This is a genomic window from Leptothoe sp. PORK10 BA2 (genome assembly GCF_034932105.1).
Taxonomy (GTDB): Bacteria; Cyanobacteriota; Cyanobacteriia; order Phormidesmidales; family Phormidesmidaceae; genus Leptothoe.
Map to the genome: position 1 here is coordinate 1 of NZ_JAYGIG010000027.1, position 43246 is coordinate 43246.

Below are 43246 nucleotides of genomic sequence, written 5' to 3' on the forward strand. Positions count from 1 at the left end.
GTCCCTGCTGTGAAGTTAGGAATTTTGGAGGCAGGGATATCTTGGTCGCAGTTATTTTCTATTCGATATGCTGTCTAGCCCACTGAAGCCAAGTGTTTCAAGGCACCCAGTCGACGGAACCAGTGCCGTTATGGAGTAAAGAAGCTAAATGTACAAAGAATTGTAGCAGAGCTTGAAAAGGCAGACTCCTTCTCATCACCAATTGGTGAGTATTTAATTACAACTACAGAATCAAGAGATACTAAAATTCAAGATTTTATTCGTATTTTGAATGATGAACGTAAGTCGGAAAACAAATTCACAGTCCATGTAGTTTTTTGGGAGGATCTTTGTAGCGATTTAGCACATCCAGATAATCATGATTTGCTCAAGAAGTATTATTCAGAATGGGAACAAATCTTTGCAGATCGCCAAGGAGAGAAAGCTGCACCAACTCGATATCTTCTCACTTTAGATATCCAGCAAGACTGTAAATTGCTTCAAGAACTTCTTGAGCATAACAAGCAAAGTTACTTGTCTGAGAAGTGGCAATCATGCTTAAAAGAAAACCGTGGTGTATGGCAAGATATACCATCTAAAACACTTCTAACTCAGAGTATTAATAGCGAACTAATGCAGTACATTCAGGACTTTTATGAAAAACTAGATAGTATCGAAGAGAAATGCAGGGATTTACTTGCATTGAAAGCAAGGGTTCACCCCTTTGAAGCAAAACCTAAATATGGAAATGGGATTCTCTGCTTTAATACTATACATCCACCTGCTTGGGCTGAAAAATACGTTACAGAGAAAGATACAACAGTACTCCTTAACAGTAAAAAAATAAATGCTATAAAATTGAATGGTTTGAAGGAAGCAGTTCAGATAGCCCTAGACTCTGGTGATCAAATAGTTGACCAATTAATTTCAGGGTGAGGTTTCTCATTGGCGTAGGCTAAAACTTCACGGCAGCAAACGGTCGAAAGCCACTTTTGATATGGCAAAAGCTATCTACCGCCGCTGCGCTTTGCCGTTAGATGTCTCGATAGGGAAACAAGTGCCTAAAGATAAGAAACCAGATATGGATGCGCTACTTTTTGTAGACACAAATATTCTTCTTGACTTTTACCGCATCCGAAAATCAGATATAAGCATGAAATATCTTGAACAGTTGGAAGCTTGCAAAAAACGATTAATAATTGGCTCTCAAATTGAAATGGAATATAAGAAGAATAGACAAAAAGTTATTATTGAGTCTCTGACACAGTTTTCAACTCCTGATTGGGGTAAACTATCTACGCCTGCTCTAGTTGCTGGACTTCAGGCATCAAAGATGATTGAGAAAAAGCGCAAGGAAATTACAGATCAATTTAAAATAGTCAATACAAAAATTCAGAAAATTCTAACCAATCCATCACAAAATGATCCCGTATATCATTCTCTACAAAGATTATTCAAGAGTAATTCTCCCTACAACTTAAATCGTGAATCGAAAAAACGTTTTAAAATCCGTCGTTTAGCACGTAAAAGATTTTGTTTAGGATATCCTCCTCGGAAATCTAATGATACTTCTATTGGGGATGCTGTTAATTGGGAGTGGATTGTTCAATGTGCCATTGATAGTGGTAAAGATATCGTAGTTGTTACCAGAGATAGCGATTATGGTGTCATCTATAACGATCAGTCATATCTAAATGATTGGCTGACGCAAGAGTTCAAACAAAGGGTCAGTCAGCGTCGCAAAATTTTTCTTACACACAAACTATCTGTTGGCCTGAAAATCGTTCATGCATCAGTTACAGAAGAAATGGAGAAAGCGGAGCAACAGCTAATCGAGAGTCAGAATATCTCGGATGATTTTCATCAAAAGAACCTTGGAGAGTTCACAGATTAAGTACAACATCTAAACAACGCCCATGCACGTCGACCGCCGAAAGTTGGTCGGTTATTAGGCAAAAGCCATCCGCAGCGAGTTAAGCAGAACGTTCGGCTGCCTCCGAAGCGAGAGGGATCGAAAAGAGGGATATCGGCTCAGGCGCAATCGCCCCCATCGCAGAAGCTAAGGCCCATTCGGTGCGCCCCAACTGCCACTGTCCCAAAAGTAGTTTTAACCGTATAAGTTGAGTCCTGAAAAGCCCAGGCTAATTGCCATCGCCCATCAGCGTTAGGATGATGGCTCATGAGTTGCGATCGCAAATAGCATAGCTTCCCTTACCGCAACTCGCCCAAGACCCGAGAGTGCTCGGTGGGTTAGCGGGGTCTACCAACTCGCAAAGGTTAAGTTCTGTAAGGGGTTGACCTTTGCCACAGTATCCATAGAAATCGGCAGATCGCTCGAGGTAAGTGGCGAAGGGGGATCGTGTATTGCTGGGGTGGAAAGTTGCAAACTGACCAGTCAGCGCTTTGCGATCTCAGCAGCCCCACCCCAAAGGTGCCCGCGAACGATACGTTGGAGCGGATCAAAGAATCGGCTAAAATCAAAAAGAGTCGGCAAAGTCGCTCAACTTCTCCGTTCGACCGCTGAGTTATCGGTGGGAGCGAAATCAAAAAGGCAACGTTGAGACTTAATTCTTAAGTAGCTGTCAGAGAATTCTTTATTTTATCTAGACTCGAAGGATAACTTAATTATGAACCGGATAGATAAGCGCAAACTTGAACGCTACGAAATGGTTGTCTACATATCACTGTTGTTGCTTGCAGTGGTTTTAGGATTTGTTGGCAATGGTATTAATCAAGAAGTGATAAAAGCTATAACCATAAATCTAGCTTCGGAACTCTTAGCAGTTGGCATATTATTCTTTTTCATTAACAGAATGTTTTTATTGGGTGATAGTGACGATCTGCCTCGTAAGCTACTAGATGTTTTAACAAGAGATAATAGTCCTCTTATTATGAAATTTGATTTGTTTAAAAGTGAGCTTTATGCTCGAATCCAGCAAATGAGTAAACAGATCGGAGAAGAGGTTAATACAAAGCTTGACTTGGATAGCAATGAACTTTATAGCTTTCATGGGTTACTAGGTAAAAGAAGAGGAATGACCTTTCAAAACTTCAGAGTTTCTAGAGATGCTGATTGCGAGAACACTAATGCAGTGTCATTCCTGTGGGCTGACACTTTTTACGGAAATTCAGTAAACGCAAAAGTGATTAGCAAGGAAGTTGAGCCATTCTTGAGGATTGAATTTCAATCTTTTGAACCTAGCTTGGGGTGCAATATTGCTGTTCGCTCACAAGATCAAAGGGCGATTGAGCTGAGAGGTCAAGAGTTGAATTACCTCTGTTTTTATGCAAGAATTCCACAGGAAGCTTTGCAGAGTCCAGATTTATTGCAGGATGTTGGGATAGCTATTCGACTTGTTAATGGCAAATGCCAGCATTGGGATTATGGAGACAAGTCTGGAGAGTATAGACAATTTTCAATTAAAGGAGATGGGACATGGACTGTTGTTTGCATTGATCTTCAAGATAAGAAAAGGTGGTCTCACTTTACTGGAGATGGCAACCAGTACATCAATCAAGATGAAATGAGCAATGCAGATTTTTCAGTCGTATCAGCGATTGTCATTAAAGTTGGTAAGTTCCTTGGCATTCGTGGTGAGCTAGGATATGGCAAAGGCATGGTAGACATAAAAGATATAAGGTTTTCACCTGATCTAGTTAAAATGAGCTAAACAATAAGTCTTGAATGTCAACCGCAAGCGAGGTCAAAAATTCTTATGCCAGTCCTACATAATAACCAAGTTGCGCGATTAGTGAAAGATCGCTATGAATTGAAAGACCTGCAAAATATAAGCTTGCTTTTACGTGAAAGGGAAGTCTTTAAATTTCCCGCTTTAGATAATGGACTTTTCCCTGCAGCAATTGTAGCAGCTTCAACGGAATACACAGGGTATTCCGCAGTTTGGGTGCGTGATAATGTCTATGTTGCTTATTCTCACTACATTCTTGGAGAAATTGACATAGCTCTTAAAACCATTAATTGTTTGATGAGATATTTTCAGAAGCATAGAATTCGATTTGAAAATATTATTAACTCTAATACTGATCCAAAGAATGTGATGGAACGCCCTCACATTCGATTTAATGGAGAAAATCTAGACGAAATTAATCAATCTTGGGAACATGCTCAGAATGATGCATTGGGATATTTCTTGTGGTTTTATTGTAAGTTGATAAGTGATAAGGTTGTGCATCCAACACAGCAGGAGGTTGCAACTTTATCACTGTTCCCTTTATATTTTGAGGCTGTTTCCTATTGGCAAGATGAAGATAGTGGGCATTGGGAAGAGACCCGAAAGATTGAGGCATCTAGTATTGGTGTTGTTGTTGCGTCTCTTAAAGCTCTAAAGAAATTAAGCATAGAGCCTTCTTTCATACCCCATTGTTTTCAGTACGAAAATAGACTTGTTACGATTGATCTATTGGATAACTTGATTCACCAAGGGATTGATGCACTCAGCCGTATCCTTCCTTCAGAGTGCATCCAGCCTGGACAAGAGAGGCGTTATGACTCTGCTCTACTGTTCCTGATTTATCCGTTGCAGGTTGTTGATGATTCAATGGGAGATCAAATTATTTCTGATGTGATTGATAATCTACAAGGACTGTATGGCATACCGAGGTATTTAGGCGATTCATTTTGGTGTCGCGATTATGAAGATATTCCAGAAAATATCCGAACGAGTATATCCACAGAACGCGAACAATGGTTGAAGGACAATGGGCGTGCCTTAGGATCTGGGGAAGAAGCTCAATGGTGTATTTTTGATCCTATTATCTCGACAATATTTGGAGTGAAATTCCAAAAAACTAGGCAAACAGAGTTTTTGGAAAAGCAGATATTTTACTTCAATAGATCACTAGGTCAACTAACATCAGATGATTTCAAGATTGGCGGTTTTAAGTGCCCCGAATTATATTATTTGAAAGGTACAGATTATGTACCTAATGATGCGACACCGCTTTTGTGGACACAGGCAAACTTGCGTATAGCTTTAAGGACTATGGAACAAAGTCTAAGCATGGAAAATTAAAATTGAGATGTTTTGGCTTTACGCAGTGGTACAGCTATAGCCAACCTTATTAGGACAGAGATTAGAGGTATTCATAATAAATCGTTTTGCCTAGTAAAAAGAGGGATATTGGCTCAGGTGCAATCGCCCCATCGCAGAAGCTAAGCCCCATTCAGCGAGCCCTAACGGCCACTGTCCCAAAAGTAGTTGTCAACCGCATAAGTTGAGTCCTGAAAATCCCAGGCCAATTGTCATCGCCCATCAGCGTTAGGGCGATGGCTCATGAGTTGCGATCGCAAATAGCATAGCTTCCCTTCCCACAACACGCCCAAGACCCGAGAGTGCTCGGTGGGTTAGCGGGGTCTACCAACTCGCGAAGGTCAAGTTTTGTAAGGGGTTGGCCGGTTGCCACAGCGCCCATAGAAATCGGCAGATCGCCCGAGATAAGTGGCGAAGGGGAATCGTGTATTGCTGGGGTAGAAAGTTGCGAACTGACCAGTCAGCGCTTTGCGATCACGGCAACCCCCGCTCCAAAGGTGCCCACGAACCCTGCGTTGGAGTGGAATCGGAAACATCGGCTAAAATCAAAAGGAGTCGTCGAAGTCGCTCAACTTCACCGTTAGGCTGCACAAGCTCTTGTTCCGAACTCCTGTAATGCGATATGGATATAACAACATTCTGGAAATTGATTGATAAGGCACGTCACACATCAAAGGATGATGCCGAACAACAACTAGCAGAACTTGCATTGCTCCTCGACGAGCTATCGGCAGAGGAGATTGTTGAATTTCACTACCTCCTTTATTCTTTCTTTAATAAATCATATACATGGGAACTTTGGGGTGCTGCATATGTGATCGGTGGTGGCTGTTCCGATGACGGGTTTGATTACTTCCGAGGCTGGCTGATTTCACGCGGAGAAAAAGTTTTCACAACTGCACTTGAAGAGCCTGACAAGCTGGCCTCCATGATCAACGATGCAGATGAAGCGACTGACTGCCAAGTCGAAGGTTGGGAGTCAGTCGCAGTCGATGCTTGGTGCAGAAAGACTGGTCAGGACAACTCCTCCTTTCCTGCTCGGCCATTTGAGAACTTAATCCATGATCCGGCTGGGGAAGAATGGCAGGAGGAGGATCTTGACCGCCTTTATCCGATGTTGAATCAGCGGTTCATCGCGGGGCAATAAAGCCAGCGTGGCTGGATAGAGAAAGGCTTCCGAGATGCCGGCCAGTCCTGAAAGGACGATGATGCCGTAAAGATTGAAGGTGTTGGTCAGTAAGATCAGGGTCAAGGCACCCGTCAGCAGGGTATTGGCGACAGTTGAGAGAGCCGCGACGGTATTGGGAGGGATGCGATCTCAAATCGCACCCCCAACCAGCATCAAGGCCCCCCGAGGAATAGCAGCAGCCATTAACACTGTCCCCAGGGCAACCCCTGACCCCGTTTTTTGCAGCACCAGCCAGGTCAGGGCAACAAACCAGAATTGAGCCGCGCAGTAAATAAAGGTTTGCCCAAGCCAGAGCCAGCGAAAGTTAGTCTGCCTGAGAGGAGAGCTGAATATCATCTTAGGAGGCTGCTACCAGAGCAAATCATTGAGCAGCCCATAGACACGGACAAAATCAATTCGAGCGATCGCACTGAAACAGCGAAGTGCAGGCGAATCCGCTCTACCTCGGAAGCAAACAGCAGCTGGAGCGGGACGCTCGCTAGCACTAACCAGGGAGAACACTGGTAGCGCAAAAACCGAAACCCCCGATAGCCGGATTGCAGCAGGCAGCGAGAAGGCTTGCTGGCAGAGCAACACCAGCATTCAGAGCAATCAGCGGATGGCGAGATATCCATAACTCTCTAGGCAAGTTGAGTTAATATGTGAGCGAAGCTCATATTTACAAGATATGAGCTTCGCTCATGTTTTGTTAAGCAAAATGTGAAATATGCTCACTTATTGTCAAAGGTCAAGGAGAACGCCTGTGCCTGAAAGCCCAGCAACCTCAAGCGGTATGCGTCGCAAACCAAGACAGGCCCGCAGCCAAGAACGGGTTAACCGAATTCTGGATGTGGCAGAAGACTTGTTTGCCAGTCAGGGCTACACCGCCACGACGACCAATGCGATCTCAACTCAAGCCCAGGTTGCAAACAGAAACAAAACGGCTTACTCTAAAGTATTTGCAAAGCTACTTCCCATCCGAGCTAAAATCACCTAACAAAACAAATTCAGCAGACGGTTGAAAGCCGTTGGCGCTGAGTTTGAGGTACTCAGCTGCGCTGATTTGAACCGTTGGGCAGCAACTTGTGAGGTGAAATTCATTCATGCATAGACGAAATTTCGTGAAGATGTTTGGTTTAACGCTGATGGGATCTGCCCACGGTGCCTGTGCTGAAAAATCGCAAGGATATATGACAACATCCAATAAGAAGCGCATTGTGGTAATCGGTGCCGGTTTGTCCGGTCTTGCTGCCGCACAGGAATTGCATAGACAAGGGCATGAAGTTGTTGTCGTTGAAGGTCGCGATCGCATCGGTGGGCGAATTTGGACGAGTTCCAAGTGGGCTGATATGCCCTTGGATTTTGGGGCAACCTGGATCCATGGAACTCAGGGCAATCCGTTAACTGACTTGGCTGACCAGATCAATGCCAAACGGCTGACAACAAGTTACGACAGGGCGGAAACCTATAACACATCTGGACAATCCCTCTCCGAGGCAGAAGAAACCCGCTTAGAAGACTTTAGGAATAGAATATTTGGGGCGTTGGAAAAGGCTCAGAACGAAGATCCAGATGTCTCGATTCGACAAGTGATTGAACCATTGAGCCGTCAATTTGACAAATCCTCAGAGTCATACCGCTTGATCAACTTTATTCTGAGTGGTGAGATCGAACAAGAGTATTCGGGAAGCACTGAAAGACTCTCTGCTCATTGGTATGACAGTGGCAAAGAATTTGATGGCAATGATGACCTATTTGTTCAAGGATTTGGAGTCATTCCAGAGTTTCTATCCCAAGGGTTACAGATCGAACTGGGGCAGGTGGTGACAGAAATTCAATGGGAGCAACCGCTCGTTCGGGTGATTACTCAAAAGACCGAGTTCCTGGCCGATCATGTGATCGTCACTCTGCCGCTAGGGGTTTTGCAAGCTGGAAAGGTGCGTTTCACCCCTGAATTACCCCAGAACAAGCAGATTGCGATCGCAAAACTGGGCATGGGCGTCCTGAACAAATGTTATCTTCGATTTCCTGATACGTTTTGGTCCGACGAGGTTGATTGGTTGGAGTATATTTCGGAAAACCATGGTGAATGGACAGAGTGGGTGAGCTTCAAGCGAGCAGCCAATATGCCCGTATTGCTAGGATTTAACGCTGCCGATCGGGGAAGAGCGCTAGAAGCATGGTCGGATGAACAAATCGTCGAGAGTGCAATGCAAACCTTAAGGACAATCAATGGAGTCAGCATTCCTGAACCCATTGACTATCAAATTACCCGTTGGGCAACTGATCCATTTTCGTTGGGTTCGTATTCATATAACCCTGTTGGTGCAGTACCCAAGATGCGCCAAGAGCTTGCTGCACCACTGGGAAATTCTCTGTTTTTCGCCGGCGAAGCATCGAATGAAGACTATTTTGGGACTGCTCACGGCGCATATTTATCTGGGTTGCGTGCAGCCCAAGAAATCTTAGAAATATAATCTGAAGATCTCCAAGCCTCAATACCAGAAGTCAAAGCCTCATGTCTCCACCGCTCGGCTACTCACCAAAGCTAAAGAAGACAAGAAAACACCTTGAAAGGGCTGGTACTGAGGGCTGCTTGAGAGGCTATTCGATTTCTAAAACAGCCTCGCCGGCTTCAGCTTAGTCGCAGTTAGAGGGGGGGCAATCAGGGGTGGGGAACAGGCAGGGAGCGGCAGCGGCAATGTTAGCTACAGCAGCAGTCAGAACAACGGCAGAAACAACGGCCAGGGAAAGCTTTTTGAGCTGAGAAAATTTGAGCATCGGAAGTGACCTCTTTGATAAGAATGGTGAATCAAATGGGCTTTAGACAAGCCCTTCCGTAAGGTAAACCCTTAAGTTAGCTTGAGAGTCAACCCCAAAATTTGCACTAAGCTAGCTCTAGCGGCAATGGGTGAGCATCCCCGATCGTTCTTTTTTAAAAGGAGGGCCTACCCAAGCGATGAAGAAATTACTCAAAATAGGCGAGCTGGCCAAACAGGCGAACGTGACAGTAGCCACCATCCGCTACTATGAGTCGCTGCACCTGCTTGAGCCTGTAAGCAAGGCTGAGAATGGCTATCGCTATTACGACGATGACGCTGTTAACCGTCTGCAATTCATTAAGCAGGCCCAGACATTGCAGTTTTCCCTGGCAGAAATTCAGCAGGTATTTGACGTTCGCAAGCAAGGGAATCCGGTCTGCACCCTGGTTAAAACGCTAATCGACTGTAAAATTGCGACCCTGGAGCAGGAAATTCAGCAAGCTACTGCCCGTAAAACCATGCTAGAAACCTACCGCACGAGTTGGGCCGCCCGTCCCCTAGACAATCCATCTGATGTCAAGGTTTGTAGCCTGATTGAGGAAGTAAGCCTGACCTCGAATCGTCTAAATGCTAGAGGAACTGTGGACCTACCAGGGTAAAGGGGGTCAGGATGCCCCAGGGAACTCAATGGGTAGAGTCAAAAACTCAGCTTTAATGTGACGGAATGTCAGCGAATAGCGAACAGACTGGACTGGCTCAACCCCATGTAAAACCTTCGTGTTGATGCGCACAATGACCCCATTGTCCAACCGCGTAACAACCCGTTCCCGCCCCTCATATTCAAAGAAGTTCGCCTCTCCAATATTCACCATCACCGCCCAGGGCTGAAAGCAGGTATGGTCTCGATGGGGATTAATCCCCACACCAGGCAGGTATTTGCATAGCAAGGCTGAGTGCCATCCAGGTAGAAGCCGATCTCCGAGCGATCGCACCTGTACATCCTGATGAGCAGGGCCAATCTTGGGCTGCTTTCTCAGATCAACCGCCAACCCGTAGTAGCATTCCAACCGACCCCGTGCATAGTTACTTTTCAGCAGCTCCGTGACCGGCTGCTGTACTACCCATCGTTGTAGCTGCCCTAAGTTTGTCCGAATGTGACCAATGATTTCCACCATGATGGAGGTATCGCTATTCCCACTTATTTTAGTAACTGAAGTGAACCCCTAAATTTGGGCAGTAAAACACTCCAACCATGCTAATCGCTATCTCGTTAGTGGTTGATCACCGATGAATGGACCTTATGAGCCCGGCTGGCTTCGCTCACACTGCGTTTGCCACGGTAGTTCCGATTGACACGCTGTCATGGCACAGTTGAAGTCATATATCTTTCGCTATAGTCCTGTAAATCACCCCCTAACCGAACCGTTCCTGAAACTCATCGGCGGCCATAGTCCCTGCGGCCTCAACAAGTTTACCAACGATGGGATGAATAACAACGCTGGTAACCGCGCCTGACAGGGTCGGCAGGTTTTTCATGAACCAGCGTTTGATGTAATCCATGGTGGTCAGGTCGGGTGCATCGGCGGTGATGGCCTCTTCAAGTTCATCGATGCGTTCGAGGGCGGCGTTTTTTTTGTCGTCGGGGGCCGCTTCAGCCACCTGGGTTTTAAGGGTGGCAATCATGTGACGCAGGGTGGCGATATCCGCTGCAGATGCTTCTGCGGTGGTGTTCTGGGAATTGATTAGGGTGGTTTGCTGCTGCGAGTTGTGATCGCCCATGGCCAGTTGACCGCTGTTGTCGCCGCCGATATGGATGTGGATGTTGTTGGGTTGTGAAGACATGGTGGTTAGAAGACTATAAAGGGTAGGACAAGAAAGGATAGGACAAGAAAGGATAGGACAAGCTAAGAGTGGCGCGATAGGTTCCCTCAATGGACACCGTAGCCGGTTCACTCACTGCTCCCCCGGCATCGCGGATGGTGTAGGTCAAACGGTCAAAGACAGATTGGTTTTCCTGAGGGATTGGAACTGGCGTGTAAATGATGGCCCGTCCATCGTCTGAAATGCTTGCTTGGATAAACTCTCCGGAAGTTACGGATGCCACCGTGAGATTATTGTTGTCTCCATCGGGGTCATCATCGTTGTTTAGTACCTCCACGCGGACGTTTACAGGCTTACCTTCATAGATGTATTGACTGCTGTCATCATTTGCAATGGGAGGGCGGTTAGGATTCACCTGTATGGTCACAATGGCCCGTTCTGAGATAGTGCCGTAGCGATCGCGAACCGCATAGCTAAACCGATCTTCGCCATCGAACCCTTCAGGGGGCGTATACACCACACCTTCATTATCTCCTATTTGAGCAAGACCGCCTGCGGCCGTTTGGCCGGTCAGGTCCGTAATCGTTAAACCTTCTCCAGCATCATTGGCCAGGATGTCAATCGTCACTGGCCTATTCTGCTCGGTGAAGGCGGTATCATCCTTAGCCATGGGGGGCGGCGCAGGATTCACCTGGACCTGAACGGTGGCGGGCTCTGATGCGATGCCGTTGCGATCGCGATTTGTATAATTAAACCGATCCACGCCGCTAAAGGTGGGAGATGGACGATAGGTAACGGTGCCGTCATCATTGTTCACTATCGTGCCTCCTAAGGACGTCGATGAGTCAACGGTGGCAACGGTTAGCCCTTCACCACTGTCGTTGTTTAAGACACCAATGATGACCGGTTGACCGGCCTCCGTTTCAGCCCGATCTGGGGTGGCGACGGGGGCCGGGGGCTGAACCGATTGAATCGTGACCGTGACTGTAGCCTCGGCAGTCTGGTTTTGTTCATTGCGGATCCGGTAGGTAAAACGATCGGTCGTCGCCTCACCATCGGGACGGTAGGTCAGGGTATGGTCGTCGTTCACCTGGACCTTACCCGCCTCGGCAGGGGTCACGCTGACAATGGCGAGACGGCCCCCCGCCGGATCGCTATCATTCTCTAAAACCTTAATGGTCACGGCTTGATTTCTTGGAGTTGCAACACTGTCGTCAGTCGCGGTGGGTCTGGGCGGTGGGGGCTGTTCGGTACCCACACCACTGAGGGAAATGGCGGTCTGTGGGTTAGCGTTATGCTGCACCGTTAGGGTGGCAACCCGTTCCCCTGGGCTGCTGGGGCTAAAGGTTAGCTCTACCGTGCAGTTGTCTTGGGGGGCCAGGGTTGTTTCGGCACAGGTGGTGTTTGCGATCGCAAAGTCCGAGGCCTGATCCCCCACAATCGCCAGGGTCTGAATTCTCAGGGGCGCAGTACCATCGTTGGCAATTGTCAGGGTGGTCCCCTCAGTCTTGTCTAACTGCACCGCGTTAAACACAATGCTAGCAGGCACAATACTAATGCTGGGAACCGCTGTAGCGGCTCCCGATCCGGTTAGATCAATCCCATAGGTTTTGCCATTGATCGTCAGCTCCATGGAGGCAGACCGCTGCCCGATGTCCTCCGGGGTAAAGATAATCGTAATCTCACAGGTCTCTCCCGGTGCCAGGAAGAAATCTGTCGTGCAGCTGTCTTCATCCACGCTAAAGTCGCGTTGCCCCCTGAGCACCAGGCTGTCAATGGGGAGGGGGCGATTGCCTGTATTGCTGATGGTCAACCCTTGGGGAGCACTGGCGGTATTGCGCTCCCGTTCACCAAACGCCAGGGCCTCAGCACTCAGGGTAAAGCTGGGCGGTGGTGTGAATGGGTCTGGGAGGAGTCGGGGCACCAGTAGTGCCGCAGTTGCGATCGCAACTGCACCGGTTGCCAACAACGCAGTTTTTGTCGTGAGCCAGCTTGAAGGCACCGGACCAGCCTCAGGGGGAGAAACCAGCGGTGGTATTAGCAGCCCCAGATTATGGCGGGTGATGGCGGCCCCTGCCTCATCACCCAGGGCCTTGCGCAATCGCAAGGCCTCGGTCAGGGCGGTTTCTGCCACAGTCGTATTGCCCTCCGCCAGGGCATGGGTGCCTAACTGGTGCAATGACCAGGCTTCTGCCGCCTGATTGCCCGTTTGCTGAGCCGCATGCAGGCTCTGCTCTAACACTTGTTGCCATTGGCCCCATCGGCCCTGCAGAGAAAGAGGACCGTCCAGGGCGCGGCTGAGTTCTAAACAGTCATACCAGCGGTCGGTCTGGGCAGTCCAGTCAGTCAAATATTGGAGAGTATCGATAGCTTGTCCAGCGGTCTCTGGGTTAGCCGTAAAGTAATTGACAGCACTGGTTAGCCAGGGCTCGATCGGCCAGGTTTGCTGACAGAGCCCAATCAAATCAGGGCAGAGATAATAGCCATTAGGCCCCATACCGACTACATGTAGAGCCTGGAGTTCACCGAGAATGGCCTCCGTATGTGCCGTTTTGGCCATGGCCGCTGCCTGCCCTGGGGTGAGGGCAAGGCCTGCCAGTGCGCCCAGGAGAGCCAACACCTGATGGTGAGGCTTGGGTAAGGTATCTACAATTTTGTGGAAGATCGTTGCCTGGGGCGTAGCCTGCAAGCCAGCGTGGGCTGAAGCGGCTTGGGGCAAGACTAACGTTGTCAGAGACTGCTGGTTTCTCTTCGCCTGGGCCGCCGCCCGGCGTAGCTGTAGAGGATGTCCCGCCAGGGCCTGCCACAGAGTGCGCGCTACCGGTTGTTCTGCCGGGGTGAGAGCACGCCCCAGTTCTCGTTCTATCAGGGTCACACTGTCATCCAGGGGCAGCCCAGGCAGTTCAATGGCCAGGCCATCACCCCAATATTCTCGTTCAGGGGAGGTCAGCACAAAGGCGCTATGGGGAGCAATGGCCAACAGCCAGTCGAGATCGGCTTTGGCGAGACCCAGATCTTCTAAAACAATCAGTGCCTGCTTACCCTGCAAGGCATGCTGAACCTCGGTATAGCTAGGCTTATAAGGAGCGCTACTCTGATAAAAAGCATTGTGCAACTCCTGCAGGACATCTGCCGCCAGCCGTCGGTGGGCTGAAGTATAGACCACGCCGTCCCTAAAGTGAGCTGTGGCCTGGGCATCGTATAGCAGGTGGCTGAGTAACGCTGTTTTACCAAAACCATCCCCCGCGTAAAGTTCAACTGACTGCGCTGACTGGAGAGCCTGCACCAGCTGGGGCACAATCTCTTTGCGATCCAGCAAACCACTGAAGGGCTGAGGTCTCAGATTAATCGGCGTCGGCCGAGATTGAATCTGAACTGGGTTTGTCACATTTAGAACGCCCCCATGTTCAACATTGTAGGAATAGCTATAAAAGTTTTGGCGATTGTTATTACCCACAATCAACTGACCGCTAAAGTCACCGCTAATGCCGACTTGAACAACCGGTGGGGACACCATCGGCAGCTCCAGATCGACCGTCGGCTGGAGCACCAGCTCTCGACGCCAGAGAGGGGCGGTCTGACCTACCAGACGATTGCTAACTTGAACCAGATTGAGCCAGGGTAGATTCATCTCCACCAGGATCGCTTTTAGCTGTGGCAGCAACACCTTCGGATCGTTAGGCTGAGCCGATTCTAGGGCGATATACAGTAAATTGTCTTGCTGGCGCAGGCCCACCTTGGGCGTAATCCCATGGGTCTGTAGTTGCGTTTGCAAGATAGACGCAATCGATGGGGAGTCACCCTGTTGGGCAGCTTCTTGAACGGCCGTTTTCGTCGCAGTACGGATGATCATATGGAGGGGAGCCTGAACTAGCCAGCTATGGCCGTAGTAAGGTAAGCCACATTTAAATGCTACAACCGCTCTCTAGGAAATTTCGGTGATTTGATCAAGCTTGCTTGATGACTTCGCCAAAGTTTACAAAGGCAAAAGCCAGTAGATGAGATGGTGAAGCGGTGGATAGTACGGGTATCAAGGAGAGTGTTCATTTTCTGCTTGAATACCAACTATCTCCCGTGGCGAAAAAATAAAGACACTAACGAATTCTGACTCCTGTAGAGCTTGTTCTTCTCAAAGAGCATTCTGACTTCCATCCTTAGGAAAACGTCCCGCTTTAAATTGATACCCTCTTATTCTTTTGGATAAATCAGGATGATTTTAGGAATCTTATAGACCTTAGTCGAGATTATCCGTAAAAATGCTGAACAACTAAATTTGTTGAGTATTTTTAGATGTCGGACACGTTTTGTCCAGGTAGATTTGGTAGAGTATCGACAATGGTTTAGCGATTGGCTAGATGCTTGATTTAGAACGACTGTTGCAATTGGATGAACTGTTGCGATCGCAACCTCGTCCAACGGCTCAATCTTTGGCTGAAGTGCTGGAGTGTAATGAGAAAACGGTGCGCCGATACCTTGAGTATTTGCGGGATCGGTTTGATGCGCCGATTGAGCATAATCGTAAGCAGGGTTGGCACTATAGCAATCCTGACTGGCGGTTATCGTCGGTAGCTCTGACGCGTGGAGAAATTTTTGCGCTTACTCTGGGGGCACGAATGCTAACAGCCTATGGTGGGTCGGCTTATGGCTCTGAGTTACAGTCTGCCATTGAGCAGTTAGTGAAGCGATTGCCAGAGCAGAGTTGGGTGGATTTGCATGAGCTGGCGGATGAGCATGTGATGTTTCGCTCAGGGGCGGAGCTGGATTTGGATCCGGAGGTGTGGCAAACGCTGGAGCAGGCTTGTCGGCAGCGGCAGCAGGTGTGGATGCGTTATGGCACGCCGGGTAAGCCGGTCTCGGAACGTAGGCTAGACCCCTATTTGCTGCATTTTTCTCGGAATAATCCTTACATTACTGGATGGTGTCATAAACGTAATGCGGCGCGGTGGTTTCGGGTAGATCGGATTCAGGAGATTAAGTTACTAGAAGAAAATTTTGAAGTGCATCCGTCGTTTGATCGGGAAACTCATGTGATGTCGGCATTTCAGCATGAGGTGGGTGGCACTCCCCAGCATGTGGCGATTTGGTTTGATGGGCCGACCGCTCCTTATATTCGGGAGCGGAAGTGGCATCCGTCTCAGCGGATTGACGAGCATCCGGATGGGGCGTTGACGCTGCGGTTGGTGGTGCGGGGGCTGAATGAGGTGAAACGGTGGGTGTTGTTTTATGGGCAGGGGGCCAAGGTGTTGGGGCCTCCAGAGTTGGTGGGGATGGTGCGGGATGAGGTGCAGGGGATGAATTTACATTATGGGTAGGGGGAATTGTCATGAGTTAGCCACGGTTTTGGACTGAGGCAATTTGGAGCAAACACAAGTGACTCGACAAGTGAGTTTCACGAATTCAAACACAAAGAGGAAACATAAATGAGTAAGAAATTAGGCTTTCTGGCAGTTCACTGGATTCAAACACTGCCAATTTCAAATCCCAATCGAGATCGCACCGGGGCACCGAAAAACACTTACTACGGGGGCAGTATGCGGGGACGCATTAGCTCCCAGTCCTGGAGCCGACAAGTGCGCGAAGCTTTTAACGAAAAGTGGGAAGGTGATGCGGGCAATCGTTCAAGGCTTTGGGCCGATCGCTTAGCCCAGAAGCTGGAGCCAGAACTCGGGTATGAAAGGACAGATGCACTAATCGTTGCCTTCTTAATGCTCTCAGCTACAGGAGCTAAAGCCGATAAAGTCGATACCTTCAGAGCTGGGCAAACCGATGTGCTGATGTTCCTGGCTAACACGGAACTTCAAGAACTAATAGCGATCGCTCGTCGATATCAGCCCCAGCTTGATCAGGTACTTGAAATGTTGAGGCCTGTCGTTAATAAAGATCTTGAAAAAGGAAAAGCGCCTTCCTTATCAATCAGCGTGAAAAAAGGAAAAGGTAAAAAGAAAAAAACAGATGATGAAAACCAACTCGATCTAAGTGCGCTCGAAGATCTGAAAAAGCAAGTTACCAGCATCATCGTTGGCGATCAACAGACTTCAGCTGCTGATATTGCTTTATTTGGTCGGTTCTTGGCAAGCCTTACCGAGGCAAACATTGATGGGGCGATGTCTCGTGCCCATATGGTAACCACTCATTCTGTTGCGGTCGAGACCGACTTTTGGACTGCGATGGATGATTTTAGCCACGATGCCAGTGGTGATGGCGAAGAGGAAACAGCTGGTAGTGGGGCAGGACATCTTGGCGATCGCCCTCAAACTAGCGGAGTCTATGCTTGCTCCTGTGCTGTTGATTTGGGTCAATTGCAAACAAACCTGGGTGAAGATGGTAACTTCAAAAAGGTCATTGAAACTTTCTTACCTGCTCTAATCACTGCCTCTCGTGGCAAGGGATACATTCATCAATTTCATCATCGCTCGCTCCCTGGCCTATTTCTAGTTGAGCTAACAGAGGCTTGTCCACTGAATTGTTTGGCGGCCTTTGAGAAACCCGTTTCACTCGACAAAAAAGAGGGCTATCTAGAACGCTCAGTACAAAAGCTAGATACTTGGTGGCACGACCAGAATACGATGCTACAAGGTTTAATCGAGACTAAAACCTGTGCCGTGATTGAGCCATCATTAGTAGATCATGTCAGCCACTTGAAGCCTCATTTAAAGACTAACTATAGTCAGTTGGTCGAAACAGTTATGAAATGGCTGGGGGAGTGAGATGGCGACCCTTTTAATTCGTTTGTCCGGGCCACTTCAATCCTGGGGTGAGTCAGCTCGGTTCAATATGCGTCCTACCCAACAAACGCCTACAAAGTCTGGAGTTCTGGGCTTAATCTGTGCCGCAATGGGAATCCCTCGTGATGACACAGAAACCTTAAACAAGCTGAGCGAGATGGATTTCGGTATTCGCGTTGACTGTCCTGGTCAGCTTCTCATTGATTTCCACACCGTTCAAAGAGTAGTTAATGTTGAGGGGAAATTTCCTCAAGACACAAATCTAACAGACCGCTACTACTTAGTAGGTGCAACATTTTTAGCAGGCGTGTGGAGCAAAGATCGAGCCTTCTTAGAGCAGATTCATAGGGCCTTATTGAAGCCAAAGTGGCTTCTGTTTCTAGGCAGAAAAAGCTGTATGCCTGGTGAATCTCCCTGGTTACAGGATGGCATCAAAGATGAAGAACTACCCATTGCTTTACGTCGCTATCAACCACTTCGAACAGATCTAACTCCACTATTCCTTGAATTAGAAGACCCAACTGGCAGTCCACGCATGGATAATCCATTGCACTATGGGCAGCGACAATATTCTCCCCGCTTGGTACGGCAGTTTTCGATGGAGGAAGAAACATGATGTATTATACTCGCATCATTCTTAATCCAAGACATCTCAAGGTTAAAGAAGATCGCCAGAACGCTTATCTTCAGCATCGGCGCATTGAAAGTCTTTTCCCAGAACACAAGCGAAGCACCGCAGATGTGTTATTTCGCTGGGAGCAGCAAACAGTTATTGTTCAATCCACAGTTGAACCCCGGTTTGACCTTTTACCTCAAAACTACACGAGTGATACCAAGACCAAGCCACCGCTGGATTTAGGACAAGCTCTGAAACCTGAGCAATGGATGGAATTTCGTCTGCTAGCGGATACTAGCAGCATTACAAAAGATACCCGCCAACGTAAGCCTCGTGATGCAGAAAAACTACCAGACTGGCTGAAATCTCGTCTAGAGGGTGCTGCCAAAGTAGATGAATACTGCGCTATTCAGCGGGGGCCACACATTCCAGTTCATCGCCACCAGCAGCAATGGACGTTAAAGCCAACTAGCTTTTCAGGCTACCTGCAAGTGATTAACCCAGAACAGTTGGCTCAAACCATTGCGGCTGGCTTTGGTCGCAGTCGGGCCTATGGTTGTGGCCTAATGCAAATCGCACCAACAAGGAGCAACGGATAATGAGCTATTCACTCCTAACTGAGCCTTGGATACCTGTACGGCAGGGGAGCAAGTTTCAATCGTTAGGTTTACTACAACTGTTTCAATCTTGGGATTCCATCAGTGATGTTTGTGCTGCTAATCCGCCCCGGCAGATTGCGCTCTATCGATTCTTGATAGCGATCGTTCATTCTGCCATTCGAGGTCCAGCTACTCCTGCGGATTACAAGGCACTTTGGAAAAATCAACAGCTTACGGATCAAGTCTGTGAATATCTCAATCGATGGGAAGATCGATTTGATCTGCTTCATCCAGAATATCCATTTCTTCAGGACGCTAAAATTCCAAAGAAAATTAAGCAGACTCCTATCGGCAAAGCAGTTTACCAAGATGCTAATACGCCAATCATTTGGTTCAAGCCCAATGAAACGCCATGGTTAGCATTGCCAGATGCCACTCAAGAATTATTGCGCATGCAATCTTTAGAATTGGGGGGGAAAAAAGGAGATTCAGTCACTGCTGGGCCAGGTCGATGGACTCAAGGGCGGCATGTGTTTCCGATTAGTTCTACGCTTCAGGAGACCTGTTTACTAAATCTGATAGGTTACGAAGCAACTGATATTGATCGACCTGTATGGGAACAAAGTAGCCCTTATGGAACAGGGGAACGTCATCCAGCAGGTTATTTAGATTGGCTAACCTATTGTGAGCGTCGCATACTACTAAAAGTAGAAGGAGATAAGGCTACTCATCTACGCTTGGCGTCAGGTTGGAAACCACCTAAAGAATGTGGTTTCACTCATGACCAACATCAAGCATTTCGGATTAGCAAAGATAAGACTTGGAATCCGCTCCCCTTTAATCCCAACCTTATTGATCCAAAAAACCCACGAATGAATCCTCAAAAACAACTTTGGGATGATTCAGAAGCCATCCTTCATACAATTGAAAATAGCAACCAGCGTCCTAGAATATTTGACTGGTTGGATAATACTAGGAAGCTAAAAAATCCTCAAATTGTGCGAGTTTTAGGATTTGCACACGCTGGCGGCACCCAATCAGCTAAAGCTGTTCATTGGGCCGATGATTTTTTATCTGTTCCAGAGACAATCTTAGAAGATCCAGATGCTTGGGTATGGGTTAAGGATGCCATCATCATAGCTCGCCTGTTTGGTAAAATATTCGCTGGCAAAGTCTTCCAATATGCTCCGAAACCGTCTGGTAGTAAAGAGGCATTCAGCCGAGGTGAGCAAGACACTATCAAGGCTCAACTTCCCTCACTTCAAGCAGCCCTTTACAGCTATATAGGACAACAGTTTCCAAAACTGATACTCGACCTTGCCGACGTAGAGCAGGCTGAAGCTCGCTTGCAGGAATGGCAGTTTCAGTTAAAGAACTACAGCAGAGAGCTAGTCTCATTGCTAATTACTGCCTTGCCCGACTATCGAAGTAAAGCGATTGCTGAAAGTATGTTCAACATTGCTATTCATAAAATCATCTCAGAAAAAGCTCGGGAGGACGTTGCATGAATGAATTTGAAGTTAGTTGTCGAGGGATAGTAACCGCTTTATTTGAGAAGTGTCAGGATAGAGCAATACGAAGCCATTTACGTCAACTCCTACAAGACAATCCGGACTTTCAAATGGGGGCAATGCGCTATCTACGCGATTTGCCAAAAAGGTCAAAAGTTAATCAAGAATTACTTCATCTGATATCAGGCTTGATTGCAGAATATCCCTGCGACATATCTGACGAACCATTCACGTTAGGGGCATCATTAGCTAAATTATCTCGTCATCCTGACACTAATAGCTCTGGGGTTGAACGTCGGTTTGAGTTATTGCTTCAACTTGAAAGAAGTTCCCTAGCTCAGCAGCTACATGGTCTCGTGATACAAGCTGAAAATACTCAGAGAACAAACAATCCCGTTAGGATTGACTTTGCAAAATTGTTGTATGACCTCCATTCTTGGGATCGCCCTGAAAAATGGGTGCAACTTTCCTGGTCAAGGGATTTTTGGTATGCGAAGCCAGATGAAGAAGAAACTGGCTCCAACGATATTCCTGATTAATGACCTTTTTCCCTCCTTAAACCATGAGCCATTTAGATTTGTGGGCGAAAACAGCCCAAGGGACTAATTTCCATCCCGTCATATGTCACTTGATTGATACAGCGGCTGTCTGTCAGAGGTTGCTTCAACTATTGCCTCCTGCGGCAATCAAGCAGCTACGGAAAGGGCTGGATTTAAGCGATGCCGGGATGCTGGCCTGGGTGCCGTTCTTGGCAGGAACCCACGATACCGGAAAAGTATCTCCGCCCTTCCAATTTCAAGAGTCTGCGGTTTTAGACATTGCCAAGCAACTGGGTAGTGGCTCTCTCTACGATCTCTGGTCAAAACGACCTACCGTATCACCAACAATCGCTAAAGCACCGGGGCATGGAACGCTTACCGCCTGCACCTTACCTGAATATCTGCAAAGCTGGGTTGATGAGGAACTAGCTGCCGAACTGGCAGCAATTGTTGGAGGGCATCATGGATATATCCCCAGACACGAAGATATAGAGAGCATCACAAACGCCTCTCGACAGCGCAAATATCATCTTGGTAATAGTCCTGAATCTCCTCAATGGCGGCAATGGCGAATTGAAATTCTGGATGCCCTTGCAGACTACTGTGGAGTCAAAGATGCTGATGTTCCTCAACAGTGTGATCCAGCAGCAGCAGTTTTGTTGGCAGGTATTACCACTCTGTCTGATTGGCTAGCAAGCAACCAGACCTGTTTCCCCCCTGCGGGAGCCAAACCTAATCTTGTCAATTACATCGACAGCCTGGATGCCAAAGTAGATGCCACACTCAAAGCTGCGCAATGGCATAAATGGCAACCGCATCAGACACCGCTTTCTTTTGTGGAATTGTTCGACAACCAACCACGGGGGTTGCAGGAGGCGATCGAAAACCTCATGCCTAGCTTGTGTGGTGAGCCTGCTCTACTGATTGTGGAAGCGCCTACAGGCGAGGGCAAAACCGAAGCAGCCCTTACCGTAGCCCACTGGAACACCAGCAGTGGAATGCCGGGAGCTTATATAGGAATGCCAACCCAGGCGACTGGTAATGCCCTTTATGATCGCCTCAAAAACTATCTCAATCGTTGGTACTCAGACCAGACTATCAACCTACAACTTGCTCATTCTGCCTCTGCATTAGATGAAAACTTCAGTAGTAGTATCTGTCGTCTAGAGCAAATTCATGAGAAAGACGGTAAGCCATCGGGTGTCTCTGCCAGCGAATGGTTTGTCCACCGCAAACGGGCTCTGTTGGCACCCTGGGGGGTGGGTACGGTTGATCAAGCTTTGGTCGGCATCCTTAGAACCAAGCATCAATTTTTACGCTTGCTGGGCTTAGCAGGCAAGACCGTTATTCTAGATGAAGTACATGCTTACGATGCCTACACTTCACGTTTACTGGATCAGCTCGTTCACTGGTGTGGCATTTTGGGGAGTCCTGTTGTTATTCTCAGTGCCACTCTGAGTTCAGGTCAGCGTCAACGGTTGATCAATAGTTACGCCGAAGGGTTGGGGCTAGTCAAGGTAGAACTGCCAATTGCAGAATATCCGCGGCTCACTATATACGCTCAAGGTAAACCTCAAATCGATCCTTCCTTCAACAAGGATCGACTAGCTGAAATCAACCAAAACAAAAGCATCCAAATTCGTTGGATTGAAGAATCGCAAATTGATGCTCAACTCAATAAAGGAGCTACGGCAATTATTCGCTCAACAGTAAGGCGATGTCAGAAAACAGCAAAGGACTACCCAAAGGCAGTTGTGTTTCATAGCCGCTTCACGCAGGAACATCGTCAACAAAAGGAGTCTTATTGTTTAAAGCAATACGGCAAGCCAAAATCTGAAGAAGATCCACCTAGACCACCATCTTTATTAATCGCGACTCAAGTTATTGAACAGTCACTTGATGTTGACTTTGATGTTTTGATTTCTGATCTTTGTCCTGTTGACTTACTCATTCAACGCATCGGAAGATTATGGCGACATGGTCGTAACAATCGTTCTGTACCAGAACGGGTTATTTATCTGATAAGTCCTAAATTTGGGCAAAGTGGTTTACCCAGCTTTGGTGATGATATTGAAGGCAGGATAGTTAAAGGTAAATATCGGCCAGGAGTATATGATCGGCATTCACTTTTACGCACATGGTATTTATTACGCGATCGCACTTCTATCACTCTACCCCACGACACCGACTATCTTATTGAACAAGCCTATGAGCTTGACAACTCTTCCCCGGTTGAGCTGGCAGAGGCTGGGCAGGAAGATTGGGATAGCAGTTTACAGGCTTATAGAAATTACCAAACCAGTTTAGAAAATCAGGCTGAAAAATGTGTCATTCCTAGCTTAAAACATTACTGCTATGCCGAAAATCTCACGCATCGCAGCGTTGGTGATGAAGAAGTTGAACTCGTTACTCGGTTGGTGAATGCCTCAATGCCACTGATTGTAGATGTAGGAAATGGCAAGGTCATTTGCGACCATCCACCGAAAAAAGATGAGATCCGTAGCGTCTTAACACAACAGGTGAGAATTTCTAGTCCGAGTCTAGTTTATGCCCTGAAAGAAGCACTTCAAAAACAAGAGATTCAAGTTCCTAAAGTCTGGCAAAGTGTGACTTATTTAAAGGATATACCCGTCCTCACAGTGCCCGCTTCAGTTGGTAAGTACTTCATTACCTATGACAAGCGACTAGGACTGTTAACTCATACTGAGACTCGTTAAAAATCTAAGGATAAAATTTCAGCATTATGCCCCAGCTCACAACACTGTCAAAGACTTACGATCTCCTTCGCTTTTTGTACCTCGATCGCTGCGGTTTCCGGTTGCTCAGTGCCGATGTCATTCCACCCCCCAACGTCTTTGGTATCAAGGAAAAGAGCTCAGCCCCCATTCTCATCGCCACAGCCATCTTTCAAGGTGTTTTAGAAGTGACCGCCCCCGCACCGTTTGTATCTACCGTCCAACAAGGGTTAGGGAGAGGTAAATCCTATGGGTGCGGATTACTTTCCTTGGCTCGCATCAAAACCTGATTTATTGAGTTCAAGGTAAATATCATGTCGAGTCTGCGAACGTTGCCCAAAGCTCGAGATCGCATTAGTTTTCTCTATTTCGAGCACTGTCGCATTGAGCAAGATGACCGTGCGATCGCAGTTTTTAAGGAAAAAAGTAAATTCTTTGTGCCCTGTGCCGCCATTGGCACACTGCTACTCGGTCCGGGCACGTCCATTACCCATGCAGCTATTAAAACCCTGGCTGATAATGCCTGTGAGGTACAGTGGGTTGGCCAGGACCTGATGCGGTTTTATGCCAATGGTCGTAGTGGTGCTGGTAATGCGCGGCGGTTAATCCACCAGGCCACCCTCTGGGCTGATTCGATTCAGCGGTTGGCAGTGGTGCGGCGCATGTATGAATTTCGGTTTGATGAAACGCCCGATGAAAATCTGAGCCTGCAACAGATTCGGGGTTTGGAAGGGGTGCGGGTACGTACCTTATATCAGCACTGGAGTAAAAAGACAGGGGTGGACTGGACCGGTCGTAATTATAAAACTGAAGATTGGGATGCGGCGACTCCGATTAATCGGGCGTTATCTATTGCGAATACTTGTTTGTATGCGGTGTGCCAGGCGGCATTACATTCGGTGGGTTATTCGCCAGCATTGGGCTTTATTCATACGGGTAAACCACTGTCGTTTGTGTACGATATTGCTGATATGTATAAGGCAGAAACGACCGTACCGGCTGCGTTTGAGGCGGTGGCTGAAACGTATTTTGATCTGGACCGTCATGTCCGGCAAAAGTGTCGGGAGCGGTTTAGCGACTATCGTTTAATGGGTCAGCTGGTGCGGGATATTGACCGAGTGTTGGGCTTTGGTGATGACGATGAGGCGGAGCCAATTTGCTTTCTTTGGGACGATGTTTTGGAGTCGGTGGAAGGGGGAAAAAATTGGGCAGATAAGGAGGGCTGATGATCGTTGTGGTTTTGGAAAATGTAAAGCCTGTTCTGCGTGGAGAGTTGAGCCGTTGGTTGTTTGAGATTAAGGCTGGGGTTTTTGCTGGAAAGGTTTCGGCTTTGGTCCGGGATGAGCTATGGACTCTGATAGAGCAGAAACTCGGACGGGGATCTGCCGTGATGATCTATCCAAAACGAAACGAACAGGGCTTTGATGCTCGAATGCTTGGAAATCCGTCTAGGTCACTGGTAGACATAGAGGGGGTCCTGTTGGTCAAAAGTGAGTGATTTCGGCTATCTTGGAAGTGTTGTCCCCACACTCGTGGGGGTGGACCGTGGAAAAGATTGGCCAACTCGTCGCCGTTGAAAGTTGTCCCCACACTCGTGGGGGTGGACCGGCCAAACAAAAACGCCCGGTGCTGTCGACGACCGTTGTCCCCACACTCGTGGGGGTGGACCCCACAGCCCGCCAACGGTTACCCCGCAGCCTAGACGTTGTCCCCACACTCGTGGGGGTGGACCGCCGTTGATCAGTGTAATAATGTTGTCCGTACTCCGTTGTCCCCACACTCGTGGGGGTGGACCGTCCGCCAGACTATCCAACTCCGTGGGATGAAAAGTTGTCCCCACACTCGTGGGGGTGGACCGCACTACCGACGCACTGTAACTACCTACTAGATAAGTTGTCCCCACACTCGTGGGGGTGGACCGTACTGAGGATGTCTATGATTACATTCAAGAGAACGTTGTCCCCACACTCGTGGGGGTGGACCGTCTTCTATTTGACTTTCGCTAGACCACGATAGGCGTTGTCCCCACACTCGTGGGGGTGGACCGTTTACGAATCCCCTGCACAAAAGTTAGAGGCGCAGTTGTCCCCACACTCGTGGGGGTGGACCGGCTTCGCGAGAGCTGGACCGCCTCCAAAGAGAGCGTTGTCCCCACACTCGTGGGGGTGGACCGCGATATATCGGGCAACTGGACGACCGTTTACACGGTTGTCCCCACACTCGTGGGGGTGGACCGCTTGAGGGGCGGGGGGGTGTTGACTTCCAGGCTGGTTGTCCCCACACTCGTGGGGGTGGACCGTATCACCGGTGCCGGGAAGGGTCCATCGAACATAGTTGTCCCCACACTCGTGGGGGTGGACCGCCAAGCGGTGCCGTTCCGTCATACTGGATTGGGAGTTGTCCCCACACTCGTGGGGGTGGACCGTACCTCCCGAGCCGCTGAAAGAACACGCGGACAATCGTTGTCCCCACACTCGTGGGGGTGGACCGTACTTTGCCATATACGCGCTTGCATCCTTTCGCAGTTGTCCCCACACTCGTGGGGGTGGACCGCTATATTATCAAAACCGAAACCCTGGACAATGTGGTTGTCCCCACACTCGTGGGGGTGGACCGAGCCAGAAAAGATATGTTTTGCTGAGTATCAAAACGTTGTCCCCACACTCGTGGGGGTGGACCGCCATTGGTTTTCAATTTTCCCGTTAACGCTTCAGCGTTGTCCCCACACTCGTGGGGGTGGACCGAGGATATACCAAGAGAATATACCAAGAGGATATACCGTTGTCCCCACACTCGTGGGGGTGGACCGATGACGGAGAATAAACGGCCTGATTATTACCTACGTTGTCCCCACACTCGTGGGGGTGGACCGGTCGGTTCGATGCTGTCTAATCTCCCGTCTGATAAGTTGTCCCCACACTCGTGGGGGTGGACCGCCATTTTTGGGTACGGTTGAATCATTGAAATAGAAGTTGTCCCCACACTCGTGGGGGTGGACCGGATGATTTGGACAAAAAAAAGCACCCCCCAGGGCCGTTGTCCCCACACTCGTGGGGGTGGACCGGCAATGCTGCGCGGGCGGCAGGGGTGGCCATTGGTTGTCCCCACACTCGTGGGGGTGGACCGTCAGCCTGAAGCAAATGTCCAAGTTGACCGGCTACGTTGTCCCCACACTCGTGGGGGTGGACCGAATCTGCCCATGATTTTCTACAGGAGTTAATCGACGTTGTCCCCACACTCGTGGGGGTGGACCGGGGATGATTGAGCCGATCGAAGGGGGGATTAAGAGTTGTCCCCACACTCGTGGGGGTGGACCGAAAGAAAAGGAAGGGCAGGGAGGAGCAACAGAAGCGTTGTCCCCACACTCGTGGGGGTGGACCGTGAGTAACTGAGCAAAAAGTCACGATAAGAGCCCGTTGTCCCCACACTCGTGGGGGTGGACCGAATTGATTGCGTTTCACCCGGACTCTGACCTGTAGTTGTCCCCACACTCGTGGGGGTGGACCGCAGACTCGAGTCCTCCGTCGGCGGGGCCTCTCTCGTTGTCCCCACACTCGTGGGGGTGGACCGGATATCTACATAGTCGACACCCTCCCTGCTGCCCGTTGTCCCCACACTCGTGGGGGTGGACCGCTCGGCTACATCGTCTAACCCCCAGTCCGACCCGCGTTGTCCCCACACTCGTGGGGGTGGACCGGCGTACTAGGTACGAAGGCTCGCGGAGGATTGGCGTTGTCCCCACACTCGTGGGGGTGGACCGTATGACCCCGAAGACATTCCTGCGGGTGTGATTAGTTGTCCCCACACTCGTGGGGGTGGACCGCTTGAGGGGCGGGGGGGTGTTGACCTCCGGGGTGAGTTGTCCCCACACTCGTGGGGGTGGACCGCAGGTAACTGATATCCCAAAAAAACAAAAAAAGCGTTGTCCCCACACTCGTGGGGGTGGACCGGCTCAGATACGAAAGATTGAATTAACGCTTACAAAGTTGTCCCCACACTCGTGGGGGTGGACCGAGGAATATACCAAGAGACAAGAATTGATTCAGCCGTTGTCCCCACACTCGTGGGGGTGGACCGAAATACCCATGGTAAATACACAGGGCTTATGGGGGTTGTCCCCACACTCGTGGGGGTGGACCGTCATAGGCCAACCACGGCCCAAAGAAGCTGTTGGTTGTCCCCACACTCGTGGGGGTGGACCGACCTACTCCAGTACTATTCATGCCATGCCCTACAGTTGTCCCCACACTCGTGGGGGTGGACCGGTTTTAAGGAATTCTGTGTGGAGGATTCAGCGGGTTGTCCCCACACTCGTGGGGGTGGACCGGACGATTCTGGTCAGAACTCCTCTTTTCGCGTCGTTGTCCCCACACTCGTGGGGGTGGACCGGGCAGATGAGCATTCCATACTAACTATACATAATCGTTGTCCCCACACTCGTGGGGGTGGACCGAGTGTTCAAAAAAGTTTTCACATGAATCACAACCGTTGTCCCCACACTCGTGGGGGTGGACCGGCTGCCTTTGACAGGATTGAAGCCGAAAAAATTCGTTGTCCCCACACTCGTGGGGGTGGACCGCGAATTACGACACCGATGCCAGCTTTGAACGAGCGTTGTCCCCACACTCGTGGGGGTGGACCGAGTATTTCAGCATCAATTTCCTGGTCTGCCGCTGCCGTTGTCCCCACACTCGTGGGGGTGGACCGCAATCCGTATGTGCGCCAGCCGGTGTTATCCCCGGTTGTCCCCACACTCGTGGGGGTGGACTGTACTAAGGGGCAACCAAAAATGTCCAGCAGGTAAGTTGTCCCCACAGCCACCAGTCGCCCCAATAAAGTCATGGCGATAGCATAAGATCAACAGACATCTCCTGGTTCAGCCTCAGGATTTATCACATCGTAGGTAAAGTAACGATCCGGTATACCGTTGTAGATAATGTAATCATCAAAAATGTGAATACCAGGCTGACCGTCAATAGTTGAGATGGCATCCCCCATGGACTTAAGCTGTGCCACCGTCATCTGCAGAGGCCGCTCGTAAGGCTGGTAGTTACTGCGAACCAGGTAGTCCAGTTTAGGATAAATCGACATTTCGACATGGCAACCCAAAATATGGCTGATGGGGTGAGTGTCGCAAAAAACAATCATCCGCCCAATGCTATCCGAGAAAGCTGCCCAATCCGTAATATAAAGACGACCCGGATAGACTAAGTCTCCGGTAAATAATAGATGAGTGTAGGGATCATAAATAGAAACTTCCGCCTCTTCATGACCCGGTGTAGCCAATATCTGAAGCAGTCGTCCCCCCAGATCAAACGTTACCTGATCCTGGGGCCAATTTTGAAATCCATAAAATGTTTGAGTAGCTTCTAAGGTTTTATCCACAATGACTGTGTTGGGCCGGTCTAAAAACTGTGAATCCGCCTCAAAGTGGTCTCGATGCAAGTGGGTATGGGCAACAACCAGCCCATAATTTTCGTGGGGATATTTCGCCAACCATTGGTCGATGAGAGTATCTACAGTTTGCCGCAAAGGAAAAAAGTCTGATGATCGCGTCGCCCCAGTATCGAGCAAAATAGCGCGATCATTGCCAAATAATAGAAACATAAACGGGGCTTCGGGATGCACCGCCATGTTCTGTCGCAGGATGAATGTGTGTTCGTTATATGGGTGAATTTGAATATCTGGATCCGTGTTGTGCTTAGCCGATACCGATCCATGAATCCATCTCACATCCAGGCTACCAGGAGCTGCATTCGGTAAGTCAAAATTAATCAAGTCAGCTATTGTCGGTGCCATGGTGATTTATTCCTTATTTCTCAGCCCAGAAGGATAGTCTCAATAGGGTAAAACATTTAGAAGATCGCAGTTATTGAAATATGCGATCGCAACTACCTTGCTCTGTCCGTGGGCACCAAACTGTCGTAAGCGATGATGGTGCTAGTGATGTTGGGGGGAGTAGCTCTTAATGTAGCAAATGTAACACCTGAACCTCTTGTCCTTTAGACAACTTCCCAATTCTTAAATAAAACCAATATTGCTGTAGATGATCAAAAGATCGAGCATCTGTAGTTCCGATAGGGAACCTTAGGTTATATGCAAATTTCTTGTTATGAAATGCTTACTGACTGGTTTCACAGCCCTTGCACTGGCATTCATTAGTATTCCTGGTTACGCTTTTAGTCCAAAAGATCTCAAGGAACTGCAAGCAACTCGCCAGTGCCCCCGATGTGATTTACGAGGGGCCGATTTGCGCGGCCTATTTCTACAACAGGCCAACCTGCGCCAGGCCAACCTAGCCGGTGCTGATCTAAATGGTGTGGATTTAAAAGGAGCTTTCCTCTATCAAGCAAATCTGCGCGGCGTCGATCTGCGCCACGCTAACCTCAGCCATGTAAACCTGTTCGGTGCTCAGCTAGAAGGGGCCCAACTCGCCAATGCCAATGTGGACCAACACACGGTTATAGATGAACGCTGGCGATTGGTGTGGGAGTTAGCCACCCATGGGCTAGGGGATCATGACCTGCGTGGGGTAGATTTGCCAGGGGCGAACCTCGATGGTGCTGACCTCCGGAACGTGGATCTCACTGCAGCCATCCTCGCCGAAGCTCAATTTGAGGGAACGTTTCTCAGCGGTAGTCTATTTGACCAGGCTCAGATAGACGAGACCAGTTTCTTTCTGGCCGGTTTGCAGGGGGCCGATCTGACTGAGGCCCAGTTACAAAATTTTAGCCTGTGGGCAGCAGACATGGGCTTGGGAGATCTCGCCAGCGCCCATTTGGTCCAAGCGGATTTGACGGGAGCTTATGTTATCCATGCAGACTTAACGGATGCAAACCTGGGAAATGCCAATCTTTCCATGGCTGATCTTCGTCAGGCTACCTTAGATGGGATCGATCTGACTGGGGCACAACTCCAGGGGGCGGGCACCCAGTTTGCCACCTCTCAATTTCAAGATGTTGTGGCAACAGGTATTCGATTACTCAATGCTGACTTAGAGGGATCAGATTTTAGCAATCTTGATCTGAGGGGGACTGACCTCAGCGGAAATAATTTACGTCAGGCGAGATTTGTGAATACAAATCTGAGGGGAGCAAATTTTCAAGATGCGGACCTAAGTTTTACCGATTTTTCCGGGGCTGACCTTACTGGCGCTAATTTGCAACGGGCGACGCTGGAAGGCATTGAGTTTGATCGTCGGACCAATCTTTGCGGGACGATCATGCCGGATGGCAGTGAGCACAGATGCAATTAAGGAACTGCACTACATGGGTATCAACTTAAGCCAGAAAATTCTGGCTAGGATAGTATTCAGGAACCAGAAGCCAGCGAGGCCCTGACTCCTGACTCCTGAATACTATCCCTGGAACAACGTCCCGCTTTGAGTTGGCACCCTGCGGGGGGAATAAATCCTGAATTACTTCGCAAGTTTTATTGACAGATACAAATGCATGGGCTATTAATAAGTGAGTGATCACTCATTAATTCGCTTGTGCAGATTTACTTCTTTACCACAGGTAGATATCATGAAACGTCAATTTGGTTTACTCCTTTCTAGCGCAACCTTGCTAACAGCGATGACTACGGTTGCGATCGCACAAACTAACCCTTCCCATCTCCCCTCTACAAAAGCCCACTCAGAAATCTCAGCGATGGCTAAAGGTGGTCCCGGTGGAAACATTTCAGAAATTCAGGAGCTGGATTTAACAGCTGACCAACAAGAAGAGCTAGAGGACATTCAAGCAGACATTGTTGAACAAATGTCAGAAGTTCTAACCCCTGAACAAGTTGAAGTCTTTACAGAGAGTCAAAACAGTGGAGATACGAGCAGCATGCGCAGCATGATGATGAGTCTGGATGGGAGTCAGCGCTCGTCAGTGATGAGCATTATGCGTTCTGCCGAAGATGACATGATGGATGTGCTGACGCCTGAACAGCGGGAGCAAATTGAAGGCAGCGATCCTAGAGATCGAAACTAAACCACGTCCAAGTTGAAACCTGGAGGTTTCCCAACAAAAAAACTACAGTTCTGGACGTGGACAGGGTTTAATTCACTCAAGCGTCCTATCAGTTTTAGGTGTGGGGCGGCTATTCCTCTCGCCCCATGCCTTTCCTGTGTAGAGGAAATTTTATTCCAAGCGTTATTTGTGCTGACTAATCGGCTCAACATCAGATTTGGCGTTCAGGAAACCGATGTCGGTGTGGTGGGCCACAATTGTGGTGGGCCACAATTTCAGCCTCTTTGATCTGTTCTAAAAGTTGCAGAATGTCTTAAAGGTAATGAGATGAAAGAGAATCAACTGTCTGACGTTTTAAGTACATGGGCTGCTTTTCCTAAAATCGCTTTCTCACGGCGATGGCTTTGGGCTGGTTTACCTTTTCTGGCACTGTTAGCTGTTCTCTTTGGCAGAAATCTGTTGGTCAACGGTCAAGCTTCAGATTCGGAGCTGCTCACCCAAGCAGTCGAGCAAGCAACGGTGCCCGTTGTGATTACGGCAAATGGTACCGTAGAGGCTGAGCGGTCAATTAATCTGAGCCCTAAAAACGCAGGGGTTGTAGCAATGCTGCTGGTGGAGGAAGGCGATCGCGTCACTCAAGGCCAGGTAGTCGCCTTAATGGATGATTCCAACTTACGCGGGGAACTGCTACAGGTACAGGGACAGCTAGCCCAGCAAAAAGCTAATTTAGACCTACTGATTACAGGCGAGCGTCCAGAAGATATTGCCAGGGCCGAAGCTCAGCTAGCCGAGGCCGAAGCCAGCTTACAAGAGTTACGCTCAGGCAATCGCGATCAAGAAATTGCCCAGGCCGAGGCTCGCCTGCAACGGGTGCAAACCACTCTGCAACAACGAGAGACCAACCTGCAACGCTACGAATCTCTTTACAGCGCGGGTGCTATCTCCCGAGAAGAGGTGGAGCAAAAGCGAGCTGATCGAGATGTGTCCAAAGCCGAAGTGAGAGAAGCTCAAGAATCTTTAGCGCTGCAGAAGGCGGGTACTCGCACCGAACAAATCGTCCAGGCTGAGGCTCGCACTGAGCAACAAAGACAGAGCGTCGCTGCCCTCAAAGCAGGCAATCGTGCGGAAGATATTGCCCAGGCCCAGGCCCAGGTGCGCTCAGCCGAAGGGTCGCTACAAACCACAGAAGCCAAACTTCAAGATACGGACATCAAAGCCCCTTTTGATGGCGTAGTGAATCAAATATATGCCGAGCTAGGAGCGTTTGTGAGTCCTTCAGTATCTGGCGGCAGTACAGAGTCATCATCCTCTTCTTCTATTTTGCAGCTTTCGAGTGTTCGCAACGAAGTCATCGTCAATCTTCCCGAATCCCAAATTTCTAAGATTGAAGTCGGTCAGCCGGTGGTAATCAAAGCCGATGCCTTTCCCGGTGAAACCTTCACCGGCCAGGTTGAGAGAATTGCAGCGCAGGCAACCATCAGCCAAAATGTTACCAGCTTTGAAGTATGGCTATCGCTTGAGCTGCCCAAAGCGGAAAAGCTGAAAGTGGGCATGAATGTAGAAACACAATTTGAAGTGGGTCGTTTGGAGAATGCGCTACTGGTGCCTAATGCGGCAGTGGTCAGAGGGGCAGACGGCGAGGGTGTGTATGTCTTAGAAGGTGATGAACCCGTATTTCAAGTAATTGAAACCGGTGCCACGGCCCAGGGTAAAACAGAAGTGGTCTCTGGGCTTGATGGTGACGAACAGGTGTTGATTTCTCCACCGCCTGAGGCTGGGACTTCAGGCGGTTTTCAGTTTCCACCTCGCTAATGTGGCGCAGCTCCATTGAAACGCTAACACTTAAAAGAATATGACCTTATTTAGCAGCGATTCTCTCCAAGCTTCATCTCAAGTAGCCTTACAGCCAGAAAAGCAGGCCCACCATGTCTCTCAGGTAGAGATTATAGAAATGTCTTTGGAAGCGCTGTGGAGCAACAAGCTTCGGAGTGCGCTTACCATGCTAGGCGTCATTATTGGGATTGGCTCTGTGATCTCGATTACCTCTATTGGGCAAGGTATCCAAAAATCGACAGAAGAGAGTATTCGAAGTCTGGGAACAGATGTGTTGCAGGTAATTGCAGGGCAAGCTGAAAGCGAGGGGATTAGCCAAGGATCAGTAACAACGCTGACGTGGGAAGATGCTCAGGCGATTGCGCAGCAGGCTCCTTCAGCAATGGTAGTATCGGCCTATTTACAGCGCAACGCCCAAGTTGTGTATGGCGAGAACAACACGTCAACAACGGTGTATGGTACAGATTTGGCACACCCTGATGCTCGCAATACTTATCCTGCTCAGGGACGATTTTTCACTGAAGAAGAGCTGGAAAACTCGGCATCGGTTGCGGTGATTGCCCCTACGGTTCAGGCCAACTTGTTCTCGCCAGACGTCGATCCGATTGGCAAGAAAATTCGCATTCAGGGCGAAATCTACGATGTGATTGGCATCATGGAGGCTAAAGGCTCTCAAGGCCCGCAAGATCGCGATGACGCGGCCTATATTCCATTAACCACCATGTCGGCTCGCATGATTGGCAACAACTCGCTGATGGGTGTTTCTGTCAACGGCATCTATGTAAAAGGTGGAGATGAGAGTCAGCTAGAGGCGGTAAAGTTTCAGCTAGAAAATATTTTGCGGTTGCGTCACGATATTGCTCAGCCTGAAGATGATGATTTTCGAATTATTAATCAGGCCGATATTTTAGAAACACTCAATACGGTGCTAGGGCTGCTGACCACTCTGATTGTGGCCATCGCGGGCATCTCTTTGGTTGTTGGCGGCATCGGTATCGCCAACATCATGCTCGTATCAGTAGTCGAGCGCACCCGCGAAATAGGAATTCGCAAAGCCCTCGGTGCCACTGAGCGGACTATTCTGAGCCAGTTTTTAACCGAGTCTATCGTGATCTCTTTGGCCGGTGGCAGTATCGGGATTACGCTTGGCGTTGTGATTACCTTTGTCTCAGCAACCGCTTTTAAATTTCCGTTTATTGTTTCTAGCAGCGCTGTGTTTGCAGGCTTCGGATTATCCACAGCGGTAGGATTAGTCGCGGGTGTTATCCCTGCTAGAAATGCATCTAGGCTCGATCCGATTGTGGCGCTCAGAAGCGAATAAGCAGCAGTGAATCAGCAAAAGCAAAAAACTATGATCAAAATGACAGACATTACCAAGGTTTACCAGCTAGGTGATGTCGATGTCCCCGTTTTGAAAGGCATCGATTTGACGATTGACGCCAGCGAATATGTTTCGATTATGGGTGCATCAGGGTCGGGGAAATCGACCCTGATGAATATTATTGGCTGCCTTGATAGACCTACCAAAGGACGTTACTTCCTAGAAGGACGCGATTTAACCACGCTCAGCAAAGACGAACTTGCCTTCATTCGCAATCAAAAAATTGGGTTTATTTTTCAGCAGTTTAATTTGCTACCCCGATCCACAGCGGTAGAAAATGTGATGCTGCCGATGGTGTATGCCGGGGTGCCCAAGGGTGAAAGACGCGATCGCGCTGAAGCTGCTTTAACCAAAGTTGGACTTAGCGATCGCCTGACCAATCGGCCCAATCAGCTTTCGGGTGGCCAACAGCAGCGGGTTGCGATCGCACGCGCTCTAGTCAATGAACCTGCCCTCTTGCTGGCAGACGAACCCACTGGAGCCCTCGACAGCAAAACCTCCCAAGAGGTCATGAGCTTATTCAACGAGCTGAACAGCCAAAATATTACAATTGTCATCATCACCCATGAAACCGAGGTAGCTGAGCAAGCGAAACGACTGATTCGGGTGCAAGACGGGTTAATCGTGAGTTAGCGTCTTGAGCGGAAATTCAGACCACAGGTTCAGACCGTGCATCCAGACTATCCTAAGTGGTCTAATAAGCGGTCAAAACTAAGGGGTCAAAGTACTGTTTGGCCCATGCAGTAGCATAAACGCCTACCTCACACTGTATCTTGAAGAAAGGTCGCTGTAGATAGCAGCACCTAATTTTCACTATAACGACTCAGTTAGCACATTGTGATATGGCTAGGCCACGCAAAATTACCACCGAGCAAATCTTAAAAGCAGCGCAGGCGATTTTCTTAGAGAAAGGATTTGGCGCTTCGACCAAAGAAATCGCCAGTGAGGCAGGGATTGCGGAGGGGTCTATATTTAAACGGTTTCCTACAAAAGAAGAGCTGTTTATCGCCGCGATGGGCATGTCACAGGTTTCTTCTTTTGTTTCCTTTGTAGAGACAATGTCCGGCCAAGACAGCTTGCCGGAGAATCTTGAAAAAATCGGGCTTGAAATGATTCGTCTCTTGCAGGAGCTTCTCCCCAAAATGATGATGCTGAAATCTAAGGGGCTGCCTGTGCCGGCTATGATGCTGAAACATGGCGCGGCTCCCCCCGTTAGAATTCTAACAACATTGACTCATTTTTTTGAAAAAGAGATTTCCTTAGAGCGAATGTGTCACCGCGATCCGCAAATCGTTGCGATGATATTTACGGGCAGTTTGATTGAGTATGTTTTTCTCACGCAGCTGTCTGCTCCGCTGCCTGATGCTGAGGACTACGTAAAGTCTATGGTTGAAGTTTTTTGGATCAGCATTCAACCTTCAAGTGTTAGCCCTGAGCCGCTAAAATAGCGTTGTCGCATAGGACACAAACGTTGTCAGCAGGACCAGCGTCACTAGCAACAATCTGACCGTGCACTTTACACATAAATGGAAGTGTATGAGAGAATAGAAGAGCTTTTAGAAGAGGTGTGTATAAAGAAAGGAATTCATGCTTTGAAACGCCTTAGGGCTTGTTAAAAAATAAGATCATGGCTTTGTTGATTTAAATCATGGCTTAACAAGCCTTTCAGGCTTATCCCATGAGGTAGTTTCTTAACAGCTACTTAGCCATGAGCATGACTGTTTTAGCACCGCAGACCGGTTTAGCCCTCCGCACTGTCCAAAAATTGAGATATTTTGAGATATTAAACCTATGAGCATTGACCTTTTCTCACCCTTCAAGCTTGGTGCAATTCATCTTCCTAACCGCATTGTGATGGCACCGATGACGCGGTTGCGAGCGCTCGGTAGTGTTCCCCAACCGCTAATGGCCACCTATTACGCCCAACGCGCCACCGCAGGCTTAATCGTCACAGAATGCACTATGGTTTCACCCTTGAGCAACGGGTACATAAACTGCCCGGGGATCTATGCACCGGAGCAGATTGCAGGGTGGCAGCAAGTTACTGACGCTGTTCATCAAGCAGGCGGCAGAATTTTCCTCCAGCTCTGGCACTGTGGCCGCCTCTCCCACCCTGCAATGTTAGAAGGCCAACAGCCGATTGCTCCTAGTGCGATCGCAGCTACAGGTGAACTCCACACACCAGTTGGAAAAGTCGCCATGCCAATCCCTCGCGCGCTGGAGACAGATGAAATTCCTGACATTGTTGAGCAGTTTCGTATAGGAGCTGAAAACGCCAAGACAGCTGGATTTGACGGTGTAGAACTGCACGGAGCCTTCGGCTATCTCATCGACCAGTTCCTGCAAGATGGCTCAAATCAAAGAACAGATGACTATGGTGGCTCAGTGGAAAATCGCGCGCGGTTCTTACTAGACGTTGTGGCCGCTGTTACCAGCGTATGGGGCGCCGATCGAGTAGGCATTAAGCTTTCACCCAGCAATACCTTTCACGACATCCTAGATTCAAACCCTAAGGCTACTTTTAGCTATGTACTGCAAGCACTCAACCCCCTGGGGTTAGCGTACGTTCATCTGATGGAGCCCAATGAAATGGATTTACAAACCCGAGATGTGCTTAACCCAGTCTTGTCGCTGTTTCGGCCTGACTATCTAGGAACAGTGATAGCCAACTGCAATTACACCCAAGCAACTGCAAACGCAGCCGTAGCCCAAGGAGAGGCCGATTTGGTATCTTTCGGCAAGTTGTTTATCTCCAATCCAGATTTACCCAAGCGCTTTCGCACCAATGCATCGTTGAGTGACCCTGATCCCAGCAAATTCTATAGCAGCGGTGCAGAGGGATATATCGACTATCCCTCCCTATAAAAAGCCGCAACTTAAGTTTTGTGATAGACTCTGGCAAAAGTCGTTGTGCAGGGTATCAACTTAAGCCAGAAAATCCTGGCTAGGTGGGGAATCAGGGGCCAGAAGCCAGTGAGGCCCTGACTCCTGACTTCTGAATACTATCCTTGGGAAAACGTCTCGCTTTGAGTTGGTACCCGTTGTGAACCATTTGTATTTAAACTAACAATTCATCCATCAAGCCCGAAAGAGTTTGTGTGATTACAATGACGTCTCCTAACCCTGCCGATAGCGTTCCAACACCCATTGCCGATACTTGGCAGATCAAAGCCACCTTGCTATTGGTTAGCACCCTGACCGTCATGGCGGGGGCGACTATTGCACCATCGTTGCCGACCATGCAGGTGTATTTCAACGAAACCCCGAATGCTGAATTTTGGGTGCGACTGGTGCTAACCATGCCAGCCCTATTCATTGTTATCGGCTCACCGATCGCCGGGCAACTCGTCGATCGCGCTGGGCGCAAATCGCTGCTGCTGGGATCGGCGGTTCTCTATGGACTGGCAGGTAGCTCTGGCTTTGTGTTGGATTCCCTCTTTGCCATTTTGATCGGACGAGCACTGCTGGGCTTAGCCGTCGCTGGAATAATGGTCAGCGCTACAACGCTGATTGCTGACTATTACCAAGGAGATGCCCGCGCTAACTTTATGGGGTTGCAGGCCGCATTTATGGGCTTTGGCGGCGTTTTATTTTTGTCGGTGGGTGGATTTATTGCCGAGTTAAATTGGCGGCTACCTTTTCTGATCTATCTGTTTTCTTGGCTGCTATTACCAGGTATTGTCCTTGCTCTATACGAACCCTCTCTGTCTAAATCCGGCACAGATACAACTACAGCAGATCCTAAAGCAGAGATGCCGGTCAAGCTTTTGGTCTTGATTTATGGCTCAGCGCTGATCCAACAGATTGTCTTCTATTTAATCCCGGTACAACTTCCCTTTTATCTAGAAAAAATTACAGGAGCAGGGGCTACAGAGACGGGTCTGGCCATCGCCTTTGCAATCCTCTTTAGTGCATTTGCTTCGTTGAACTATGGCCGTTTTAAGAAACGGTTTAGCTTTATCAAAATTTTAGCGATCGCATTTTTCCTGATCGGGCTGGGCTACTTTGGCATTGGCCTGGTCAGCAATTACTGGTTGATTTTATGTGTTCTCATTCCCACCGGGATTGGGCTGGGTTTGATGATGCCCAATCTGAATGTTTGGACGGCCAACGAAGTTCCCGATGCGTTTCGAGGGCGAGCTTTAGGAGGCCTAACCACATTTATGTTCCTAGGGCAGTTTCTCTCACCCATTGTGTCTCAACCGGTTCGACAAGCTTTGGGCATGACCGCGACCTACGGTCGAGTCGGTGTTTATCTAATTGTCCTCGCGACACTTTTGTGGATATATGGCAAACGCATTTGTCGCATGGTTAATAGCACTGCGAATGAAAAGGTTTTGTCACATGATTCGATTTGACTAATTGTATTGGTGGATTGATGGGTTAAGGAATACTCCTGCAAAAAGTGTTGTTTCCTACTCTTTACCACGTTATTTTTCCGGGGATGTTGGGGATTCTGATGTCATTTTCCGCTGCCAACGTGTTTCTGTCTCGATCTCTTTACTCAGAAAATAATTGAGAAATGTGCGAATAACGGCAATCACCGCCAGCTGGCCTAGGGCATCAAACGAGGGGGCAACGGTCGTACCCAAAATATCGGCCCCCAACTGAAACTCTAAGGCCAGTGCCAGCCAAGACCCCAGGGTCAAGCGAATTTCAATAAAGGGTGGGGTATATATCCGCTGCGGCTGCATGAATACTAATCGCATACAGGCCACCAGCCCCAGTAAAATGCATAGGACCGAGATCGCCTCAAAGCCGAACTTCAGCACGGCAACAACCTCGATCAGCCCACCTTCAATGAATTCCATAAATTGCGTTTCCCCCAGAATTTTCCTCACCTTACCTCAAACCCAGGGTGGTTCTTCTAGTTGCCCTTTAAACGTTGCCCTTTAGACAATGCCAACAGTCTTGGTCAATCGCCCAGTAGATGTCTATGTTGCTAGGGTATCAATTTAGGCCGGGAAATCCTGGCTGGGTGGGGAGTCAGGGGTCAGAAGCCAGAAGCCGGTAAGGCAATGACTTCTACCCCCTGTAGAGCTTGCTCTTCTCAAAGAGTATTCTAAATTCTGTCCTTGGGAAAACGTCTCGCTTTGAGTTGGTAACCTGTTGCAAAGACTGTCCTATTGTTAGTGGGTTTCCCTTGATTTCCTGATCGATCGGTGGGCCAGAACCACAACGTGAATTGCCTTGGGTAACCTAACCCCTGATTAATGGCTGGTAACGGCCCTTAGGATCGAATCATATCGTCGCTGCTGATCCCGATAGATGGCATCCCAATGATTGCCTAATCCAGGCGCATCCCAATACCCCGTATCCGGATCTAGAAACGCTTTCGTCCTGGCCCAGACAATCTGCGATTGACTATCCATCGACTGCTGTTTCGCCGCATACAGCCAGTTAATATACCCCCGATCCAGGGCTGCTAACGGGGCCTGATTCGCCAGGTCAATGCCATTCAGTTCTTCTAACTGAGATAAACTAAAGGCTTTTGCCTGGGCCTGTCGTCGCAGTTCTAGTGCTTGCCCTTGTAGTCGCCGCAGTTGTTTTTGATCCGCTTCTTCCGGTGAAGCGGCCCCATGCTGATAGGAGAAACTACCCAGATTCCACACCCCGTTGCCAGGGTCAACATGACCATAGTAGGCACTGGTATAGCCTCCGGTGGGGGTGCGTGTCCCCTCAGCGCTGCCTACGGCCTTTGAGATCAGAGAACTCACGCCCCCTGCAAATAAATCGCTGCTGGGCTCAGGCTCGATCGGGTTTATTGTAGGCCGATGGTTCGGTTCTGCAGGGCGATCCGGCAAAAAAGTCAGTGCAACAGGTGAAGTGGAGTGCGTTGTTGCACGGGCGGTGGACTGGGCGGGTTGAGCTACGTCAAACTTGAGGGCGACGGTGTTAGCTTGGGCCGTGGCGGCGAAGCCCAGACTGAGCGTCAGGCCGGTTAAGGCCGTAAGAATGGATTTGAGGACGGATTGTTGCATGTTTAATTGAGATGGGTGCTTGAGATGGGTGTGAGTGGATATGTAGGGGCATCCCTGGTGGGCCTGAAAACCCGTGAGCATGCCCTAGGGCGACGACTTTAGCAGCTGTTTGATGAACTGTGCCGATGGTTCTACCATGGCCCAGGTGCCATCGGGTTCCCGACGCAGCATGGCAAAAATCAAATGGTGAGCCCGACCAATGGTCTGTCCTTGTTGTCTCGGGCCAAATTGAGTCCGGCTGAGACCGCATAGCCGAAATAGGTAGGCCGGGATGTCGTCACTGGAAACCAAGACACAGTCCATTGCAGTGGGTTCGACGGTGCCATTAAATGGCATTCGCACCGCATCGCCACCGAGTTCAAGGCTAATGTCGCCGAGGCTGCTGCTAACTGGGTAACCAGAGATTTCTGTGCCCATGGGTAAGGACCAATTCTGATGTAAGTTGAGGATGCGTGGAGCAGGTGTCGAACGGCCACAGCCCCCGATCAGGCTGAGGACCAGTCCTAGGCTGATACATTTAGCAAAAGAAAGTAACATGACTAAGAATGTGAAAACTACCGTAGGGATATTCTTGTGGATGGTCTAAGTTTCGGGGCTGACATTGTATTGTCCCGTGTGGGATGCCAGCCCCAGGGGATAATTGGGCCCTATTGAAAACTGAAGGAGAATCCAGCGTACTCCTCCCCTTCGTAGAGCATGACTAGCCAGGTAGAGGGTTCAAACGCCAAGGGGTAAACTTCGCGGGTAGCAGTGACGCCCTCGCGGATTTCTATGCTAGGCAACTGACAGTAAGGTTCTGCCACAATATCTCGAACAGTTTGTTGATTGGAGCGTTCTGGCACGGTGAGAATTTGGCCAAGCTGTTCCCTAGAGAGGACTGCAGACGACTGTACAATTTTTTGGCAGTTGTCTTTACCGTGGACAGGGGTAGCGTCTGCTTTGAAATAATTGCCCGCATTGAGCAGTAGGCCGACTACGGCTATCCCCCAACCGGCTGCCATAAAATAGTGACCGCGCCACCAACCCTTGGTGGAGTGCTGTCCTACATTACTCCAGGCTTTGAACCATGGATAGGGTGTCCGTTGACTCGCGTTTCGGGAAGTAGAACGAGGGGAACGACGGCGAACTGGGGTCCGGGGAGAAAGTTGTTGTGTCATGGCTATGGTTAGAGGTGAATGGGAGATGGACTTAATGGGAGCCTACACAGACCGTCAATGGAGCTGTGGTTAGGAATAGATGGGCGAAAAATGTGGTGTTCTGTACCTATCCACAAGTATAGGAGAAAGATTTTCAGATGGGTACAGTGAGTTTTGCAGATGATTGGCGATGAAAACCTCTAAAAGCTTTACCGGCAAAGCAAATAGCTTCTGCTCAAAATGTTTCCCTCAGCCGTTGAAACAGGTTTAATAAATGATCTGAGGAGAATTGTATTTGTGCAACAACGCTCTTTTTTCATGCAGCTTTATAGGCTCTGTTGGGGTATCAACTCAAAGCGGGACGTTTTCCCAAGGATAGTATTCAGAAGTCAGGAGTCAGAAATCAGGGCCTCACTGGCTTCTGACTCCTGACTCCTGATTCCCCCCTAGCCAGGATTTCCCGGCTTAACTTGATACCCTCTTGCAATAAATTATTGAAGGCAGAATACCTCCATCGTCACCCGCCTGATTATGCAGTAACCCCGAAGATTTGGTTTTGGGATAATTTATAGGCCATTGCCGATGAGGATGAAGGGTGCCCAGTAGTAGGGGTGGGATAGGTTGTTAGGATCAAGGCCGATGGATTCGGCGAGTTCTAGGCCGCCTCGGTCGCTGTTTTCGTTGATGTTGATCAGGGCTAGCTGGGCCTGTTGGAGGGCGGCGGTTTTGCTAAGGTTGCCCAGGAGCAGGGCTTTGTAGAATTCGCCCATGAGGATTTGGGTGCCGCCGTCGTCTACCGCCCAGAGGGAAGATATGGCGGCACGGGCTCCGGCGTTTTGCATTAGGTAGCCAAAGCCGAGGATTTCTTCGCCGTTGCCGAAGGTGTTATCTACGCCGGTTTCGCAGGCGCTGAGGACGACAAGATCAACGTGGGTAAGGTTGAGGAGACCGTCTTTGAAGTCTCTGAGGGTCCAGCGTTCTTTGTTGTTAAAGAGAATGAAGGAGTCTTCGGGCTGGCCGACGAGGAACTTGGCGTGGGTGGCGAGGTGGAGAATGGTATGGCGGTTGGCGTCGCGTTCGATGCGGGCACGGTTGAAGTCGGTATCTAGCAGTGGAGTTGCCGTGGAGGAAAGGGCGGCAATGGCATTGACCTCGTCGTCTACATGGGCGAGGTGGGGAAAATTGTAGGAGTTGTCGCCGACTTCGATGGTGACTGCATCGTCGGTGAGGGCTCCGGCAAGGATTTTGGGATCATTGCGGTTAGGCGGGGTGTTTAGATCGATTAGGCTGGCGGCGGTGATGTGGTTAATGCGATAGCGTTCGGCTAGTGCAGTGTCAAAGCTTAATTTTAGGGTAAACGGAGGCTAGCTTACAGCGAGCATCATCGACCTTCATCTGCCAGTCAACCCCCCGTTGCCTGTGGTTGATATCGTTTGACCAAGCGGTCGTTT

General features: G+C 49.1%; 36 protein-coding genes, 1 pseudogene and 1 CRISPR repeat array. Of the genes and pseudogenes, 26 read left to right on the top strand and 11 right to left on the bottom strand.

What is annotated here, in order from left to right; genetic code table 11:
• Nucleotides 1-267 precede the first annotated feature (267 nt).
• The 5 genes from VB741_RS09060 to VB741_RS09080 all read left to right on the top strand — a co-directional run bounded on the left by VB741_RS09060 (nt 268) and on the right by VB741_RS09080 (nt 6177).
• A complete protein-coding gene (locus tag VB741_RS09060) occupies nt 268-915 on the top strand; it encodes a hypothetical protein (RefSeq protein WP_323364841.1) in 648 nt (215 codons plus the stop codon).
• 61 nt (nt 916-976) lie between these two features.
• The gene (locus VB741_RS09065; protein WP_323364842.1) at nt 977-1873 is read left to right on the top strand and encodes a PIN domain-containing protein; all 897 of its coding nucleotides are present in this window, start codon (nt 977-979) and stop codon (nt 1871-1873) included.
• A gap of 733 nt (nt 1874-2606) precedes the next feature.
• Nucleotides 2607-3650 (top strand): hypothetical protein, encoded by a 1044-nt coding sequence (locus VB741_RS09070; protein ID WP_323364843.1) that lies wholly within the window; start codon nt 2607-2609, stop codon nt 3648-3650.
• Nucleotides 3651-3695: 45 nt separating this feature from the next.
• Nucleotides 3696-5012, top strand: a complete 1317-nt coding sequence (locus tag VB741_RS09075) for a glycoside hydrolase family 15 protein (protein ID WP_442786326.1) — start codon at nt 3696-3698, stop codon at nt 5010-5012.
• Between the two features lie 640 nt (nt 5013-5652).
• Nucleotides 5653-6177 (top strand): DUF4240 domain-containing protein, encoded by a 525-nt coding sequence (locus VB741_RS09080; protein ID WP_323364845.1) that lies wholly within the window; start codon nt 5653-5655, stop codon nt 6175-6177.
• Between the two features lie 171 nt (nt 6178-6348).
• Here the strand turns inward: VB741_RS09080 and VB741_RS09085 are convergent, their stop codons facing one another.
• Nucleotides 6349-6555, bottom strand: coding sequence for a hypothetical protein (locus tag VB741_RS09085; protein WP_323364846.1), 207 nt, complete (start codon nt 6553-6555; stop codon nt 6349-6351).
• A 436-nt stretch (nt 6556-6991) separates the two neighbouring features.
• Here VB741_RS09085 and VB741_RS26290 point away from each other — a divergent pair.
• Nucleotides 6992-7123 (top strand): annotated as a pseudogene (locus VB741_RS26290) (TetR family transcriptional regulator); the annotation flags it as partial.
• Between the two features lie 178 nt (nt 7124-7301).
• Nucleotides 7302-8675 (top strand): flavin monoamine oxidase family protein, encoded by a 1374-nt coding sequence (locus tag VB741_RS09095; protein WP_442786327.1) that lies wholly within the window; start codon nt 7302-7304, stop codon nt 8673-8675.
• Nucleotides 8676-8838: 163 nt separating this feature from the next.
• On the opposite strand, the gene VB741_RS09100 is transcribed toward VB741_RS09095, so the two are convergent.
• The gene (locus VB741_RS09100) at nt 8839-8979 is read right to left on the bottom strand and encodes a hypothetical protein (RefSeq protein ID WP_323364849.1); all 141 of its coding nucleotides are present in this window, start codon (nt 8977-8979) and stop codon (nt 8839-8841) included.
• 178 nt (nt 8980-9157) lie between these two features.
• On the opposite strand from VB741_RS09100, the gene VB741_RS09105 reads away from it, so the two are divergent.
• A complete protein-coding gene (locus VB741_RS09105; protein WP_323364850.1) occupies nt 9158-9619 on the top strand; it encodes a heavy metal-responsive transcriptional regulator in 462 nt (153 codons plus the stop codon).
• 6 nt (nt 9620-9625) lie between these two features.
• Here VB741_RS09105 and VB741_RS09110 read toward each other — a convergent pair whose 3' ends face one another.
• The 3 genes from VB741_RS09110 to VB741_RS09120 all read right to left on the bottom strand — a co-directional run bounded on the left by VB741_RS09110 (nt 9626) and on the right by VB741_RS09120 (nt 14634).
• Complete coding sequence (locus VB741_RS09110; protein ID WP_323364851.1) at nt 9626-10135, bottom strand: hypothetical protein; 510 nt, start codon at nt 10133-10135, stop codon at nt 9626-9628.
• Nucleotides 10136-10373: 238 nt separating this feature from the next.
• Nucleotides 10374-10802, bottom strand: coding sequence for a hypothetical protein (locus VB741_RS09115; RefSeq protein ID WP_323364852.1), 429 nt, complete (start codon nt 10800-10802; stop codon nt 10374-10376).
• Nucleotides 10803-10815: 13 nt separating this feature from the next.
• Nucleotides 10816-14634: an Ig-like domain-containing protein gene (locus VB741_RS09120; RefSeq protein ID WP_323364853.1), complete on the bottom strand. Its 3819-nt coding sequence runs from the start codon at nt 14632-14634 to the stop codon at nt 10816-10818.
• A gap of 502 nt (nt 14635-15136) precedes the next feature.
• Here VB741_RS09120 and VB741_RS09125 point away from each other — a divergent pair.
• From VB741_RS09125 to cas2e, 10 genes are all read left to right on the top strand, one after another.
• Nucleotides 15137-16093, top strand: coding sequence for a helix-turn-helix transcriptional regulator (locus VB741_RS09125; protein WP_323364854.1), 957 nt, complete (start codon nt 15137-15139; stop codon nt 16091-16093).
• Nucleotides 16094-16201: 108 nt separating this feature from the next.
• Nucleotides 16202-17488 carry a type I-E CRISPR-associated protein Cas7/Cse4/CasC gene (gene cas7e / locus VB741_RS09130; RefSeq protein WP_323364855.1) on the top strand — a complete coding sequence of 429 codons (1287 nt, stop codon included), beginning with the start codon at nt 16202-16204 and terminating at the stop codon, nt 17486-17488.
• 1 nt (nt 17489) lies between these two features.
• Entirely contained in the window at nt 17490-18122 is a 633-nt protein-coding gene (gene cas5e, locus VB741_RS09135; protein ID WP_323364856.1) for a type I-E CRISPR-associated protein Cas5/CasD, read from the top strand.
• On the top strand, nt 18119-18721 hold the full coding sequence (gene cas6e, locus VB741_RS09140) for a type I-E CRISPR-associated protein Cas6/Cse3/CasE (RefSeq protein ID WP_323364857.1): 603 nt from the start codon (nt 18119-18121) through the stop codon (nt 18719-18721). The genes cas5e and cas6e overlap by 4 nt, the downstream gene beginning before the upstream one ends.
• Nucleotides 18721-20229 carry a type I-E CRISPR-associated protein Cse1/CasA gene (casA, locus tag VB741_RS09145; RefSeq protein ID WP_323364858.1) on the top strand — a complete coding sequence of 503 codons (1509 nt, stop codon included), beginning with the start codon at nt 18721-18723 and terminating at the stop codon, nt 20227-20229. Before cas6e ends, casA begins: the two co-directional genes overlap by 1 nt.
• Nucleotides 20226-20771 carry a type I-E CRISPR-associated protein Cse2/CasB gene (casB, locus tag VB741_RS09150; RefSeq protein WP_323364859.1) on the top strand — a complete coding sequence of 182 codons (546 nt, stop codon included), beginning with the start codon at nt 20226-20228 and terminating at the stop codon, nt 20769-20771. Before casA ends, casB begins: the two co-directional genes overlap by 4 nt.
• 23 nt (nt 20772-20794) lie before the next feature.
• Nucleotides 20795-23488, top strand: coding sequence for a CRISPR-associated helicase Cas3' (gene cas3, locus VB741_RS09155; RefSeq protein WP_323364860.1), 2694 nt, complete (start codon nt 20795-20797; stop codon nt 23486-23488).
• Nucleotides 23489-23514: 26 nt separating this feature from the next.
• Nucleotides 23515-23796 carry a type I-E CRISPR-associated protein Cas6/Cse3/CasE gene (locus VB741_RS09160; protein ID WP_323364861.1) on the top strand — a complete coding sequence of 94 codons (282 nt, stop codon included), beginning with the start codon at nt 23515-23517 and terminating at the stop codon, nt 23794-23796.
• A 24-nt stretch (nt 23797-23820) separates the two neighbouring features.
• Nucleotides 23821-24732 carry a type I-E CRISPR-associated endonuclease Cas1e gene (cas1e, locus tag VB741_RS09165; RefSeq protein ID WP_323364862.1) on the top strand — a complete coding sequence of 304 codons (912 nt, stop codon included), beginning with the start codon at nt 23821-23823 and terminating at the stop codon, nt 24730-24732.
• Entirely contained in the window at nt 24732-25004 is a 273-nt protein-coding gene (gene cas2e, locus VB741_RS09170) for a type I-E CRISPR-associated endoribonuclease Cas2e (protein ID WP_323364863.1), read from the top strand. The genes cas1e and cas2e overlap by 1 nt, the downstream gene beginning before the upstream one ends.
• Nucleotides 25005-25023: 19 nt before the next feature.
• A CRISPR array of direct repeats spans nt 25024-28276; the repeat unit is 29 nt; unit sequence GTTGTCCCCACACTCGTGGGGGTGGACCG.
• Nucleotides 28277-28363: 87 nt separating this feature from the next.
• On the opposite strand, the gene VB741_RS09175 is transcribed toward cas2e, so the two are convergent.
• Nucleotides 28364-29305 carry an MBL fold metallo-hydrolase gene (locus tag VB741_RS09175; protein ID WP_323364864.1) on the bottom strand — a complete coding sequence of 314 codons (942 nt, stop codon included), beginning with the start codon at nt 29303-29305 and terminating at the stop codon, nt 28364-28366.
• Between the two features lie 313 nt (nt 29306-29618).
• Here VB741_RS09175 and VB741_RS09180 point away from each other — a divergent pair, with 313 nt between their 5' ends.
• The 8 genes from VB741_RS09180 to VB741_RS09215 all read left to right on the top strand — a co-directional run bounded on the left by VB741_RS09180 (nt 29619) and on the right by VB741_RS09215 (nt 39036).
• Entirely contained in the window at nt 29619-30761 is a 1143-nt protein-coding gene (locus VB741_RS09180) for a pentapeptide repeat-containing protein (RefSeq protein ID WP_323364865.1), read from the top strand.
• 271 nt (nt 30762-31032) lie between these two features.
• Nucleotides 31033-31485 (top strand): Spy/CpxP family protein refolding chaperone, encoded by a 453-nt coding sequence (locus VB741_RS09185; RefSeq protein WP_323364866.1) that lies wholly within the window; start codon nt 31033-31035, stop codon nt 31483-31485.
• A gap of 306 nt (nt 31486-31791) precedes the next feature.
• The gene (locus VB741_RS09190) at nt 31792-33276 is read left to right on the top strand and encodes an HlyD family secretion protein (protein WP_323364867.1); all 1485 of its coding nucleotides are present in this window, start codon (nt 31792-31794) and stop codon (nt 33274-33276) included.
• A gap of 139 nt (nt 33277-33415) precedes the next feature.
• Nucleotides 33416-34618 (top strand): ABC transporter permease, encoded by a 1203-nt coding sequence (locus tag VB741_RS09195; RefSeq protein WP_442786328.1) that lies wholly within the window; start codon nt 33416-33418, stop codon nt 34616-34618.
• Nucleotides 34619-34648: 30 nt separating this feature from the next.
• Nucleotides 34649-35311 (top strand): ABC transporter ATP-binding protein, encoded by a 663-nt coding sequence (locus tag VB741_RS09200; protein ID WP_323364869.1) that lies wholly within the window; start codon nt 34649-34651, stop codon nt 35309-35311.
• A gap of 209 nt (nt 35312-35520) precedes the next feature.
• Nucleotides 35521-36126, top strand: coding sequence for a TetR/AcrR family transcriptional regulator (locus VB741_RS09205; RefSeq protein WP_323364870.1), 606 nt, complete (start codon nt 35521-35523; stop codon nt 36124-36126).
• 343 nt (nt 36127-36469) lie between these two features.
• Nucleotides 36470-37543 (top strand): alkene reductase, encoded by a 1074-nt coding sequence (locus VB741_RS09210; protein ID WP_323364871.1) that lies wholly within the window; start codon nt 36470-36472, stop codon nt 37541-37543.
• Between the two features lie 242 nt (nt 37544-37785).
• Nucleotides 37786-39036, top strand: a complete 1251-nt coding sequence (locus tag VB741_RS09215; protein ID WP_323364872.1) for an MFS transporter — start codon at nt 37786-37788, stop codon at nt 39034-39036.
• Nucleotides 39037-39108: 72 nt separating this feature from the next.
• Here the strand turns inward: VB741_RS09215 and VB741_RS09220 are convergent, their stop codons facing one another.
• From VB741_RS09220 to VB741_RS09240, 5 genes are all read right to left on the bottom strand, one after another.
• Nucleotides 39109-39489, bottom strand: coding sequence for a DUF1622 domain-containing protein (locus VB741_RS09220; RefSeq protein ID WP_323364873.1), 381 nt, complete (start codon nt 39487-39489; stop codon nt 39109-39111).
• A gap of 399 nt (nt 39490-39888) precedes the next feature.
• Nucleotides 39889-40659 carry a hypothetical protein gene (locus tag VB741_RS09225; RefSeq protein WP_323364874.1) on the bottom strand — a complete coding sequence of 257 codons (771 nt, stop codon included), beginning with the start codon at nt 40657-40659 and terminating at the stop codon, nt 39889-39891.
• 84 nt (nt 40660-40743) lie between these two features.
• Nucleotides 40744-41196 carry a hypothetical protein gene (locus VB741_RS09230; protein WP_323364875.1) on the bottom strand — a complete coding sequence of 151 codons (453 nt, stop codon included), beginning with the start codon at nt 41194-41196 and terminating at the stop codon, nt 40744-40746.
• A 110-nt stretch (nt 41197-41306) separates the two neighbouring features.
• Nucleotides 41307-41816 (bottom strand): hypothetical protein, encoded by a 510-nt coding sequence (locus VB741_RS09235; protein ID WP_323364876.1) that lies wholly within the window; start codon nt 41814-41816, stop codon nt 41307-41309.
• A 545-nt stretch (nt 41817-42361) separates the two neighbouring features.
• Complete coding sequence (locus tag VB741_RS09240; RefSeq protein ID WP_323364877.1) at nt 42362-43105, bottom strand: CHAT domain-containing protein; 744 nt, start codon at nt 43103-43105, stop codon at nt 42362-42364.
• Between the last annotated feature and the right edge of the window lie 141 nt (nt 43106-43246).

Excerpts from the sequence above, each read along its gene's own strand:
- VB741_RS09185 (WP_323364866.1), top strand. The coding sequence starts at position 31,033 with ATGAAACGTCAATTTGGTTTACTCCTTTCTAGCGCAACCTTGCTAACA.
- VB741_RS09195 (WP_442786328.1), top strand. The coding sequence starts at position 33,416 with ATGTCTTTGGAAGCGCTGTGGAGCAACAAGCTTCGGAGTGCGCTTACC.
- cas7e (WP_323364855.1), top strand. The coding sequence starts at position 16,202 with ATGAGTAAGAAATTAGGCTTTCTGGCAGTTCACTGGATTCAAACACTG.
- VB741_RS09100 (WP_323364849.1), bottom strand. The coding sequence starts at position 8,979 with ATGCTCAAATTTTCTCAGCTCAAAAAGCTTTCCCTGGCCGTTGTTTCT.
- VB741_RS09175 (WP_323364864.1), bottom strand. The coding sequence starts at position 29,305 with ATGGCACCGACAATAGCTGACTTGATTAATTTTGACTTACCGAATGCA.
- VB741_RS09105 (WP_323364850.1), top strand. The coding sequence starts at position 9,158 with ATGAAGAAATTACTCAAAATAGGCGAGCTGGCCAAACAGGCGAACGTG.
- casA (WP_323364858.1), top strand. The coding sequence starts at position 18,721 with ATGAGCTATTCACTCCTAACTGAGCCTTGGATACCTGTACGGCAGGGG.
- VB741_RS09210 (WP_323364871.1), top strand. The coding sequence starts at position 36,470 with ATGAGCATTGACCTTTTCTCACCCTTCAAGCTTGGTGCAATTCATCTT.
- VB741_RS09095 (WP_442786327.1), top strand. The coding sequence starts at position 7,302 with ATGCATAGACGAAATTTCGTGAAGATGTTTGGTTTAACGCTGATGGGA.
- cas1e (WP_323364862.1), top strand. The coding sequence starts at position 23,821 with ATGTCGAGTCTGCGAACGTTGCCCAAAGCTCGAGATCGCATTAGTTTT.
- VB741_RS09225 (WP_323364874.1), bottom strand. The coding sequence starts at position 40,659 with ATGCAACAATCCGTCCTCAAATCCATTCTTACGGCCTTAACCGGCCTG.
- VB741_RS09120 (WP_323364853.1), bottom strand. The coding sequence starts at position 14,634 with ATGATCATCCGTACTGCGACGAAAACGGCCGTTCAAGAAGCTGCCCAA.
- VB741_RS09085 (WP_323364846.1), bottom strand. The coding sequence starts at position 6,555 with ATGATATTCAGCTCTCCTCTCAGGCAGACTAACTTTCGCTGGCTCTGG.
- VB741_RS09230 (WP_323364875.1), bottom strand. The coding sequence starts at position 41,196 with ATGTTACTTTCTTTTGCTAAATGTATCAGCCTAGGACTGGTCCTCAGC.
- VB741_RS09190 (WP_323364867.1), top strand. The coding sequence starts at position 31,792 with ATGAAAGAGAATCAACTGTCTGACGTTTTAAGTACATGGGCTGCTTTT.
- VB741_RS09065 (WP_323364842.1), top strand. The coding sequence starts at position 977 with ATGGCAAAAGCTATCTACCGCCGCTGCGCTTTGCCGTTAGATGTCTCG.
- VB741_RS09075 (WP_442786326.1), top strand. The coding sequence starts at position 3,696 with ATGCCAGTCCTACATAATAACCAAGTTGCGCGATTAGTGAAAGATCGC.
- casB (WP_323364859.1), top strand. The coding sequence starts at position 20,226 with ATGAATGAATTTGAAGTTAGTTGTCGAGGGATAGTAACCGCTTTATTT.
- cas2e (WP_323364863.1), top strand. The coding sequence starts at position 24,732 with ATGATCGTTGTGGTTTTGGAAAATGTAAAGCCTGTTCTGCGTGGAGAG.
- VB741_RS09160 (WP_323364861.1), top strand. The coding sequence starts at position 23,515 with ATGCCCCAGCTCACAACACTGTCAAAGACTTACGATCTCCTTCGCTTT.
- VB741_RS09110 (WP_323364851.1), bottom strand. The coding sequence starts at position 10,135 with ATGGTGGAAATCATTGGTCACATTCGGACAAACTTAGGGCAGCTACAA.
- VB741_RS09125 (WP_323364854.1), top strand. The coding sequence starts at position 15,137 with ATGCTTGATTTAGAACGACTGTTGCAATTGGATGAACTGTTGCGATCG.
- VB741_RS09215 (WP_323364872.1), top strand. The coding sequence starts at position 37,786 with ATGACGTCTCCTAACCCTGCCGATAGCGTTCCAACACCCATTGCCGAT.
- VB741_RS09205 (WP_323364870.1), top strand. The coding sequence starts at position 35,521 with ATGGCTAGGCCACGCAAAATTACCACCGAGCAAATCTTAAAAGCAGCG.
- cas3 (WP_323364860.1), top strand. The coding sequence starts at position 20,795 with ATGAGCCATTTAGATTTGTGGGCGAAAACAGCCCAAGGGACTAATTTC.
- VB741_RS09070 (WP_323364843.1), top strand. The coding sequence starts at position 2,607 with ATGAACCGGATAGATAAGCGCAAACTTGAACGCTACGAAATGGTTGTC.
- VB741_RS09220 (WP_323364873.1), bottom strand. The coding sequence starts at position 39,489 with ATGGAATTCATTGAAGGTGGGCTGATCGAGGTTGTTGCCGTGCTGAAG.
- VB741_RS09200 (WP_323364869.1), top strand. The coding sequence starts at position 34,649 with ATGATCAAAATGACAGACATTACCAAGGTTTACCAGCTAGGTGATGTC.
- cas5e (WP_323364856.1), top strand. The coding sequence starts at position 17,490 with ATGGCGACCCTTTTAATTCGTTTGTCCGGGCCACTTCAATCCTGGGGT.
- VB741_RS09235 (WP_323364876.1), bottom strand. The coding sequence starts at position 41,816 with ATGACACAACAACTTTCTCCCCGGACCCCAGTTCGCCGTCGTTCCCCT.
- VB741_RS09080 (WP_323364845.1), top strand. The coding sequence starts at position 5,653 with ATGGATATAACAACATTCTGGAAATTGATTGATAAGGCACGTCACACA.
- VB741_RS09115 (WP_323364852.1), bottom strand. The coding sequence starts at position 10,802 with ATGTCTTCACAACCCAACAACATCCACATCCATATCGGCGGCGACAAC.
- cas6e (WP_323364857.1), top strand. The coding sequence starts at position 18,119 with ATGATGTATTATACTCGCATCATTCTTAATCCAAGACATCTCAAGGTT.
- VB741_RS09180 (WP_323364865.1), top strand. The coding sequence starts at position 29,619 with ATGAAATGCTTACTGACTGGTTTCACAGCCCTTGCACTGGCATTCATT.